At 71.4% G+C, this 57,139-nt stretch carries 46 protein-coding genes and 1 pseudogene (2 of these 47 cut by a window edge); 22 read left to right on the forward strand and 25 right to left on the reverse strand.

From position 1 onward, the window contains the following. On the reverse strand, positions 1-1,511 hold the 5' portion of the coding sequence (locus tag ASF94_RS19385) for an AMP-binding protein (protein WP_056670418.1). The gene continues 217 nt to the left of window position 1, outside the view; 1,511 of the gene's 1,728 nt are visible here — the first part of the coding sequence; its start codon is at positions 1,509-1,511; the stop codon falls past the left edge of the window. Between the two features lie 146 nt (positions 1,512-1,657). On the opposite strand from ASF94_RS19385, the gene ASF94_RS19390 reads away from it, so the two are divergent. Together ASF94_RS19390 and ASF94_RS19395 are read left to right on the forward strand one after the other, a co-directional pair. Further along, positions 1,658-2,710, forward strand: a complete 1,053-nt coding sequence (locus ASF94_RS19390; RefSeq protein WP_056670421.1) for an AraC family transcriptional regulator — start codon at positions 1,658-1,660, stop codon at positions 2,708-2,710. 52 nt (positions 2,711-2,762) lie between these two features. Further along, complete coding sequence (locus tag ASF94_RS19395; protein ID WP_056670426.1) at positions 2,763-3,434, forward strand: glutathione S-transferase family protein; 672 nt, start codon at positions 2,763-2,765, stop codon at positions 3,432-3,434. A gap of 120 nt (positions 3,435-3,554) precedes the next feature. On the opposite strand, the gene ASF94_RS19400 is transcribed toward ASF94_RS19395, so the two are convergent. Both ASF94_RS19400 and ASF94_RS19405 read right to left on the reverse strand, forming a co-directional pair. After that, positions 3,555-4,226, reverse strand: a complete 672-nt coding sequence (locus ASF94_RS19400) for an HAD family phosphatase (RefSeq protein WP_056670634.1) — start codon at positions 4,224-4,226, stop codon at positions 3,555-3,557. Between the two features lie 153 nt (positions 4,227-4,379). After that, on the reverse strand, positions 4,380-5,426 hold the full coding sequence (locus tag ASF94_RS19405) for a hypothetical protein (RefSeq protein ID WP_056670429.1): 1,047 nt from the start codon (positions 5,424-5,426) through the stop codon (positions 4,380-4,382). 263 nt (positions 5,427-5,689) lie between these two features. Here ASF94_RS19405 and ASF94_RS19410 point away from each other — a divergent pair, with 263 nt between their 5' ends. Further along, the gene (locus tag ASF94_RS19410) at positions 5,690-6,391 is read left to right on the forward strand and encodes a response regulator transcription factor (RefSeq protein WP_056670432.1); all 702 of its coding nucleotides are present in this window, start codon (positions 5,690-5,692) and stop codon (positions 6,389-6,391) included. Positions 6,392-6,472: 81 nt separating this feature from the next. On the opposite strand, the gene ASF94_RS19415 is transcribed toward ASF94_RS19410, so the two are convergent. Continuing rightward, entirely contained in the window at positions 6,473-8,449 is a 1,977-nt protein-coding gene (locus tag ASF94_RS19415) for a hybrid sensor histidine kinase/response regulator (protein ID WP_235505437.1), read from the reverse strand. A 14-nt stretch (positions 8,450-8,463) separates the two neighbouring features. Further along, positions 8,464-8,898 (reverse strand): YchJ family protein, encoded by a 435-nt coding sequence (locus ASF94_RS19420; RefSeq protein WP_056670434.1) that lies wholly within the window; start codon positions 8,896-8,898, stop codon positions 8,464-8,466. A 263-nt stretch (positions 8,899-9,161) separates the two neighbouring features. Between ASF94_RS19420 and ASF94_RS19425 the strand changes: the two genes are divergently transcribed. Then, positions 9,162-9,638: a DUF421 domain-containing protein gene (locus tag ASF94_RS19425; RefSeq protein WP_056670437.1), complete on the forward strand. Its 477-nt coding sequence runs from the start codon at positions 9,162-9,164 to the stop codon at positions 9,636-9,638. Positions 9,639-9,735: 97 nt separating this feature from the next. On the opposite strand, the gene ASF94_RS19430 is transcribed toward ASF94_RS19425, so the two are convergent. From ASF94_RS19430 to ASF94_RS19470, 9 genes are all read right to left on the reverse strand, one after another. After that, the gene (locus ASF94_RS19430) at positions 9,736-10,866 is read right to left on the reverse strand and encodes an acyl-CoA dehydrogenase family protein (protein ID WP_056670440.1); all 1,131 of its coding nucleotides are present in this window, start codon (positions 10,864-10,866) and stop codon (positions 9,736-9,738) included. Positions 10,867-10,957: 91 nt separating this feature from the next. Then, positions 10,958-12,112, reverse strand: a complete 1,155-nt coding sequence (locus ASF94_RS19435; protein WP_056670443.1) for an acyltransferase — start codon at positions 12,110-12,112, stop codon at positions 10,958-10,960. 2 nt (positions 12,113-12,114) lie between these two features. Beyond that, on the reverse strand, positions 12,115-12,780 hold the full coding sequence (locus ASF94_RS19440; protein ID WP_056670447.1) for an SDR family oxidoreductase: 666 nt from the start codon (positions 12,778-12,780) through the stop codon (positions 12,115-12,117). 105 nt (positions 12,781-12,885) lie between these two features. Then, positions 12,886-13,518 carry a pyridoxamine 5'-phosphate oxidase family protein gene (locus ASF94_RS19445; protein ID WP_056670450.1) on the reverse strand — a complete coding sequence of 211 codons (633 nt, stop codon included), beginning with the start codon at positions 13,516-13,518 and terminating at the stop codon, positions 12,886-12,888. A 24-nt stretch (positions 13,519-13,542) separates the two neighbouring features. Continuing rightward, positions 13,543-14,793, reverse strand: coding sequence for an acetyl-CoA C-acyltransferase (locus ASF94_RS19450; protein ID WP_082493430.1), 1,251 nt, complete (start codon positions 14,791-14,793; stop codon positions 13,543-13,545). Further along, positions 14,790-16,655 (reverse strand): bifunctional isocitrate dehydrogenase kinase/phosphatase, encoded by a 1,866-nt coding sequence (gene aceK, locus ASF94_RS19455; protein ID WP_056670454.1) that lies wholly within the window; start codon positions 16,653-16,655, stop codon positions 14,790-14,792. The genes ASF94_RS19450 and aceK overlap by 4 nt, the downstream gene beginning before the upstream one ends. Before the next feature lie 43 nt (positions 16,656-16,698). Then, on the reverse strand, positions 16,699-17,361 hold the full coding sequence (gene can, locus ASF94_RS19460; RefSeq protein ID WP_056670457.1) for a carbonate dehydratase: 663 nt from the start codon (positions 17,359-17,361) through the stop codon (positions 16,699-16,701). Between the two features lie 39 nt (positions 17,362-17,400). Further along, positions 17,401-18,588, reverse strand: coding sequence for an isovaleryl-CoA dehydrogenase (locus ASF94_RS19465; RefSeq protein WP_056670460.1), 1,188 nt, complete (start codon positions 18,586-18,588; stop codon positions 17,401-17,403). Positions 18,589-18,675: 87 nt separating this feature from the next. Further along, entirely contained in the window at positions 18,676-19,101 is a 426-nt protein-coding gene (locus ASF94_RS19470) for a MerR family DNA-binding transcriptional regulator (protein WP_056670467.1), read from the reverse strand. 136 nt (positions 19,102-19,237) lie between these two features. On the opposite strand from ASF94_RS19470, the gene ASF94_RS19475 reads away from it, so the two are divergent. After that, positions 19,238-19,861, forward strand: coding sequence for a helix-turn-helix domain-containing protein (locus ASF94_RS19475; RefSeq protein WP_056670470.1), 624 nt, complete (start codon positions 19,238-19,240; stop codon positions 19,859-19,861). Next, positions 19,858-20,400 carry a GNAT family N-acetyltransferase gene (locus ASF94_RS19480; RefSeq protein WP_056670473.1) on the forward strand — a complete coding sequence of 181 codons (543 nt, stop codon included), beginning with the start codon at positions 19,858-19,860 and terminating at the stop codon, positions 20,398-20,400. The genes ASF94_RS19475 and ASF94_RS19480 overlap by 4 nt, the downstream gene beginning before the upstream one ends. Before the next feature lie 28 nt (positions 20,401-20,428). Here ASF94_RS19480 and ASF94_RS19485 read toward each other — a convergent pair whose 3' ends face one another. The 6 genes from ASF94_RS19485 to ASF94_RS19510 form a co-directional block, all read right to left on the reverse strand. After that, positions 20,429-21,265, reverse strand: coding sequence for a creatininase family protein (locus ASF94_RS19485; protein WP_056670476.1), 837 nt, complete (start codon positions 21,263-21,265; stop codon positions 20,429-20,431). A gap of 33 nt (positions 21,266-21,298) precedes the next feature. After that, positions 21,299-22,762, reverse strand: a complete 1,464-nt coding sequence (locus ASF94_RS19490; protein ID WP_056670478.1) for a PepSY domain-containing protein — start codon at positions 22,760-22,762, stop codon at positions 21,299-21,301. A gap of 8 nt (positions 22,763-22,770) precedes the next feature. Then, on the reverse strand, positions 22,771-24,846 hold the full coding sequence (locus tag ASF94_RS19495) for a TonB-dependent receptor (RefSeq protein WP_056670481.1): 2,076 nt from the start codon (positions 24,844-24,846) through the stop codon (positions 22,771-22,773). 329 nt (positions 24,847-25,175) lie between these two features. Next, positions 25,176-25,568: a DUF2946 family protein gene (locus tag ASF94_RS19500; protein ID WP_056670483.1), complete on the reverse strand. Its 393-nt coding sequence runs from the start codon at positions 25,566-25,568 to the stop codon at positions 25,176-25,178. Positions 25,569-25,577: 9 nt separating this feature from the next. Then, a complete protein-coding gene (locus tag ASF94_RS19505) occupies positions 25,578-26,630 on the reverse strand; it encodes a histone deacetylase family protein (RefSeq protein WP_056670486.1) in 1,053 nt (350 codons plus the stop codon). Between the two features lie 38 nt (positions 26,631-26,668). Beyond that, on the reverse strand, positions 26,669-27,721 hold the full coding sequence (locus tag ASF94_RS19510; RefSeq protein WP_056670489.1) for an ornithine cyclodeaminase: 1,053 nt from the start codon (positions 27,719-27,721) through the stop codon (positions 26,669-26,671). A gap of 172 nt (positions 27,722-27,893) precedes the next feature. On the opposite strand from ASF94_RS19510, the gene ASF94_RS19515 reads away from it, so the two are divergent. After that, positions 27,894-28,328, forward strand: coding sequence for an Lrp/AsnC family transcriptional regulator (locus ASF94_RS19515; protein ID WP_056670492.1), 435 nt, complete (start codon positions 27,894-27,896; stop codon positions 28,326-28,328). A 44-nt stretch (positions 28,329-28,372) separates the two neighbouring features. Here ASF94_RS19515 and ASF94_RS19520 read toward each other — a convergent pair whose 3' ends face one another. Then, entirely contained in the window at positions 28,373-29,299 is a 927-nt protein-coding gene (locus ASF94_RS19520) for a LysR family transcriptional regulator (RefSeq protein ID WP_056670495.1), read from the reverse strand. A gap of 164 nt (positions 29,300-29,463) precedes the next feature. Between ASF94_RS19520 and ASF94_RS19525 the strand changes: the two are divergent. Next, positions 29,464-30,504: pseudogene (locus ASF94_RS19525) on the forward strand (zinc-binding alcohol dehydrogenase family protein). Between the two features lie 109 nt (positions 30,505-30,613). Next, complete coding sequence (locus ASF94_RS19530; RefSeq protein ID WP_056670499.1) at positions 30,614-32,188, forward strand: MATE family efflux transporter; 1,575 nt, start codon at positions 30,614-30,616, stop codon at positions 32,186-32,188. Between the two features lie 7 nt (positions 32,189-32,195). Here ASF94_RS19530 and ASF94_RS19535 read toward each other — a convergent pair whose 3' ends face one another. Continuing rightward, on the reverse strand, positions 32,196-33,200 hold the full coding sequence (locus ASF94_RS19535) for a LysR substrate-binding domain-containing protein (RefSeq protein WP_056670501.1): 1,005 nt from the start codon (positions 33,198-33,200) through the stop codon (positions 32,196-32,198). Positions 33,201-33,300: 100 nt separating this feature from the next. Between ASF94_RS19535 and ASF94_RS19540 the strand changes: the two genes are divergently transcribed. The 3 genes from ASF94_RS19540 to ASF94_RS19550 all read left to right on the forward strand — a co-directional run bounded on the left by ASF94_RS19540 (position 33,301) and on the right by ASF94_RS19550 (position 37,157). Next, positions 33,301-35,040 carry an IlvD/Edd family dehydratase gene (locus ASF94_RS19540; protein WP_056670509.1) on the forward strand — a complete coding sequence of 580 codons (1,740 nt, stop codon included), beginning with the start codon at positions 33,301-33,303 and terminating at the stop codon, positions 35,038-35,040. A 64-nt stretch (positions 35,041-35,104) separates the two neighbouring features. Then, entirely contained in the window at positions 35,105-36,097 is a 993-nt protein-coding gene (locus tag ASF94_RS19545) for a tripartite tricarboxylate transporter substrate binding protein (protein ID WP_056670515.1), read from the forward strand. Positions 36,098-36,224: 127 nt separating this feature from the next. Beyond that, positions 36,225-37,157 carry a dihydrodipicolinate synthase family protein gene (locus tag ASF94_RS19550; protein WP_056670517.1) on the forward strand — a complete coding sequence of 311 codons (933 nt, stop codon included), beginning with the start codon at positions 36,225-36,227 and terminating at the stop codon, positions 37,155-37,157. A gap of 118 nt (positions 37,158-37,275) precedes the next feature. Here ASF94_RS19550 and ASF94_RS19555 read toward each other — a convergent pair whose 3' ends face one another. Further along, complete coding sequence (locus ASF94_RS19555; protein ID WP_082493432.1) at positions 37,276-37,953, reverse strand: GntR family transcriptional regulator; 678 nt, start codon at positions 37,951-37,953, stop codon at positions 37,276-37,278. A gap of 114 nt (positions 37,954-38,067) precedes the next feature. Between ASF94_RS19555 and ASF94_RS19560 the strand changes: the two genes are divergently transcribed. The 9 genes from ASF94_RS19560 (at position 38,068) to ASF94_RS19600 (ending at position 54,945) form a co-directional block, all read left to right on the forward strand. Beyond that, the gene (locus ASF94_RS19560; RefSeq protein ID WP_056670523.1) at positions 38,068-39,045 is read left to right on the forward strand and encodes a tripartite tricarboxylate transporter substrate binding protein; all 978 of its coding nucleotides are present in this window, start codon (positions 38,068-38,070) and stop codon (positions 39,043-39,045) included. 225 nt (positions 39,046-39,270) lie between these two features. After that, a complete protein-coding gene (locus ASF94_RS19565; protein ID WP_056670526.1) occupies positions 39,271-40,545 on the forward strand; it encodes a glucarate dehydratase family protein in 1,275 nt (424 codons plus the stop codon). A 60-nt stretch (positions 40,546-40,605) separates the two neighbouring features. Next, a complete protein-coding gene (locus tag ASF94_RS19570) occupies positions 40,606-41,376 on the forward strand; it encodes an alanyl-tRNA editing protein (protein WP_056670529.1) in 771 nt (256 codons plus the stop codon). A gap of 106 nt (positions 41,377-41,482) precedes the next feature. Continuing rightward, positions 41,483-43,699 (forward strand): protein-disulfide reductase DsbD, encoded by a 2,217-nt coding sequence (locus ASF94_RS19575; protein ID WP_082493433.1) that lies wholly within the window; start codon positions 41,483-41,485, stop codon positions 43,697-43,699. 191 nt (positions 43,700-43,890) lie between these two features. Continuing rightward, the gene (locus ASF94_RS19580) at positions 43,891-45,345 is read left to right on the forward strand and encodes an efflux RND transporter periplasmic adaptor subunit (RefSeq protein WP_056670535.1); all 1,455 of its coding nucleotides are present in this window, start codon (positions 43,891-43,893) and stop codon (positions 45,343-45,345) included. A gap of 31 nt (positions 45,346-45,376) precedes the next feature. Then, entirely contained in the window at positions 45,377-49,006 is a 3,630-nt protein-coding gene (locus ASF94_RS19585) for an efflux RND transporter permease subunit (protein ID WP_056670644.1), read from the forward strand. Next, positions 49,003-52,194 (forward strand): efflux RND transporter permease subunit, encoded by a 3,192-nt coding sequence (locus ASF94_RS19590; RefSeq protein ID WP_056670538.1) that lies wholly within the window; start codon positions 49,003-49,005, stop codon positions 52,192-52,194. Before ASF94_RS19585 ends, ASF94_RS19590 begins: the two co-directional genes overlap by 4 nt. Before the next feature lie 14 nt (positions 52,195-52,208). Then, positions 52,209-53,672 carry an efflux transporter outer membrane subunit gene (locus tag ASF94_RS19595; RefSeq protein WP_056670541.1) on the forward strand — a complete coding sequence of 488 codons (1,464 nt, stop codon included), beginning with the start codon at positions 52,209-52,211 and terminating at the stop codon, positions 53,670-53,672. A 154-nt stretch (positions 53,673-53,826) separates the two neighbouring features. Further along, positions 53,827-54,945, forward strand: coding sequence for a branched-chain amino acid ABC transporter substrate-binding protein (locus ASF94_RS19600; RefSeq protein WP_056670543.1), 1,119 nt, complete (start codon positions 53,827-53,829; stop codon positions 54,943-54,945). 42 nt (positions 54,946-54,987) lie between these two features. On the opposite strand, the gene ASF94_RS19605 is transcribed toward ASF94_RS19600, so the two are convergent. Further along, the gene (locus tag ASF94_RS19605; protein WP_056670546.1) at positions 54,988-55,581 is read right to left on the reverse strand and encodes a TetR/AcrR family transcriptional regulator; all 594 of its coding nucleotides are present in this window, start codon (positions 55,579-55,581) and stop codon (positions 54,988-54,990) included. 101 nt (positions 55,582-55,682) lie between these two features. On the opposite strand from ASF94_RS19605, the gene ASF94_RS19610 reads away from it, so the two are divergent. Next, complete coding sequence (locus ASF94_RS19610; protein ID WP_056670549.1) at positions 55,683-56,885, forward strand: MFS transporter; 1,203 nt, start codon at positions 55,683-55,685, stop codon at positions 56,883-56,885. Between the two features lie 44 nt (positions 56,886-56,929). Here ASF94_RS19610 and ASF94_RS19615 read toward each other — a convergent pair whose 3' ends face one another. Then, positions 56,930-57,139 carry the end of a formylglycine-generating enzyme family protein gene (locus ASF94_RS19615; protein WP_056670648.1) on the reverse strand. 807 nt of this gene lie beyond the right edge of the window, so the window shows 210 of its 1,017 coding nt (coding positions 808-1,017); its start codon lies off the right edge, out of view — the gene reads right to left on this strand; its stop codon occupies positions 56,930-56,932.

Here is a 57,139-nt window from a genome sequence, read left to right on the forward strand (position 1 = left end):
TCGCCGTATTTCGCGTCGGGCACGCCCACCACCTGCACGTCCTGCACCTGCGGATGGCGGTAGAGGAATTCCTCGATCTCGCGGGGGTACACGTTCTCGCCGCCACGGATCACCATGTCCTTGATGCGGCCGACGATGTTGACGTAGCCCTCGGCGTCCATGGTGGCCAGGTCGCCGGTGTGCATCCAGCCCTCGGCGTCGATGGATTCGCGCGTCTTCGCCTCATCGCCCCAGTAGCCGTGCATGACCGAGTAGCCGCGCGTGCACAGCTCGCCCGACTGCCCGCGCGGCACGATCTGCCCGCTGTCGGGATGGATGATCTTCACTTCCAGGTGCGGCTGCACCGTGCCCACGGTGGAGACGCGCTTTTCCAGGGGCGTCTCGGTGCTGCTCTGGCAGCTGACGGGGCTGGTTTCGGTCATGCCGTAGGCGATGGTGATCTGCTCCAGGTGCATGTCCCGCACCACCCGCTTCATCACCTCGGTGGGGCAGGGCGAGCCGGCCATGATGCCGGTGCGCAGCGTGGACAAGTCGAACTCGGCGAAGCGCGGATGGTCCAGCTCGGCGATGAACATGGTCGGCACGCCGTGCAGGCCGGTGCAGCGCTCGGCCTGCACCGCTTCCAGCACCTTGAGGGGGTCGAAGCCGTCGCTGGGGTAGACGATGGCCGCGCCGTGCGTGAGGCAGGCCAGGTTGCCCAGCACCATGCCGAAGCAGTGGTAGAGCGGCACGGGAATGCACAGGCGGTCCTCCGGGCCGAGCCGCATGCATTCGCCGATGAACAGGCCGTTGTTCAGGATGTTGCGGTGCGTGAGCGTGGCGCCCTTGGGGAATCCCGTGGTGCCGCTGGTGAACTGGATGTTGATCGGGTCGGTGTTCTTCAGGCCGGCGGCCACGGCGTCGATGCGCGCGTCCTGCGCATCCCCCTGGGCCATCAGCTGCGAGAAGCGCAGCAGGCCCGGCTCGTCGGCGCCCTGCCCGGCCTCGTCGATCCAGACCACCGTCTGCAGCTGCGGCAGGCGCGCGGACTGCAGGCGGCCGGGCGCGGCGGACGCCAGCTCGGGCGCCAGTTCGCGCAGCATGCCCAGGTAGTCGCTGGTCTTGAATCGCGCCATGGTCACCAGCGCCTTGCAGCCGACCTTGTTGAGCGCGTATTCGACCTCGGCCGTGCGGTAGGCGGGGTTGATGTTGACCAGCACCAGCCCGACCTGCGCCGTGGCCAGCTGCATCAGCAGCCATTCGGCGTTGTTGTGCGACCAGATGCCGATGCGGTCGCCCGGCGCGAGCCCCAGGCCCAGCAGCGCGCTGGCCAGCCGGCGCACTTCGGTCTGGAGTTCGCCGTAGGTGTAGCGCAGTTGCTGGTGCACGCTGACCAGGGCCAGCCGGTCCGGGCCCTGGCGCACCATGCCGTCGAAGAAGGCACCCAGGGTCTGCTCGATCAGTGGCGTGCCGGTGGCGCCGCGGTCGTAGGACAGACCGTCTGCCACCGCAGAAGCGAGAGAGGCTTGCATGTCGTTGTGTCTCCTGTCGGTGCGGCCCGAACGCCGTGGGACGGCGATCTGCCGGCACCCGTCAAAGCCGCAGCATACGCCCGCCCGGCGACAGGATGGGGTCAGCCAGGTTGCATTTCGTGCCACGGGACTTCACACTGGCGGCCATGACCGTCCCCGCCTCCGCCGCCCGCGACCTGCCGCCGCTGGCCGTCGCCGCCACGCCCGGCGCTTATGTGGCGGCCATCGTGCAGGCCTATCGCCAACGCGGATTGGACCCGGCGCCGGTGCTGCAACGGGCACAAATCGCGCCAGCGCAGTGGCAAGCCCCAGCGCCTGCCCGCATCACCGCCTGGCAGATGGAGGCGCTCTCCGACGGCGCCATGCGCGAGCTGGACGACGAGGCGCTGGGCTGGTTCAGCCGGCGCCTGCCCTGGGGCAGCTACGGCATGCTGGCGCGGGCGTCGATCAGCTCGCCCACGCTGGGGCTGGCGCTGCGCCGCTGGTGCCGCCACCATGCCCTGCTGACGGACGACATCGCGCTGGACCTGACCGAGGAAGGCGGCGCGGCCTGCGTCCGGCTCACCGAGCACCGCGAGCTGGGCGCCCTGCGCGAGTTCTGCCTCGTCTCGGTGCTGCGCAACCTGCACGGCGTGGCCTGCTGGTTCATCGACTCGCGCCTGCCGCTGCAGGGCGCGCAGTTTCCCTATCCGCCACCCGCGCATGCCGACGCCTATGCCGTCATGTTCCCCGGCCCCGCCACGTTCGGCGCGCCGGTGGCGGCGATCCGCTTCGACGCGCGCTACCTGGCCCTGCCGCTGACGCGCGACGAGGCGGCCCTGCGCGTGATGCTGCAACGCGCCCTGCCGCTCACCGTGCTGCAGTACCGCCGTGACCGGCTGCTGGTGCAGCGGGTGCGCCAGACGCTGGCCGCCGACCCCGCCGCCGGCCACAGCGCGGAGGCGCTGGCCGCGAAGCTGCACCTGTCGGCCCGCACGCTGCACCGGCAGCTGAAGGAGGAAGGCGCCTCGCTGCAGGCGCTGAAGGACGAAGTGCGGCGGGCGCGGGCGGTGGAGCTGCTGCAGCGCACGGAGCGGCCGGTGAAACAGGTGGCGCAGGCGGCGGGCTTTGTCAACGAAAAGAGCTTCATCCGCGCCTTCCGCGGCTGGACGGGCAGCGCGCCGGCCGAATTCCGACGCCGATCGCGCCTGCCGCCCTGATGTGCACCCCCGGTGGCAGGCTTTATGTCTTCCATGGGCGCACGCTGCCGGCATGACGATCACCCTCTACCACTGCGTGAGCGCCCGCTCGCTGCGGCCGCTCTGGATGCTGGAGGAACTGCAGCTGCCCTACCGCCTGCAGATGCTGCCGTTCCCGCCACGCGCGCTGGCGCGCGACTTCCTGCAGCACAACCCGCTGGGCACCGTGCCCCTGCTGGTGGATGGCGACACCCGCATGACCGAGTCCGCAGCGATGTGCCAGTACCTGGCGGCCCGGCACCCCGATGCGGGGCTGGACGTGGCCGCCGCCGATCCGGCCTACGGCAGCTACCTGAACTGGCTGCACCTGGGCGAAGCCACCCTCACCTTCCCGCAGACGCTGCTGCTGCGCTACGGGCGCTTCGAGCCGCCGGAGCGGCGCCAGCCGCAGGTGGTGGCCGACTACGCAAAGTGGTTCCTGGCCCGGCTGCGTGCCGTGGAGGCTCACGTCGCCAGCTCGCCCTGGCTCTGCGCAGGCCGCTTCACGGCGGCGGATGTGTCGGTGGGCTACGCGCTGCTTTTGTCCACCCATCTGGGGCTGGAGCCGGAATGGGGCGCCGCGACCCGGGCTTACTGGCAGCGCCTGCAGCGCCGCCCCGGCTACCAGCGCGCGCTGGCCGCGCAGCAGGCGGCGGCGCAGGCGCAGGGCGTGCCGACCCGCCCGTCGCCCGACACCGCGCCTTGAGCAGCCGGCCAGGCCAGGGGCCAGGGTCCAGGTCCAGGCCCAGCCACGCACCCATTCGCTGGGTGCTATTATTTTTATAGCTACAAACGCTTATATATCAAGCGCCCGAGGCACTTTTCATCAAAAACCCGCGGACAGCAGCCCCGGCAGTTCGGCCATGTCGTCCATCACGTGCCGGGCGCCGGCGGCCCGCAGCGCCGCGCTGGAATCGTGCCCGTGGGCCGAGGGGCTGTAGCCGACGACCGTGGCGCCCGCCGCCACGCCGGCCGTGACGCCGGTGGCGGAGTCCTCCACCACCAGGCAGCGGGCGGGGCCCACGCCGAGGGCGGCGGCCGCTGCCAGGTAGACGTCGGGCGCCGGCTTGGTGCGCGGCATTTCGTGGCCGCTGAACACCCGGCCTTCGAAGAACCGTGCCAGGCCGGTCTTGGCCAGTTGCAGTTCCACCTTGGCCCGGTCGGCGCCCGACGCGCAGGCGATGCGGCCCTGCAGCAGTCCATGCACGGCCGCCACGGCCTGCTCGGCATGGGCGATGGCCTGCAGCTCGGCCTGCAGCGCCTCGTTGCGGCGGGCGTAGAAACGCTCCATCCAGGCGTCGGTCAGCGGCTGGCCGGTCTCGGCCTCGATGCGGGCGGCTTCCGAGCGCACGGCCTTGCCCAGGAAGATGTGCATGCATTCCGGGAGCGTCATCACCCAGCCCGACTCGGCCAGCTGGTCGCGCAGCACGCGGTGGGTGATGGGCTCACTGTCCACCAGCACACCATCGCAATCGAACAACACCGCATCAAAGGCCAGCATGAAGACAACTCTTTCTTGAGGAAAGGAGGAAAGGAGGAAGGAAGGACAGCGGCAGGCCAGGGCGCGGGACGCCGAAGGCGCCATCGCCATGGAAAAAGGCGCCCGGGGGCGCCTTTTCTTGCACAGGGGGGAGTATGCCTCGCCCTTCGGTCACGGGAAGGTGATGCCCGCCAGCGGATTGCGCAGGTTGGCCGCGTTGCGCACCGACAGGGTCACCTGCTCGCCGTTGGCACCGACCAGATCGCTGAAGAAGAAGTAGCCCTGGGCCGCGCGGTCGTTCATGGCGGCCGTCAGCTGCGCGATGGAGGCCTGCGGCGTGGCGGCGCGCACGTCGTATTCCACGGCGCCGTTCTGCGCCGAGCTGCGCTCGAACACCTGCGCCGATGCGTTGCCCTGGATCACGAACGCCCCGAGGAACAGCTGCCCCTGTGCGCCCTGGGTGTCCAGGCGCTGGCGCAGCGCATCGGTGGTGCCCACGCCCGAGGGGCCGTCGCCGTCGATCACCGTGTAGCTGTAGGTGGTCGCCGAGGAATCCTTCATGTAGAGATTGAAGCTGTCGGCTCCGGCCATCAGCGGGCCCACCAGCCGATAGCCGCGTGCGCCCTGCGCGTTCAGCTGGCTCTGCAAGGCGTCGCGGCTCAGGCCGCCCGAGATGGGCTGCTTTTCATACGAGAACGTGGTGCTGCGCGATGCGTCGCGCACGGTGAGCGCGGACGGGCTGGAGCCGCCGCCCGTCAGCACCGGCGCCTTGAAGGCGAAGCCGCGCGCGCCCTGCGCGTTGAGCTGAGCCAACAGCGCGTCGCCCGAGCCCGGCTGTGCCAGGGTTTCGTATTCCAGGCGCGACCCGCCGTGGGCAGTGTCGCTCACATAGAAGTCGCCCTGCTCGGTGCTGGTGGCGCCCGTGTTGGTGGCCAGGGTGGCGAGGAAGGCGAAGCCGCGCGCGCCCTGCGCATTCAGTGCGGCGAGGGTGGCTGCCCCCGCGGCGGCGGGCGCCTGGCTGATGTATTGGCCGGTGACGGCAGCGGGCGCGGGCGCCGGCGCGGGGGCCGGTGCGGGAGTGGGGGCAGGCGCGGGGGCAGGGGTCGGTGCCGGCGCAGGGGCGGAGGAGTCGCCGCCTCCACCACCGCCGCCGCAGGCAGCCAGCGAAGCCAGCAGCGCGAGGGTGGCGGTGCGGCGGGTGAAATCCAGGGGGGTCATAGGCAGGGATCCATCGAACGAAGAAGCGGAATGATCGAAAGCGATGCGGTCCTGGCGAGCTGCCGTGGCAGGCCGAGGTCAAGGGGCGTGCAGCCCCGTCGCGCCGCAATCGATGGGCGAGCCCGAATTTCAGTACAGTCCACGCTTTCGCCTCACCCCCCCGCCTTCGGGTATTTGTTACGCGCTGCGCGACAACGGGCCGGGGCGCGGCGCGCTCCCGACGGGCGGCGCGCCGGGTTTCCCCCTTCCACGACTGGCCCGAATTGACCCCTTCCGACACTGTTTCCGCGCCGTTCCCCGAGCGCTACGCACTGGTGGTGGACGACCATCCGCTGGTCGCTCGCGGCATGAGCGAATTCCTCCGGCTGCACCCCGGCCTGGAGGACGCGGTGTGCGTTAGCACCACGCAGGACGCCTTGCGCACGGTGGCGGCCCGGGGTGCGCCCGCGCTGGCGCTGGTGGACTTCTGGCTGGCCGATGGCGTCACCACGCATTTCATCCGCGACCTGCTGGCGCTGGCGCCGCAGACCCGCGTGCTGATGGTGAGCGGCGACAGCCACCCCGCCCTGCGCGCCAAGGCGCAGGGCAGCGGCGCGCATGGCTTCGTTCACAAGCAGCAGGAGCCTGCGGTGTTCGCCGCCGCGGCCACGGCGCTGCTGCGCGGCGGCACCTGGTTCGAAGCGGCGCCGGCCGCGGCAGGCGACACGGCTGCGCCGCCCGCACGCGCGGTGCCGATCACGCCGGCGGAGCTGGGCCTGACGCCCCGGCAGGGACAGATCCTGGCGCTGGTGCTGGAAGGCCAGCCCAACAAGCACATCGCGGGCCGCCTGAACCTGTCGGAGCACACGGTGAAGGAGCACGTCACCGCCATTCTCGGCAAGCTGGGCGTGCGCAACCGCGTCGAGGCCATCACGCGGTTGCGCGGCGTGCAACTGGAGCCGGGCGACGAAGCCCGCCTGCGCTGACCGGGCGTTCCGGCCGCCTGGCGACCCGGGATGCGACGCGGGGTGCGACCCGGGATGCGACCAGGGCCGCGCTACACCTTCTTACCCATGATTCCCGGGCGCCGCCCTGTGCCCACCCGGCAGCCAGCGCGCCAGCAGCGCGTGCAGCACGTCGGGCTCGAGCGGTTTGCGCAGCACCAGATACCCGTCGTCTTCGGCCTGCAGCAGCGCGGGCGAGGCGTGCTCGCCCGTGAGCATGGCCCCGTGCGTATGCCCGCAGCGCGCCTGCAGGGCCTGCAGCACGGCCAGGCCGCTCTGCCCCGCGCCGAGGCGCTGGTCGCACAAAATGGCATCGGGCAGCCAGCCGGTGTCGATCAGCGCCAGCGCCTGCGCGCCGCCCGCCGCCACCTGCACCTCCACGCCCCACGACTCCAGCAACTGGCGCAGGGCGGACTGCACCTGCGGGTCGTCGTCCACCAGCAGGCAGCTGCCGGCAAGCCGCGCCCCTCGCCCGGCGGATGCGCCCGCACCGCCAGCCTCGCCCAGTCGCTCGGCAGGCCCGGGGGCCGGCACTGCGGCGGGCAGCTGCAGCCAGAAGCAGGACCCCCGCTGGGGTGTGGACTCGAATCCGTAGGTGGCGCCGGTGAGGCGGGCGCAGCGCGCCACCACGGCCAGGCCCAGCCCGTGGCCTTCGAGGCCGCCCCCCGCCCGGTCGCCCGCGGCCTGCGCGCCATGCTGCACGCCTGCCTCGCCCCGCGCATACGGCGCATAGATGCGGTCGCGGTCCTGCGGGCTGACGCCGCTGCCGGTGTCCCACACTTCCACGCGCCACTCTCCGCCGCGCCGCCGCGCGCCCAGCAGCAGGCCGCCCGACCGCGTGTAGCGCAGCGCGTTCTGCGCCAGGTTGAATACCATCTGCCGCAGCAGCGCAGGGTCGGCCCGCACCCAGGCCGGACTGCGCCGCGGCAGGAAGATCGCCAGCCGGAGGCCGCGCTGCGTGGCCTCGGGCCGGAACACGGTGGCCACGTCCTCGAACACGGCCGCCAGCGGCACGTCGCTCTGGCGGGCGGCGAATTCACCCGACTCCAGCCGCGACAGGTCCAGCAGCGCGTTGAACATGAAGTTGAGCGAGCGCACGCAGTCGCGCACGTCGTGCAGCACCGGGGCCAGTTGCGCGTCGGCATTGCGCTGCAGGGCGGTCTGCACCAGCAGGCCCATGGCGTGCAGCGGCTGGCGCAGGTCATGGCTGGTGGTGGAGATGAAGCGGTTGCGCTCGGCCAGCGCGCGCTCGGCCTGCTCCTTGGCGAGCCGGTAGCGTTCGGCCAGCCGCAGGCGCTGGCGCTCCTGGTCGATCTGCTGCTCGACCAGCCGGCGCCCGCCCCAGGCGTGCCGCACGATCACGGCGCCATAGAGCAGCGTGAGCGGCAGCAGATACATCCAGCGCAGGGGAAAGGCCCAGTACACCGCCGCCACCATGGGCAGGTAGATGCCGCCGAAGAAGCGCCAGAAGATGCCAGGCAGCGGCGCCAGGAAGGTGGCGCTGGAGGCCAGCACCGCGCACAGCACCATGTAGAGAAAGAGCCGGAATTCGGTGCTGCCGCCCTGCACCGCCACGACCAGCGGCATGGCCCAGCACAGGCCCGCGACCAGCGCGGCGCGGCGGTAGAGGCGCTGCCAGTGCGCCACGGCGGGCGCATCCACCAGCGGCCGCCGCTGCCGCAGGTCGTGCCGCAGCCAGGCCAGGCCCAGGGTCACCGCGACGAAGCCGGCCCACCACACCCAGAGCCAGCGGTAGCCCGGAGCGTTGCCGTACATCCAGCACAGCACGCCGGGGATGACCAGCACCGCCATCTCGGTGGAGCCCCGCTCGGACAGCGACAGCAGCAGGCGCCGCTGCATGGCCAGATCGAGCCGGTCGCCGCCGCCCGGCGCAGCCGGGGAGCCGCGTCCTGGGCTGTCCGGCAGGCTGTCGGCTTCAGCGCCCGACGCCGCGGGGTCGCCCCACATCGACGCCGACCATTCCGAGGGCCGGGTGTCGTCGTCTTCCCGGCTGGGCCGGTGGCGCAGGGTCTTCCGCACGGCTCGGCCGACGTTCAGCGCAGGTCGCCGTCCACGTAGAACCAGCGGCCTTCGGCGCGCACGAACCGGCTGGTTTCGTGCAGCCGGTGCGCGCGGCCCCCGGCGTCGCGCTGGCGGGCGACGAATTCGACCTCTGCGCGGTCCCCGCCCGTGCTGCGATGGGCCCGCACCTCCAGCCCCAGCCAGCGGGTGCCGGGGTCGAATTCGATCGACGCCGGCCGCTGCGCGGGCGCCCAGGTGGCCCGCAGGTACGCGGCGTCCTCGCGCACGAAAGCGGTGTAGCGCGAGCGCATCAGGCTTTCCGCGTCCGGCGCAGGGCATGTGCTGAAGTGGTCCAGGTACCGCCCGCAGCAGCCGGCATACGCCAGCGGTGCGCGGTCACGCGCACGGCCCTCGGCGCTGGCGGCCAGGCGGCCGCAGGGACAGGAAGCGTGGGGGTCGAAAGGCATGGCAGGGGGCAGGAGGCGGAAGGCGGAAGGCGGAAGGCGGATGGGTAGGGGGGAGTGGCGGGCGGCGGTGGCCCGGCCCAGGCCGGCATTCTTGCAGACGCTCCCTCCACGGGCCGCGAGGGGGCTGCCTGCTGCAGCCCTGCACGCCGCCATCGGCTGACAGACGCGGCGCCTGCGTTGCTGCCATCATGGCGCTGCCCGGCCGCAGCGCCCGCCGGGCCATGCCCCGGGGTCGTGCCCTACCCCGCCAGGAGAGTGATGCGATGCTGGAGATGAGCGTGCCGTGGTGGGAATTCATTGTGCGGGGCATCGTGGTCTATGCCTTTCTGCTCGTCTTCCTGCGCCTGACCGGGCGGCGGCAGACGGGGCAGTTCGCGCCCTTCGACCTGGTGCTGCTGCTGGTGCTGTCGAACGCCGTGCAGAACTCGATGAATGCGGGCGACAACTCGCTCGTCGGCGGCCTGATCTCGGCCGCGACGCTGCTGATGTGCCACGTGCTGCTGGCCCATGTGACCTACCGCTTCCCCAAGCTGGCGCTGCTGGTGGACGGGCAGCCCAAGGAGCTGGTCTGGCAGGGCCGGGTGAACGAGGCGCTGATGCGCCAGCAGCTGCTGTCGCCGGACGACCTGGCCGCCGCCCTGCGCGCGGGCGGCTGCCGTCACCTGCACGAGGTGGAGAGCGCCACGCTGGAGGTCAACGGGCAGATCACCGTGGTGCTGCGCAAGCGGGATTCCGAATAGCAGCGCGGGGCGGGCGATTCAAAGCCAAATCGGCCCGCAGCGCTTGATTCGCTTGTCTACAATGCTATAAAAAAAATAGCAATCAGGTCAAATCAGGTCAGGCCAGCGCCCGCTGGATGATGATCTTCTGCACGTCGCTCGTGCCCTCGTAGATCTGGCAGACCCGCACATCGCGGTAGATGCGCTCCACGGGAAAGTCGTTCACCACGCCGTAGCCACCCAGCGTCTGGATGGCCGCGCTGCAGACGCGCTCGGCCATTTCGCTGGCGAAGAGCTTGGCCATGGCGGCTTCCTTCAGGCAGGGCCGGCCGGCATCGCGCAGGGCGGCCGCGTGCCAGATGAGCTGGCGCGCCGCCTCGATCTGCGTGGCGCAGTCGGCCAGCCGGAAGCCCACCGCCTGGTGGTTGAAGATGGGGGTGCCGAAGCTCTCGCGCTCCTTCGAATAGGCCAGCGCCGCCTCGAACGCGCTGCGCGCCATGCCCACGCTCTGCGCGGCGATGCCGATGCGCCCGCCCTCCAGCGCACCCAGGGCGATCTTGTAGCCCTCGCCCTCGGCGCCGATCAGGTGGTCGGCCGGGATGCGGCAGTTGTCGAAGTTGATCTGCGCCGTGTCGCTGCTGTGCTGGCCCAGCTTGTCCTCCAGCCGCGCGACCACGTAGCCGGGGGTGCTGGTGGGCACGATGAAGGCGCTCATGCCCTTCTTGCCGGCGGCCTTGTCGGTCACGGCGATGACGAGGGCGACCTGGCCGTTCTTGCCGCTGGTGATGAACTGCTTGACGCCGTTCAATACGTATTCGTCGCCCTGCTTCACGGCCGTGGTCCGCAGCGCGGAGGCGTCCGAGCCCACATGCGGCTCGGTCAGGCAGAAGGCGCCCAGCATCTCGCCACGCGCCAGCGGCGTGAGCCAGTCGCGCTTTTGCTGCGCATTGCCGTAGCGCATCAGGATGGCGTTGACGGGGCAGTTGGTCACGCTGATGGCGGTGCTGGTGCCGCCGTCGCCCGCCGCGATCTCTTCGAGCACCAGCGCCAGCGTCACGTAGTCGAGCGCGGCGCCGCCGAATTCCTCGGGCACGCAGATGCCGTAGGCGCCCAGCGCGGCCAGGCCCTGGTGGGCGTCCTTCGGGAAGTGGTGCTCCCGGTCCCAGCGCGCGGCATGGGGCCAGAGTTCTTCCTGTGCGAAGGCGCGCACGGCGTCACGGATCATTTCCTGGTCTTGGGTCAGCAGCATGGTGTGGTCTCGGTGTTGTCTTGGTGGTGGGGAATGGAGGGTTGTCGGGAGGGGGGCACGGAGGCGGCAGCAGACGGGCTGGGCAGCCCGCTCAGCAGGCAGCGCGCCGAGCCGGGCCGGCACGGGCGCTCGCCAGCCGCGCCACCAGCCGGCGGCCCAGGCGGATGCCGGGCTTTTCCACGCAGAACCACGAAAAGGCGGCCATGGCCAGCGTCAGTACCAGGGACGCTGCCAGGCACGCGGAAAGGCTCCAGCCCCGGCTCAGGCTGATCTGGGTCACGGCCTGCTGGATCGGGAAGGCGTAGATGTAGACACCGTAGGACAGGTCTTCATGCGGCCAGCCGGACGCGCGCGATGCACCCGCATGCGCCGCCCAGAACACGCCGCTGGCGACCAGGGTCCACACGCCGATCTGCACGCTCCAGCGCGCCTGCCCGGCCCAGGCCAGCACCAGTCCCGCGCAGGCCAGCGCCGCCAGCCAGGCGCCGGGGCGCACGCGGCAGGCCGCGAAGCTGCTGCCCAGCAGGAACATGACGCCGAATGCCGACACGTCGACCACGTTGAACAGCTCGCCCAGCCCGGCCGGAAGCCACGTCAGCGACGCGAACGGGGCCTTCGGCGTGTCGCTGAAGCCACGCGCCCACATCCACAGGGCGGCCATCGCGGCGGCGCCGGCGGGGTAGGCCCAGCGGCGCCCCGTCCAGCCGGCCCAGCCGGCCGCCGACAGCAGCAGATACATCAGCAGCTCATAGCGGATGGTCCACAGCGACCCGTTGACGGACCGCGCAAAAGGGTTGGACTCGAACACCCCCGGCAAGGCGTTGGCCGTCGCCAGCGCGGCCGCGTTGTTCGCCAGATAGACCCAGGTGGCGGGTTCGGCCCAATACCGGCCGCTGCTCCAGGTCGTCATGAGCCAGCCCACCACGGCCACCGAGAAGATGACCGCCGCGACCAGGCCGGGAAAGATGCGTGCGATGCGCTTGATCCAGAAGCCGGCCCAACGCGGCTCGCGGTGCCAGCTCTGGCACACGAGGTAGCCGCTGATGAAGAAAAAGCAGTACACCGCCAGCGAGCCAAGGGTGTGGCCCGCGAATGGAACGGGCAGCGTCAGGCGGTAGAAATATTCCCCATGCGACAGCAGCACCGCGACGGCGGCCATCAGCCGCAGCAGGTTGAAGTGGTTGCCGCCGTGCGAAGTGGGGGCGAAGCCCGCGGGGTCACGCGGGCTGCCTGGCGGGGTCGCCATGCTCACCACTGCGCCGCCCGCCGGCCGTCGTGGTGCAGCAGCCGGCCGCGGTCCGCCGCCGTCACGCCGGCGAGGGTGGCGATGAGTCCGGCCACGCTCTGCTCCACGGTCAGCGGAGCGCTGGCGCCGCCCATGTCCGTCTGTGTCCAGCCCGGGTCCAGCGTGACCAGCGTGGCACCGGGCCAGGCGGGCTGGGCGGCGGCCACGGCCATGTTGAGCGCGGCCTTGCTCACCCGATACAGCCAGGCATCGCCGGCCGCCTGGCTGATGAGCGACATCTGGCTGGAGAGAAAGCCGAACACGCCGCCGGCTGCCTCGACCAGCGGCGCCACCTGGGGCAGGGCCTGCATGGCGCCCAGCACGTTGGTGTGCATGACCCGGTCGAAAGCCTCGCGCGTGGGCGGCGTGGCGGCGCCGTGGTCGTCCCACAGGCCGGCCACGTAGAGCGCGACGTCGATCTTCTCGCCGTCGAGCTGCCAGGCCAGCCCGCTGACGCTGGCCGGGTTGCTCACGTCCACGGTGAGGGCCTGCGCGCCCAGGGCCTGCACGCGGTCGCGGCCGGCCGCATCGCGCACCGTGGCCACGACGCGGCGGCCGTCGGCGCGGTACTGGCGCACCAGTTCCAGACCGATACCGCGCGAGGCGCCCATGACAAGGACGAGGGACATGTCAGCCTTTCCAAAGCCGTTCTCCGGCCACTGATTTCAAGCCTTTTCGGCCTGTTGCGCCCATCCATCCAGCGCGCATTGCTATCAATAAAGTAGCGTCCACCACTAAGCCGGGGGCCGCCCCTGCTCGGCCTCGATCTGCCGTGCATAGCGGCCCACCATGTCGGCCTGCGATTCCGGTGCCGCCGGGTTGCCGATCTGGTCGTGGATCATCTGGTTGAGCGTGGGCAGTTCGCTGCGGTCGATCTGCGAAGCGGGCGCCCAGAGGCGTGAGCGCATCAGCGCCTTGGCGCAGTGCAGATACGCCTCGCGCACCTCCACCTGCACGACCAGCCTGGGCGCCTGGCGCTCGGCCGCGAAGAGGCTGGTGAAGGCGGCCTCGTCGCGCAGCCGGGCCGTGCCGTTCACGCGCAGGGTTTCATCGACGCCCGGAATCAGGAACAGCAGGCCGATGCGCGGGTCGTGCAGCAGGTTGGTCAGCGTGTCCAGCCGGTTGTTGCCGCCGGCATCGGGCAGCAGCAGGTCGCCGGCGTCGGTCACCTGCACGAAGCCGGGCGGGCCGCCGCGCGGCGAGGCGTCCAGCAGGCTGCCGTCCGCGCCGCCGGTGGCGATGACGCACAGCGGCGACAGCGCCACGAAGCGGCGGCAGTGCGCGTCGAGCCGGGCCAGCTGCTTGCGCACGGCGCGCTCGCCCGGGGCGGCGTAGAGCGTGCGCAACTGGTCTTCGGTGGTGATCATGGCGGGCCTGCCTGGGGAGGGCCGTCAGACCAGCTCGATGGCCATGGCCGTGCCTTCGCCGCCGCCGATGCACAGCGTGGCCAGGCCCCGCTGCAGGCCGCGCGCCTTGAGCGCATGGATCAGCGTGACCAGGATGCGCGCGCCGCTGGCGCCGATGGGGTGGCCCAGCGCGCAGGCGCCGCCGTTCACGTTGACGATGTCGTGCGGAATGTTCAGCTCCTTCATCAGCGCCATGGGCACGACGGCGAAGGCCTCGTTGATCTCCCAGAGCTGCACGTCGGCCACGCTCCAGCCGGCCTTGTCCAGCGCCTTCTGCGTGGCGCCGACGGGCGCGGTGGAGAACCATTCGGGCGCCTGCGCGTGCGTGGCGTGCGACACCACGCGCGCCAGCGGCTGGCAGCCCAGCCGCGCGGCGGTGGAGGCGCGCATCATCACCAGCGCGGCGGCGCCGTCGTTGATGCTGGAGCTGGACGCGGCGGTGATGGTGCCGTCCTTCTTGAAGGCGGGCTTGAGCTGCGAGATCTTGTCCAGCCGCGCCTTGGCCGGGCCTTCGTCGGTGGACACCACCGTCTCGCCGGCGCGGGTCTTGACGGTGACCGGCGTGATCTCGGCGGTGAAGGCACCGGAGGCCGTGGCGGCCTGGGCGCGCTGCACGCTGGCGACGGCGAAGGCGTCCTGCGCCTCGCGGGTGAACTGGTACTTGGCCGCGCAGTCCTCGCCGAAGGTGCCCATGCTGCGGCCGGGTTCGTAGGCGTCCTCCAGGCCGTCCAGCATCATGTGGTCGAAGATGCGGTCGTGGCCCATGCGGTAGCCGCCACGGCCCTTTTGCAGCAGGTAGGGCGCGTTGGTCATGCTTTCCATGCCGCCGGCCACGATCACGTCGTGCGTGCCGGCCAGCAGCAGGTCGTGCGCCAGCATGGCGGCCTTCATGCCCGATCCGCACATCTTGCTGAGCGTGACGGCACCGGCGCTCTGCGGCAGCCCGCCCTTGAAGCCGGCCTGCCGCGCAGGCGCCTGGCCCTGGCCGGCCAGCAGGCAGTTGCCGAACAGCACCTCGCCCACGGCATCGGGCGCGACGCCGGCGCGCTCCACCGCCGCGCGGATGGCCGCGCCGCCCAGGTCATGCGCGGCGAGGCTGGCGAAGTCGCCCTGGAAGGCGCCCATGGGCGTGCGCGCGGCGCCGACGATGACGATGGGGTCGTCGTTCTGGCCCGGAGCGGAAGAAGAAGAGGAAAAAGAAGAAGCGGAAGCGGAAGCGGTGGTTGTCGAGGTCATGCGGTGTCTCCTGCAGTCGGGATGGTCGGGTGGAGGGAGGTGGAAGCCACGGCGGCGGCGCCGCCCTGGAAGCGGCGCTCGGCGTCGTAGGGGAACACGTCGGACATCTGTCCGGCGCGGATGCGCTGCTGGTGCGCCTGCCAGAAGGCCGGGTCGAGCAGGTCGGCATGGTGGCGCATGAAGGCCTCGCGCACCGCGTCGTTGCCGAGCAGGAAGGGGCCGAAGGTTTCGGGGAACACGTCCCGCGGGCCCACCGGCCACCACACCTCGCCGCTCATTTCTTCCTCGTCGTTGCGCGGCGCGGGCACGCGGCGGAACTGGCAGTCGGTCAGGTACTCGATCTCGTCGTAGTCGTAGAACACGACCTTGCCGTGGCGGGTGATGCCGAAGTTCTTCCACAGCATGTCGCCCGGGAAGATGTTGGCGGCGACCAGGTCCTTGATGGCGTTGCCGTATTCGGTGACGCAGTGTTCGATCTGCCGGGCGGCCTGCGCGGCCTGAGCAGGGTGCGGGCCGGCGTCGAACGCTTCCTGCAGGTAGATGTTGAGCGGGATCATGCGCCGCTCGATGTAGAGGTGCTTGATGATCACCTCGGTGCGGCCGTCGCCGTCGCGGTCGCTGATCTCCAGCTGGCTGGGGGCGAACTGCTCGATCTCGGCGATCAGCGCGTCGCTGAAGCGCTCGCGCGGGAAGGCGACCTCGCTGTATTCCAGCGTGTCGGCCATGCGGCCCACGCGGTCGTGCTGCTTGACCAGCAGGTACTTGGCCTTGACCTGCTCGCGCGTGGTGTCCTTCGGCGCCGGGTAGAAGTCCTTGATGAGCTTGAAGACGTACGGGAAGCTCGGCAGATCGAACACCAGCATCACCATGCCCTTGATGCCGGGCGCGATGCGGAACGCGTCGCTGGAATATTTCAGGTGGTGCAGGAAGTCGCGGTAGAAAAGCGTCTTGCCCTGCTTGGCCAGGCCCAGCGCGTTGTACAGCTCGGCGCGGGGCTTTCTCGGCATCAGCCCGCGCAGGAAGCGCACATAGGCGCTGGGGATCTCCATGTCCACCAGGAAGTAGGCCCGCGCGAAGCTGAAGAGCGCCAGCAGGTCGTCCTCGCCGAACAGCGCGGCGTCGATCACCAGCCCGCGGCCGCCCGGCGCATGCAGCAGCGGCAGCGCCATTGGAATCTCGGTGAAGCCGTTGATCAGCTTGCCGACCAGGTAGGCGCCCTTGTTGCGGTAGAACAGGCTGGACAGCACCTGGATCTGGAAGTTGGCGCGCAGCTTCATCGGCGCGATGTGCGGCTGCATGGCGGCCACCACGCGGGCCACGTCGCGCGGCAGGTCTTCGAAGCCGCATTGCAGGCCGAAGTCCTCCACGATGCGGCGCAGCGTCGCCGGCAGGCCCTCGCCCGCCGGGTAGTAGGCGCGGTAGGTGGGCAGCGCGCCGGGGTCGTCGTTGTCGATGTATTCCGTGCTGGCCGCGGGCCGCACGAAGATGAAGTCGTTCTGGAAGTGCGTGCGGTGCAGGATCTTGGTGGTGACCGAATTGAAGAAGGTCTCGGCCAGTTCGGGCTGGAAGTGGCCCACCAGCAGCCCGATGTAGTGCAGCTTGGCCTGCTGCCAGACCTCCATCGGCTGGCGGCCGGCGTCGAACTCGTCGTCGAGCCGGCGCACGCATTCCTTGACGCGCAGGTCGTAGAACTCGATGCGCTCGCGCTGGGCGCGCTGCTGGCCGTGCCAGTCCTGCGCCTCGAAGCGCGCCTGCGCGCCGGCGGATGCGGCGCGGAACAGGCGGTAGTGGCGGTCGAAGCCATCCACCATCGCCTGGGCGATGCCCCAGGCGTGCGGCGAATCGAGGCGCTGGGGAAACATGGCGTGGCGGACGGCCGGCGGGCGCCCTGCGGTGGCGGCGGGCTTACTGCCCGCGCGAAGCCTTCGCCACGCCGTCGACGGCGGCGGCGTACCGCTCTTCGAGCTGATCGCGGCCGCTGACGGTCATGTGCATGTCGTTGATGAGCCCGTCCTTGAGGCCATAGCACCAGCCATGCAGCGTCACCTGGTCGCCACGCTCCCAGGCGTCGGCCATCACCGTGGTCTGCGCCACGTTGATGACCTGCTCGATCACGTTCAGCTCGCACAGCACGTCATGCTGGAACGCCGGGTCGACGCCGTCGATGAGCTTGCGATGCCGGTCGCGCACGTCGGAAACGTGGCGGATCCAGTTGTCGGCCAGCCCCACCCGCATGCCGGTCAGGCCCGCCAGCACGCCGCCGCAGCCGTAGTGGCCCACGACCATCAGGTGCTCGACGTGCAACTGGTCCACCGCGTACTGAATGGTGGAGAGGCAGTTCAGGTCGGTCGGCACCACCACGTTGGCGACGTTGCGGTGCACGAACACCTCGCCCGGCTCCAGCCCGGTGATCTGGTTGGCCGGCACCCGGCTGTCCGAGCAGCCGATCCACATGTACTTGGGCTTCTGCTGGGCCAGCAGGCTGGTGAAGAACCCCGGGCGGTCGCGCTCCATCTGGGCCGCCCACGCACGGTTGTGGACAAAGAGGTCGTCGATGGAGGCGGGCATGCGCGGGTCACTTTCCTTGGGGTGTCGGGTTCGATGGGATCAGCAGGTCTCGGCGAACAGCTCGCGGCCGATCAGCATGCGGCGGATCTCGCTGGTGCCGGCGCCGATCTCGTAGAGTTTCGCATCCCGCCAGAGGCGGCCGAGCGGGAATTCGTTGATATAGCCGTTGCCGCCATGGATCTGCACGCCCTCGCCCGCCATCCAGGTGGCCTTTTCGGCGCACCAGAGAATGACGGAGGCGCAGTCCTTGCGCACCTGGCGCACGTGGCCTTCGCCCAGCAGGTCGAGGTTCTTGGCCACGGTGTAGGCGAACGAGCGGCCGGCCTGCAGCACGGTGTACATGTCGGCGACCTTGCCCTGGATGAGCTGGAATTCGCCGATGCTCTGGCCGAACTGCTTGCGGTCGTGGATGTAGGGCACCACGTTGTCCATCACCGCCTGCATGATGCCCAGCGGCCCGCCGGTGAGCACCGCGCGCTCGTAGTCCAGCCCGCTCATCAGCACCTTGGCGCCGCCGTTCACCTGGCCCAGCACGTTCTCGGCCGGCACCTCCACCTCGTTGAAGACCAGCTCGCCCGTGTGGCTGCCGCGCATGCCCAGCTTGTCGAGCTTCTGCGCGACGGAAAAGCCCTTCATGCCCTTCTCGATCAGGAAGGCGGTGACGCCGCGCGCGCCCATTTCCGGCTCGGTCTTGGCGTAGACCACCAGCGTGTCGGCATCGGGGCCGTTGGTGATCCACATCTTGCTGCCGTTGAGCAGGTAGTAGCCGCCCTTGTCCTCGGCCTTCAGCTTCATGCTGATGACGTCGGAGCCGGCGCCGGGCTCGCTCATGGCCAGGGCGCCCACGTGTTCGCCGCTGATGAGGCGCGGCAGGTACTTCTGCTTTTGCGCCTCGGTGCCATTGCGGTTGATCTGGTTCACGCACAGGTTGCTGTGCGCGCCGTACGACAGGCCCACCGAAGCGCTGGCGCGGGAGATCTCCTCCATGGCCACCATGTGCGCCAGGTAGCCCATGGCCGCGCCGCCGTAGGCTTCGGGCACGGTGATGCCCAGCACGCCCAGATCGCCCATCTTGCGCCACAGGTCCATGGGGAACTGGTCGCTGCGGTCGATCTCGCCGGCGCGCGGGGCGATCTCGGCCTGGGCGAAATCGTGCACCGCGTCGCGCAGGGCGTCGATGTCTTCGCCGAGCTGGAAGTTCAGGCCGGGCAGGGGATGGGCGCTCATGGGTTGTCTCCTTTCGGGCTCGTCGGTGCGAGCGTGGTTCGGTCGGTGTCTATCGGTCCAGAGTTTACGTTGACGTAAACGTAAACCTCAATTATCTGCCAATTTCGGCTTGGGGGCCGCGGCCGGCTTGGCGGTCTTCTGCAGCAGCGCCCGCGCTTCCTTCTCGTGCTCCCGCACTTCGTCCAGATTGGCCTGCAGATCGGCCATCTGCTCCTCGAGCTGCTTGCGGTGCTGGCCCAGCACGTCCAGAAACCGGCGCAGCTGCACGCCCGTGTCGCGCGGGCTGTCGTAGAGGTCGATGATCTCCTTGGCCTCGGTCAGCGACAGGCCCAGGCGCTTGGCCCGCAGCGTGAGCCGCAGGCGGGTGCGGTCGCGCGGGCTGTACACGCGGTTGCGCCCGCCCGGGCCGGTGCGTTCGGGCTGCAGCAGGCCCATGTCTTCGTAGAAGCGCATGGCCCGGGTGGTCAGGTCGAATTCCTTGGCGAGGTCGCTGATGGTGTAGGTGGTGGACATGGGGGCGTGGCGCTTATTACGTTGACGTCAACGTCAATGCTAACGCAGACAACCCATGGGACGGAGAAGGCGCGCAGCCGCAAGCGTGCACGGCCCGATTCCACCTTAATGGATTTATTTCCATTAAACTGGATGCATGGACATTCACCTACGCATCGCCCAGCGCCTGCGCGAACTGCGCAGCGCGCGCGGCTACTCGCTGGAGGTGCTGGCCGAACGCAGCGGTGTCAGCCGCTCCAACATCTCGCTCATAGAGCGCGGCCAGAGCAGCCCCACGGCAGCCGTGCTCGACAAGCTGGCGATCGGGCTGAGCGTTGCGCTGGCCTCCTTCTTCGACGAGTCGGAGCGCGGCCCGGACGGTGCGCCGCCCTCCCCTCTTTGCCGCCACGCCGACCAGCCCACATGGAAAGACCCGGCTTCGGGCTACGTGCGCCGCAGGCTGTCACCGTCGATGCCCTCCGCGCTGCAGCTGGTCGAAGTGGTGTTTCCTGCGGGGGCCCGGGTGGCCCTGGATTCGGCCGTGCACGACGCCGACATCCACCAACAGGTGTGGCTGCTGCAAGGCGAGATGGAACTGACGATCGGAGAGACCCCGTGGCGGTTGACGCAAGGGGACTGCCTCGCCATGCGGCTCGACCAGCCCATCGTGTTTCACAACCCCGGCAAGAAGCCGGCGCGCTACGTCGTGGCGCTGACCAACCTGGACAGCCGCGCCGGCCGTTTCCCCTCCATCACCCCGCCATCGAGGAACCCTTCATGACCGCCGTCGCCACCGCCTGTGCAGCCACCCTCCGCCGCCTGAACGCCCAGGAGGCGGCCCGCAGCCGCGAGGCGCTGGCCGATGTGCTGGTCGACTGCGTGGAAGGGGGCGCGTCGGTGAGCTTCATGGCACCCCTGCCGCGGGACAAGGCACTGCAGTTCTGGCAGGGCGTTGCCGAGAGCGTCGCGCGGGACGACCGCATCCTGCTGGTCGCCGAAAACCCGCGCGGAGACATTCTGGGCACCGTCCAGCTCATCACCGCCATGCCCGACAACCAGCCCCATCGCGCCGAGGTGGCCAAGCTGCTGGTGCATCGCAAGGCGCGCCGGCAAGGCCTGGCACGGCGGTTGATGCAGGCGATCGATGACGCGGCCCGCGCGGCGGGCAAGTCCGTGCTGGTGCTCGACACCGCGACGGGCAGCGATGCGGAGCGCCTCTACGAAACTGCCGGGTGGAGCCGCGTGGGCGTGGTGCCCGACTATGCGCTCATGCCCGACGGCGCCCCTTGCGACACCACGTTCTTCTACAAGCGTCTGTGAGCCGCACGGCCCCGGGGGGGCCATCGGTTCAGGGGGCAGCGTCGCCGGCCGCCGCGGGCGCCCAGGGCAGCGTGTGGATCTCCTGCAGCAGCCGCGCCAGCGCAGCGCCCGCCGCGTCGACCACCGCCCGGCCCTTGTCTGCCGTGGCGCCGGCCGCATTGCCCACCGCGCCGCTGGGGTGGTAGTCCTGCATGGCCCAGCCCATCTTGGCGCTGCGGCCGTTGCCCAGGATGGCGAAGCGTTCGGCCCGGTCCTGCGAGGTGGAGCGCCAGCATTCGGCGTGCTCCATGCGCACGGTGTGCGGCGCCAGGTGCAGCATCATAGACGTCTCGATCTCGCCGGCATGGATGCCGAAACGGTGCTCCTCCGCCGTGAACAGGCCCTGCACCGCATCGGGCAGCGGCAGGCTGAACCAGCTGGCGCTGTAGACCAGCAGGCCGCACTGCTGGCGCAGCTCGCGCGCCACGATGTCCATCACGCTGACCTGCCCGCCGTGGCCGTTGAGCAGCAGCAGCTTCTTCACGCCCGCGCGCGCCACGCAGGCGCCCAGCTCCGTCCAGAGTGCGATGAGGGTGGCGGGCGACAGCGTGAGGGTGCCCGCAAAGGCCGTGTGCTCGGTGGAAAAGCCCACGTTCTGCGGCGGCAGGAAGAGCGCCGGCAGGTCGGTGGGCAGCTGCGGCAGGGCGGCGTCGATCACCCCCTGCAGCAGCGTCGCATCGACCTGCAGCGGCAGGTGCGGGCCATGCTGCTCGATGGCCGCCACCGGCAGCACAGCCACCGTTTGCGCAGCCAGGCCCGAGGCCTGGGCCTGCGTGAAGTCGCGCGTGGAGAGGTCGGCCCAGAAGCGGGAGGGATGGTGCTGCATGCGGCGATGTTAGGGCAACACCGAACACGTCCCTCAGCGATTCAATGGGCTCGTTGCCGCCAGCCGCCGCTGCCACCACAGGTCCGCCGCCAGCACCAGCAGCAGCGACAGCCCCACCAGCGGGAACACCACGCCGCCCAGCGCCAGCAGCGCGGTGAGCCCGGCCAGCACCTCGGGCCGCGCCGGCAGCGGCGGCACGGCCAGGCCGCTGCCGCGGGGCCGGCGCTTCCACCAGGCGACGGCGCCGGTCACGCACAGCAGCACGATGGCCGCGCAGGCCACCAGCAGACCCCACTGGTTGATGGCGCCGTACTGCTGGCCCAGGTGCACGTTGATGCCCCACTCCAGCGCCTGGCCGGCGGGGCCGTAGTCGGCGTAGCCCTGGTCCAGCAGCACGGCGCCGCTGTACTGGTCGATGTGCACCACGCGCTGGCGTGCCAGGTCCTCGGGGTAGGCCGACGCCGAGAACACGCCGCGGGCGCCGCGCGGCGGCGTCACGGTGTAGCCGGGCGCAAGGCCCAGGCGGCCCGCCACGGCCATCGCCGCATCCAGCGACAGCGGCGTGCCCAGCAGCGGTTCGTCCACCGCCGGCGCGGCGCCGCCGTGGCCCTCATGCCCTGCGTGCCCGTCATGCCCTTGTTGCGGGTTGCCCGGCACGCGGGCCTGCTGCAGCGTCCAGGGCAGGTGCGCGGCATCCGCCAACCGCTCGCCCGACAGGGGCAGCTGGACGCGCACGCCGGCCGGGTAGCCGAAGGCCTGTCCGTTGGCCCAGGCGTTCACCTGGTTGCCCCACAGGACCGACCAGGGCATGCCGGTGATCGCCAGGAAGGCCAGCACCAGCCCCACGGACACGCCGGTGATGGCATGCAGGTCGCGCCAGAAGACGCGCTGCCCCGGCCGGCCGCGCACCGTGACCACCCCGCCCCGCCCTCTGGCTTTGTCCTGGCCCCTGCCGCCGCGCGGCCACCATAGGTACAGGCCCGTGGCGACCAGCACCAGCGCCCAGCCGGCGGCCATCTCGATGAAGCCGCGCGCCACGGGGCCGAAATATTTCAGGCTGTGCAGCTGGCGCACCGTCCACATCAGCGTGCCGCGCTCGGGCAGCTCGCCCAGCACGCGGGCGGTGGCCGGGTCCACATACACCGCCAGGCGCTCGCCCTGCGGCAGCGCCACGCCCACGCTGGCGGAATGCGCTGCGTCCGGCGCGGGCGTGTAGCGGAACCACTGCCCGCCGGGGTGCGCGGCCAGCGCGGCGCCGACGATGCGCCCGTGGGGCAAGGCGGCCTGCCCGGCCGAAGCGGCGGGCACGCCCAGCAGGTCGCGGTGGTACCAGCCGTCGATCTCCTTCTGGAACAGGAAGGCGCCGCCCGTCACGGCCAGCCAGATGAGAAAGGGCAGCACCAGCAGACCGGCATAGAAATGCCAGCGCCACACGGCGCGGTAGAGGCTGGGGGCCAGCGGGGACTGCAGGGTCGATGTCTCGGAGGTCGGGGGCATGGCGGCTCTCAAAATTGGTATCCCAGGGTCAGCGCCAGGCTGCGCCCGTCGCCCGGCGAATAGCCCGACGAGCCGCTGTCATACCAGGCGTAGACATACCGGCGGTTGGTCGCATTGTTCACCTGCAGGCCCACGTCCACCGTGGGGGTGAGCTGCCACTGGGCGCCCAGGTTGAGCACGGCGAAACCGCCGGTGCGCGGCAGGGTGTTGGCGCGGTCCAGCCAGTAGTCGCCCTGCGCACTGACCGAGGCCGACAGGCGCAGCCGCTCGGTGGCGCGGTACTGCGCTCCGGCCGTCAGCAGGTGGTGCGGCACGTTCTCGACCTCCTTGCCGGCGGTCTGCGGTGCGCTGGGGTCGGGCATGACGATGCGGGCGCGCTGCCGCGACCACGCCAGCCAGCCGGTCAGGCCCGCGCCCATCTGCGCGTTGAGCTGCAGGTCGTACCCCTGGCGCAAGGTGCGCCCCACGTTGCCCAGCCCGCCCGGGTCGGGCAGGCCGTCGACGCCCAGCACGCGCGCCACCTCGCCCGAGGCGCGCTGCTCCCAGTAGGCCACGCGGGCCTTCAGCCACGGCAGGGGCTGGAACTTCACGCCCGCCTCCCAGCCGTCGTTGATCGACGGGGACAGGCTGCGCGCCTGGGTGCGGTAGGCGTCGATGCCGGAGCCGATCTGGAACGTGCGGCCCCAGTTGCCGTACACGCTCAGGTCGTCCCGCACCGCATAGGCGGCACTGAGCTTGGGCTGGCGGATGGTGCCGTAGCCATGCACGGGTGCGCGCTCGCCGGTCTGCAGGTTGTCGAACGAGCCGCCGACCCGGTCCACGCGCAGGGCGGGCACGATCTGGAGCGCCGCCACCGGCCGGATCACCGCCTGCACATAGGCGCCGCGCGTGTTCAGGTCGAACGCCCAGTCGCGGATCTGCGCGGTGCGCACCCGCTCCGCGCTGCGCCAGCGCTGCGCGGCGTTGTCCTGCCACTGGGCGTCCAGCCCCCCTTCCAGCGTGAACGCGTGCGCCCAGTCCACGCGCGGGCGCCAGGTCAGCGTGGTGATGGCCCCATGATGGGTTTCGTCGGTGTCCCGCTCCTGCTGCACGCCGGCCTGTGAGAACCGCACCCAGCGCTGGTTCTCGTAGTGGTTGCGGTAGACGCGCGTGGACCAGGACAGGCGGTCGGCCAGCTCGCCGTCCAGGTACAGGCCCAGCTGCGTGGTGTCGCGCTCGCTGCGGTCGGAGGCGGACCAGGCGGGCGAGCTGCGCGGCGCCGCCTGGGCCTGTTCGCGCGTCAGGTAGCCCGATTCCAGCGCCCGGTTGCGATAGGCGCGTGCCGACAGGCCCGCGCGCCAGCGGCCATCGTCCGCCGTGTAGAACCACTTGCCCGACAGCGCCTGCTTGCTGGCGTCCGCATGGTCGCGCCAGCCGTCGCCCTCGCGCCACGCCAGCGAATAGTTCTGGCTCCAGTTGCCGCTCTCCACGCCTCGGGCCAGCTGCACCTCGCGCGTGCCGAAGCTGCCCAGCGTGGCGGTGGCACGGCCTTCGTTGCCACCGGTGCGCGTCACCACATGGGCGTTGCCGGCGATGTTGTGGAGCCCGTAGCGCGGGTCGTTGGTGCCGCGCACGATCTCGATGGCCTCGATGTCCATGGGAAAGACCGCGTCCAGGTACGGCATGCCGCCCGCGTTGTCGTTGGACGGTATGCCGTCGATCAGCAGCTTGACGGCATTGACGCGGCCCTCGCCGTTGAAGCCGCGCATCGAAAACCGCCCGGCATCGGTGCCCTGGCGGAACGGCGTGACCTGCACGCCCGGCGCGCGCGAGAACAGCTCCCAGCTGTAGTCCACCCGCTGGTCCTGCACGACGCTGGCGCCCAGGATGTCCACCGAGCTGAACACGCCCTGGACCGGCAGCGGGCCGGTGGAAGCCGCCTGCACCTGCACGGTGCCCAGGCTGAGCGCCGCCCCGGCCGCGGATGGATCGGCCGCGTTGCTGTGCTCGGCGGCCGCCGGCAGTGCCGCCAGCAGGACCGGAATGGCGCAGGCCCAAGCGTTCGGGCGCGCCCTCGAAATTGACGATGAAGATGATGTTGGCATGACGGCTGACTGCCCACCGCCCGCTGCGCGCTCAACGACCAGGCCGCCGCCGCACGGGGGTGCCGGCGCAGGAGCCTCGAACGCGTGCGTGCGCTGCGGGTCGATGAATGACGGGATGGAGGGACGGATGGACCGGGGCGGCGAAGGGATCGCGTGAAGGGCAGCCCCGAAGCGGCGCCCACGGCGATCCTTTCCGCATCGCTGCGCCGCGACGGGCAAGCCTTCACGACGGCTGCCGCGCTGCGGGCTGAAGCGACCGGAGCGGCCTCAAGCCCGCGAGCGGGGCGTGCAGCGTGCGACGAACGGATTCAACGCGGCCTCGGCAAGGTTCACGCCATCGCTGCCGGCGGCCCGCGCGCCGGCAGCGGCGCGCCCACCAGGGCGGCGATGCGCGCCGCTTCCACGGGCAGCAGCACATGCGAGCGCGGCGCCGTGGCGGCCCAGACAGCGGCCACCGCCGGCGGCGGCGCACCGCCCGGCAGGCACAGCGCGCAGTCCAGCGTGTGGTGGGGGCCGCTCGCGGCGGCCGCGCCATCGCCCCCGGCCCCCTCGTCGCCCTGCACGGCCACCAGCGCCACCATGCCGCTGGCGCTGCACACCAGCACCCAGGGTTGGGGATGAACCAGCGGCGCGGCCGTGGCCACGCCCAGCGCCAGCAGGAACCACGCCAGCACCCACCGGGTCATCGCCGGAAGGGAGGGGGTGCGCGGGCGGGCGGTCATGGGTGCCGATTATCCGGCCGTGTGCGCAAAGCCTTCCAGCACGTTCACCACATTCACGCCGATTTCCGCGACCGCGTAACCGCCTTCCATCACGAACACGGTGGGCAGGCCGGCGGCGGCGATCTGCCGGCCGATGCGTAGGTAGTCGGGGCTCTGCAGCCGAAATTTGGAGATCGGGTCACCCGCGAAGGTGTCCACGCCCAGCGCCACCACCAGCGCCTCGGCGCCCGACTGCGCCACCCGGGTCAGCCCCTGCCGCAGGGCATCGAACCAGGCATCCACGCCCGTGCCGGCGGGCAGCGGCAGGTTGAGGTTCCAGCCCGCCCCCTCGCCCTCGCCCGTTTCGTCGGCATAGCCCAGGTAGAACGGGTATTCGGTCAGCGGATCGCCGTGCAGCGACACGGTGAGCACGTCGCTGCGGCCATAGAAGATCTGCTGCGTGCCGTTGCCGTGGTGGTAGTCCACGTCCAGCACCGCCACGCGGGCCATGCCAGCTTCGCGCAGCGCCTGGGCGGCCAGCGCGGAGTTGTTGAGGAAGCAGTAGCCGCCATAGAAATCGGTGCCCGCATGGTGGCCGGGCGGCCGGGTCAGCGCGAAGGCCGCGCGCGGCCCGCCGGCCGTGGCGATGGCGCGCGCCGCGTCGATGGCGCAGGCGGCGCCGGCCTCGGCGGCTTCCCAGGTGCCGGCGGTGATGGGCGAGCCGCTGTCGAACGCGAAGCGCCCGACCTGCGCCGAGAAATTGGCCGGATGCACATCGCGCCGCAGCCCGTGGCCGGGCCAGACGGAGGGCAGGATGTCGAGCGCCGCGTTGGCGGCATCCAGCGCCACCCATTGCGCCCAGGCGTTCTGCAGGAAGTCCACGTACTCGGCCGCATGCACCCGGCGCACCAGCGCCATGTCGGCCGCGCCGGGCGTGGCGAGCTGGCCTTGCGGGCGCTGCGCCAGCGCGTTCATCACATGGTCGAAGCGGCCGGGGTGCTCGTGGCAGTCCACCAGGCGGCCACGGAACATTTCCTGGCGGCCGGCATGGCGCGATTGCAGGGGGTTGTGGAGGATCAGCATGGGTCGTGAAATGGGAGCGCGAATCGCGTGAACCCCGTTTATGCCACGCGCCGCAGCGCCGCCGGCCGGCGCCCCCCGGCCGTGAGCCCGAAAAGATCCTTCGGGTCGTCGAGTTCGGGCACCAGCGCGATGCGCTGGCCCACGCCCTGCTCGGTGGCCAGCCGGTGCACGTAGCGCAGCGCGGAAAAATCCTCCAGCGCGAAGCCGACCGAGTCGAACACGGTCACCTCGCGCGCATCGCGCCGGCCCGGCGCGGCGCCGGCCAGCACCTCCCACAGCGCCTGCACCGGAAAGTCGGCCGGCATCTGCTGGATGTCGCCCTCCACCCGCGTCTGCGGCTCGAACTCCACGAAGACACGGGCCGCGCGCAGCACGTCGGGGTGCAGCTCGGTCTTGCCCGGGCAGTCGCCGCCCACCGCGTTGATGTGCATGCCCGGCTCGACCATGTCGGCCGTGAGAATCGCCGCCCGCGTCTTGTCCGCCGTGACGGTGGTCACGATGTCCGCGCCGCGCACCGCCTCGCGCGCCGAGGCCGCCGGCACCACCCGCAGCCCGGGCTGCTGGCGCGCCAGGTTGCGCTGCAGCTTGGCGGTCGCGGCGGGATCGGTGTCGAACGCGCGGATCTCGTTCACGCCCAGCAGCCCATGGAAGGCCAGCGCCTGGAATTCGCTCTGCGAGCCGTTGCCGATCAGCGCCATGCTGCGCGCGCCAGGCCGGGCCAGCGCCCGGGCCGCCAGCGCCGAGGTGGCGGCAGTGCGCAGCGCCGTGGTCAGGGTCAGCTCCGACAGCAGCACGGGGTAGCCGGTGGCCATGTCGGCCAGGACCCCGAAGGCCATCACCGTCGGCAGGCCGTTTGCGGTGTTGGCGGGGTGGCCGTTGACGTACTTGAAGGCGTAGGTCGTGGCATCGGAGACGGGCATGAGCTCGATCACGCCCAGTTGGGAATGGGCCGCGGTGCGGGGCGACTTGTCGAAGTCGTTCCAGCGGATGAAGTCGGCGTGCAGCTCGTCGGCCAGTTCCCGCAGAAAGCGCTCGGGGCCGCGCTGCTGCAGCAGGGCGAGCAGGCTGGCGATGTCGATGAAGTGGGTCATGGTGTCCTCCTGGTGTTGTGTCGAATGGGTCACACCGAAATTCTTCCCGCACCCGCCGCCAGGCGCCAGCCCGCAAACTGCGCGGCGCCACCCCCGGCGCTGCGCAGCCTGCCCGGCCAAGCTGTGCAATGTGCTCGATGGGCGCGTGCGGCGCCCCTACACTTGCGCTGTGATGACCGACCTGGACGACACCGACCACCGCCTGATCGCGCTGCTGCGCGATGACGCCCGCCTGCCAGTCGCCATGCTGGCGCGGCACCTGCAAGTCGCGCGCGGCACGGTGCAGAACCGCCTGGCGCGGCTGGAACGCGAGGGCGTGATCGTGGGCTACACGGTGCGCCTGAAGCCGCTGGCCGTGCGCTCCGGCGTGCGCGCGCTCATGACCATCGCCGCGGAGGGCAACCAGGCCACGCAGGTGCTGCAGGCGCTGCGCGGCAACCCGCACGTCACCGCACTGCACATGACGAATGGCCGCTGGGACATCGTCGCGGAACTGCAGACCGACAGCCTGTCGGAATTCGAGCAGCTGCTGAGCGGCCTGCGCCGGCTGCCCGGCATTGCCAGTTCGGAGACCAGTCTGCTGCTGTCCACGCAGAAGCTGGGCTGACGCGGCAGCGCCGGCCCGCCCGCGCGCAGGAGTGCCGGCGTGCCTCAGCCGGCCGCGCCCTCCGGCGCGGGCAGGCTTGCGAACCGCTCGGCCAGGTGTTCGACGAGGGCGCGCACCCGGGCCGGCACGAATCGGTTGCTGGGCAGCACGGCATTGACTTCATAGCGCTGGCCGAGCCAGCCCGGTAGCAGCGGCACGAGCGCTCCCGACTGCAGGTGCGCGCGCACGTCCAGCGCCGATTTGTAGACCACGCACTGGCCGGCCAACGCCCAGACATGGGCGACGGCGCCGTCATCCACGCTGCGTGCGCCGGACACCGCCACCGCAACGGCCTCGCCCCCGCCAGCCGGCTCGAACTGCCAGCGCAGTTCCCGGCGACCGCCGATGTGCAGGGCCAGGCAGTCGTGTTCCGCCAGCTCCGATGGGTGCGTCGGCGCGCCGCGCCGGGCGACGTAGGCTGGCGCGGCGCAGGCCAGGCGCCGGGTCACGCACAGCCGCCGCGCCACCAGTTGCGAGTCGGCGAGCGGCCCGTAGCGCACGGCCAGGTCCACCGCGTCGCGGCGCACGTCCTGCAGCCGGTCGCTGACGGACAGGGCGATCTGCACACCCGGGTGGCGCAGCAGAAACTCGTCGAACCAGCCCAGCAGCAAGCTGTGCGACAGGTCCGACGGGGCGGCCACCCGGACCGCTCCCCGCAGCAGGCCGGCCTGGGACGCCGCCTGGCTGGCCCCTTCCTGCAGCAGGTCGATCGCCCGGACCGCATAGTCGAGCAGCGTCTGGCCCTGCTCGGTCAGCCGCATCGCGCGGGTGGACCGCTCGAACAGGCGAGCGCCCACTTCGGCCTCCAACCGCTTGAGCATGGCGCTGGCCGCTGCCGGGGTCAGCTCCAGCGCCCTGGCGGCAGCGGTCAGACTGCCGCCCCGGGCCGTTTCCACCAGCACGCGCAGGTCCGCGATATTTTCAAATTTCATTGGATACAGAACCAATCCAGGAGGCATTCCCTCCGCCATTTTGACGATCTACAGTGCAGGGCATGCGTTGAGGGGGTGGGTGCCCCGGGGCGAACCCGGGCCCCGCCCGCTCTTCATCGCCGTCCCCCTTCCACCCCTCTCGCCATCCCCTCCTGGAGTTCCCCATGAAAGCCATCGGCTACCACGCGCCCCATCCCATCGACCACCCCGAAGCGCTGCTCGACATCGAGCTGCCCGTGCCCACCCCCAGGCCGCACGACCTGCTGGTGCGGGTGCACGCCGTGTCGGTGAACCCGGTGGACACGAAGGTGCGCGCCGGCAGCGCGCCCGAACCGGGCTCGGCCAAGGTGCTGGGCTGGGACGCGGTCGGCACCGTCGAGGCCACCGGCGCCGCCGTGCAGGGCTTTGCCGTGGGCGACCGGGTGTAGTACGCCGGTGCCATCGACCGCCCCGGCACCAATGCGCAGTGGCATGCGGTGGACGCGCGCATCGCCGCGCACGCCCCCGCCACGCTGAGCGATGCCCAGGCCGCCGCCCTGCCCCTGACCGCCATCACGGCCTGGGAGCTGCTGTTCGACCGGCTGCGCATTCCCCGTACGCCGGAGGGTGCCGACACGGGCAACGCCCCGGCAGCCGACGCCCCGGTGCTGCTGGTCGCCGGGGGCGCCGGCGGCGTGGGCTCGGTGCTGATCCAGTTGGCGCGGCAGCTGACCTGCCTGCGGGTGGTGGCGACCGCGTCGCGCCCCGCCACGCGGCAGTGGTGCCTCGACATGGGCGCGCACGGCGTCATCGACCACCGCCAGCCGATGGCGCCGCAGCTGGCCGCCATGGGCATTGGGCAGGTGGACCACGTGGCCAGCCTCACCCACACGGCGGCGCACCTGCCGCAGTACGTGGAGCTGCTGCGTCCGCAGGGCCAGATCGCGGTGATCGACGACATGCCCGTGCTCGACGTGGTGCCGCTCAAGCGCAAGAGCCTGTCGCTGCATTGGGAATTGATGTTCACCCGCTCGCTGTTCGGCACCCCCGACATGGACCGCCAGGGCGCCCTGCTGGCCGAGGTCGCCCGGCTGGTGGACGCAGGCCGCCTGCGCACGACGCTGGGCACCGAGATGGGCACCATCTCGGCCGCCCACCTGCGCCGTGCGCACGCCTTGCTCGAAAGCGGCACGGCCATCGGCAAGGTGGTGCTGGAAGGGTTCTGACCCTCGGCGCCCGTGCGGCGCTGCCCTGCGCCGCCCCGCGCCGTGCGGGGCGGCCCAGTTGCCGGCATCGGCCGACAGCCTGCCGCGCGCGGCGCGGTCACCATGCCGCATGCCCGCCACTGCCTCTTCTTCCACCGCATCCGAGAACCCACCGCCAGCCCAGCGGGCCCACCGCACCGAATCCCGCGCGCCCGCCCGCGACCTGACTCAGGGCCCCATCGGCCGCACGCTGCTGGTCTTCGCGCTGCCCATCCTGGCGGGCAACGTGCTGCAGTCGCTCAACGGCTCGGTCAACGCGGTGTGGGTGGGGCGGTTCCTGGGCGAGGCGGCGCTCACCGCCACGGCGAACGCCAACAACATCCTGTTCCTGCTGATCGGCGCGGTGTTCGGCGTGGGCATGGCGGCCACCATCCTGGTGGCGCAGGCCATGGGGGCGCGCAATCCGCAGCAGGCGCGCCGGGTGATCGGCACCAGCGCCACCTTCTTCGGCGGCACGGCGGTGCTGATCGCCGCCGCCGGCCCGCCGCTGTCGCGCGAAATCCTGGGCTGGATGGGCACGCCCGCCGCCGCCCTGCCGCTGGCCGAGGCCTACCTGCGCACGCTGTTTCTGGCGGTGCCGCTGCTCTATCTGTTCGCCTTCATCTCGGCCGTGCTGCGCGGCGCCGGCGATACGCGCACGCCGTTCCTCTTTCTCCTGCTGGTGGTGGTGCTGGACACGGCGCTGAACCCGCTGCTGATCTTTGGCTGGGGGCCGGTGCCGCGCATGGGCATCTCCGGCTCGGCCATGGCCACCCTGGTGGCCAACGCGATCAGCTTCGCCGCGCTGCTGGCCTGGCTGCGCTGGCGCCAACACCCGCTCTGGATCGGCCGGGCCGACTGGCGGCTCTTCGTGCCCGACGGCACCATCCTGCGGGCGCTCATCGTCAAGGGCCTGCCGATGGGCGCGCAGATGGTGATGATCTCCACCGCCATGCTGATGCTGATGGGGCTGGTCAATGCCCAGGGCGTGGTCACCGCGTCGGCCTATGGCGCGGCGCTGCAGCTCTGGACCTACGTTCAGATGCCGGCCATGGCCATCGGCGCGGCCTGCTCGTCCATGGCGGCGCAGAACGTGGGCGCCGGCCGGTGGGAACGGGTGGACGGCGTGGCCCGCAGCGGCACGCTCTTCAACTTCGTGCTGACCGGCGCCATCATCATTCCGCTGGTGCTGCTGGACCGCGCCGCGCTGTCGCTGTTCCTGCCCGCCGGCAGCGCATCGCTGGAGGCGGCGCGCCACCTCAACCACATCGCCGTGGGCTCGTTCCTCTTCTTCGGCGTGACCTTCGTGCTCTCCGGCGTGGTGCGCTCGACCGGCGCCGTGGTGCCGCCGCTCATCATCCTGGGCCTGGCGCTCTGGGGCATCCGCCTGCCGATCGCCTACGGGCTGCAGCCCTGGCTGGGCAGCGATGCGATCTGGTGGAGCTTTCCGGCCAGCGCGCTGTGCGCCATGCTGATGTCGATGGCCTACTACCGCTGGGGCGGCTGGCGCCAGGCCCGCATGCTGGCGCCGGCCGAGCCGGTGGTGGCCACCCCGGCGGAGGTGGGCGGACTGCCGCCCTCGCCCGTGTGCGCGCAGGCGGCTGCGGCCCCGCCAGAGCCGGGCGCGCAGGCCTGGCCGCCGGCAGCGGCGCGCCGCCCGGCCTGACGCCCCTTCAGCGCGGGGCGCCCGGCGGTCCGCCCAGGCCGCCGGGCCGGCCGTCCGCGTAGCGCGACGCCGCAGTGCTGCGCAGGATGTCGGCCACCAGGGCGGCGGCGGGCGACAGCGGCAGGTCCACGCGGGTGATGATGCCGAAGTCGTCCATGTGGCAGGGCAGGCTGACCGGCAAGATCTCCAGCATGCGGTAGGCGGCGTAGTACCGCGCCACTTCTTCCGCCAGCACCGCCACCATGTCGCTGTGCTCCAGCAGGCGCGTGGTGAACAGCAGCGCCGCCGTCTCGATCGTGTTGGCGGGCAGCGGCAGGCTGGCGCGCTGGAACATCAGGTTGAAGCGGTGGCGCAGCACGCTGCCGGCCGGGGGCACGATCCAGCCGCAGTCCACGAGGGCAGGAAGGTCGAGTCCCGGCGCTGACAGCAGCGGATGGCCCGGCCGGACCACGGCGCAGACCGGCTCGAGCCCCAGCGGCTCGTAGCGCAGCGCCAGCTGGTCGTGGCCGGCGGCCAGCCGGCCCACCACCAGGTCGAGCCGGTCCTGCGCGAGGCGCTCCAGCAGCACGTTGCTGGTGTCGATCTCCAGCGACAGTCGCATGCCGCCATAGCGCTGCTTCACGGCCGCCAGCGCCTGCGGCATCAGGCCGACGGCGGGCGCCGTGATCGCGCCCAGCGCCACCTGCCCGTGCGTGCCGCCCTTGAGCGCCTGCAGGTCGTCGCGCGCCTGGTCCAGGCTGCGCGCCACCGAGCCGGCATGCCGTATGAGCGCCAGCCCATAGGGCGTCGGCCGCACGCCGCGCGGCAGGCGCTCGAAAAGCGGGGCTTCGACCAGTTCCTCCAGTTCGCGCAGCATCTTCGACGCCGCCGGCTGGGTCATGGCCAGGCGCTCGGCGGCGCGGTGGATGCTGCCTTCCTCGTCCAGCGCCACCATCAGCAGCAGGTGGCGCGTCTTCAGGCGCGTGCGCAGGTAATCCCGCGAGGCGGATTTGTCCAGAGGTTGATCGAGCATGCCAATAACTATATAGAAATCGGCCAATTCTTCATTGGAAGGATAACCGAACGATATCTAAACTCGGCCGCCAGATTTGACCAACCCGTGGCCCCCGTCGATGACTACACCCCCCTCAAAGCCCCGCCTGCGCTCCGCTGAATGGTTCGGCACCGCCGACAAGAACGGGTTCATGTACCGGAGCTGGATGAAGAACCAGGGCATACCGGACCACGCGTTCGACGGCCGCCCGGTCATCGGCATCTGCAACACCTGGTCGGAATTGACGCCCTGCAACGCCCACTTCCGCAAGATCGCGGAACACGTCAAGCGCGGCGTGTATGAAGCCGGCGGCTTCCCGGTCGAATTTCCGGTGTTCTCCAGCGGCGAGTCGAATCTGCGGCCCACGGCGATGCTGACGAGGAACCTGGCGGCCATGGACGTGGAGGAAGCCATCCGCGGCAACCCCATCGACGCGGTGGTGCTGCTGGCGGGCTGCGACAAGACCACGCCCGCGCTGCTGATGGGCGCCGCCAGCTGCGACGTGCCGGCCATCGTCGTCTCGGGCGGGCCCATGCTCAACGGCAAGCTGAACGGCAAGAGCATCGGATCGGGCACTGCGGTCTGGCAGTTGCACGAGGCGCTCAAGGCCGGCGAGATCGACCTGCACCAGTTCCTCTCGGCGGAAGGCGGCATGTCCCGGTCGGCCGGCACCTGCAACACCATGGGCACGGCCTCCACCATGGCCTGCATGGCCGAGGCGCTGGGCACCACGCTGCCGCACAACGCGGCCATTCCCGCCGTCGACGCGCGCCGCTACGTGCTGGCCCACCTGTCCGGCCAGCGGATCGTGGAGATGGCGCTGCAGGGCCTGACGCTGTCCAAGATCCTCACGCGGGAGGCGTTCGAGAACGCCATCCGCACCAACGCGGCCATCGGCGGCTCCACCAATGCGGTGATCCATCTGAAGGCCATCGCCGGCCGCATGGGCGTGCCGCTGGAGCTGGAGGACTGGACCCGCGTCGGCCAGGGCACGCCCACCATCGTGGACCTGATGCCCTCCGGCCGCTTCCTGATGGAGGAGTTCTACTACGCCGGCGGCCTGCCGGCGGTGCTGCGCCGCCTGGGCGAGGCCGGCCTGCTGCCGCACCCCGGCGCGCTCACGGTCAACGGCCAGAGCCTGTGGGACAACGTGAAGGCCGCGCCGATCCATGACGACGAGGTGGTGCGCACGCTGGACAACCCGCTCATGGCCGATGGCGGCATCCGCATCCTGCGCGGCAACCTGGCGCCGCGTGGCGCGGTGCTCAAGCCGTCGGCGGCCACGCCCGAACTGCTGCGCCACCGCGGCCGCGCCGTCGTGTTCGAGAACCTGGAGCACTACAAGGCCCGCATCGTCGACGAATCGCTGGAGGTGGACGCCAGCTCCGTGCTGGTGCTGAAGAACTGCGGCCCGCGCGGCTACCCCGGCATGGCCGAGGTCGGCAACATGGGCCTGCCGCCCAAGCTGCTGCGCGCCGGCATCAAGGACATGGTGCGCATCTCCGACGCCCGCATGAGCGGCACCGCCTACGGCACGGTGGTGCTGCACGTCGCCCCGGAAGCGGCGGCGGGCGGCCCGCTGGCCGCCGTGCGCGATGGCGACTGGATCGAGCTCGACTGCGACGCCGGCCTGCTGCGGCTGGACATTTCCGACGCGGAGCTGGCGCAGCGGATGGCCGAGGTGCGGCCGCTGGCCGCCCCGGCCGACGGCGGCTACCGCAAGCTCTATGTCGACCATGTGCTGCAGGCCGACGAAGGCTGCGACCTGGACTTCCTCGTGGGTTCGCGCGGCAACGCCGTGCCACGCCACTCGCACTGACACGGATCTCGCCACGCCCCGGTTCCCCACCACAACACCACACAACGAGCACAAGGAGACACCCATGACATCGATCAGCCGACGCACCGCCCTGGCTGCGGCCGCCGCCAGCGCCGCCACGCCCTGGCTCGCCCCCCTCACGGCCCGGGCGCAGCCCGCCTGGCCGAGCAAGCCCGTGTCGCTGCTGGTCGGCTACCCGCCGGGCGGCCTGACCGATGCCGGTGCGCGGTTCATCACCAACGGCATGGCCGCCGCCCTGAACCAGCCGGTGGTGGTGGAGAACAAGCCCGGCGCCTCGGGCAACCTGGCCTCGGCCGAAGTGCTGCGGCTGGCCGACGACCACAAGCTGCTGGTGGCCAACACCAGCCTGACGATCAACCCGCACACCTTCGCCACGCCCTCGCCCCCGCCGCTGGAGTTCACCCCGATCGGCATGATTCTCGAGTCCCAGCTGGTGCTGTGCGTCAACCCCGGCGCCCCGGCGCGCAACTTCGCCGAGTTCCGCGCCTGGGTGGAGAAGGAAAGCCAGGCCGGCGGCTTCAACTACGCCTCGGCCGGCAGCGGCGGCAACACCCATCTGGCCATGGAACTGCTGCGCGAGCGCGCCGGCCTGCCCGTCATGAACCAGGTCCCCTACAAGGGCAGCGCGCCCGCCATCCAGGACCTGGTCGGCGGCCAGGTGCCCTGCCTGGTGGACGCCGCGTCCCTGCTGATCCCGTTCATCACCTCCGGCAAGCTGCGCCCCATCCTCGTCACGGGCCGCAGCCGGCTGCCGGCATTGCCGGACGTGCCCACCGGCACCGAGCTCGGCCTGAAGGACTTCGACGTCACCGTCTTCGTCGGCCTGTGGGGCAAGCCCCGGCTCGCACCGGAAATCGTGCGCACCGCCAACGCGGCGCTGAACGCGGCGCTGGCGGCACCCGGCGTGAGCGGCTCCATCACCAAGAACGGCGACCTGGTGGGTGGCGGCACGCCCGAGCGGCTGGCCAGCCTGACCCGCGACAACTACAAGATCTGGGGCGAGATCGCGAAGAAGAACAACATCCGGGCCGGTTGATCCGCACGGCTGATTGCCGATGACCCGGCGGCGGCCCGTCCACCTGTCCACCCGACTGACCGCCTGCCTGCCTGCCTTCCCGGCGGCCCGCTGCCGGCGCCGCCCGGCCCACCCACTGCACCCGCCCATGACCTCGACCCCTCGCCCACCCCGCTACCGCGGCATCTTCCCGGTAGCGCCCACCACCTTCGCCGACGACGGCACGCTCGACCTGGCCAGCCAGCGGCGCTGCCTGGACTTCATGATCGATTCAGGCGTGGACGGCATCTGCATCCTGGCCAACTTCTCCGAGCAGTTCCTGCTGTCGGACGACGAGCGCGAAACGCTCACGCGCACCGCGCTGGAGCACGTCGCCGGCCGCGTCCCGGTGATCGTGACCACCACGCACACCAGCACGGCGGTGTGCGTGGAGCGCAGCCGGCGCGCCCAGGCCATGGGCGCGGCCATGCTGATGGTGATGCCGCCCTACCACGGCGCGACCTTCCGCTTTCCCGAGCGGCAGATCCACGATTTCTATGCGCGCCTGTCCGATGCGGTTTCCATACCGATCATGGTGCAGGACGCGCCCGCCTCGGGAACGGCCCTGCCGGCCGCCTTCCTCGCCCGCATGGCCCGGGAGATCGAGCACGTGTCGTACTTCAAGATCGAGACCGCCGGCGCGGCGAGCAAGCTGCGCGAGCTGATCGCGCTCGGCGGCGACGCGGTCGAGGGCCCCTGGGACGGCGAGGAAGCCATCACGCTGCTGGCCGATCTGGATGCCGGCGCGACCGGCGCCATGACGGGCGGCGCCTTCGCGGACGGCATCCGGCCGATCATCGAGGCGCATCGCCAGGGCGACGCGGACACGGCCTTCGCGCTGTACCAGCGCTGGCTGCCGCTCATCAACCACGAGAACCGCCAGGCCGGCTTCCTGGCCGCCAAGGCGTTGATGAAGGAAGGCGGCGTGATCGCCTGCGAGGCGCCACGCCACCCCTGGCCCGGGCTGCACCCGGAGGTGCGGTCCGGCCTGCTGGCCATCGCCCGCCGGCTCGATCCGCTGGTGCTGCGTTGGGGGCGCTGACGGCGCGGCCCCTTCCAGGACGGGGGCGGCCTGCAATGCGCCCCTGGCCGAGCCGCCCGGGATGGACGCTGGGATGGCCCGGCAAGCCATCTGCCTGCCCAGCCCGGCACATGCGCCGCTAGGCGATGTATTCCGGGTACCGCGCGCGAATGTCGGCCACGCGCCCCAGCGTGCCCGACAGGTGCGCGCGCAGTGCGGCCTGCGCGGCGTCCGGGTCGCGGGCTGCCAGCGCATCGACGATGCGTCGGTGATCGCGCACCACGCGGTCTGAATTGCCGGGCGACGGCAGGTCCAGCCGGCGCAGGCGGTCCAGATGGCCGCTGCGGCGGCGCACCAGCTCGTACAGGTCGGGCACGCCCGCGGCGTCGTAGAGGGTGCGGTGGAAGGCCTGGTCCGCGGCGATGAAGTCCTCGCCACCCTGGCCGGCCAGCGCAGCCTGCGTGTCCACCAGCGCCGCCAGACGGCCGGCCAGCACCGCGTCGCCCGCCAGCGCCAGCGTGCGCACCACCTCCAGTTCGATGGCGCAGCGCAGGAACTGCGCCTGCTCGGCGGAATGCAGGTCGATGCGGCTGACCAACGTGGCGTGCTGCGGAAAGATGTCCACCAGCCCTTCCTCGCTGAGGCGGATGAGCGCGTCGCGCACCGGCGTCTGGCTGAGATCGAACCGCTCGGCCAGCTCGGCGCGGGCCAGCGGGGTGCCCGGGGCCAGCTCCAGCGACAGGATGGCCGCGCGGAGCCACTCGAAAACCTGGGGCGCGGCCTGCCGCGTGCGATCGAGCTTGTGGGGGGTTTTCATCGGGCTGGGCATGGGCAGGCAGTGATTCTAGGCGGCGGCCTGATCACATTGACACACTAATACATTAGTGCTTCAATCATTGCCAATACATCAAGACCGCTGGAGACAAAGCCCATGCACCGCCGCCTCGCCCTTGCCGCCGCCTGTTCGGCCCTCTGCCTTTTTGCCACTGCCGCCCAGGCCAACGACTGGCCCGCCGCGAAGCCCATCACCTGGGTCGTGCCCTTTGCGGCCGGCGGCTCCACCGACGTCGTCGCGCGCGCCGTGGGGCAAGAGCTGTCGATGGCGATCAAGCAGGCCGTGGTGGTGGACAACCGCCCCGGCGCCGGCGGCACCATCGGCGTGCAGGCCGTGGCGCGGGCTCCGGCGGACGGCTACACGCTGATCGGCGGAACCATCAGCACGCACGCCATCAATACCGGCCTCTACAAGAAGCTGCCCTACGACCCGGTCAAGGACTTCGAGCCGGTGACGCTGATCGCCTATGTGCCGAACGTGCTGATGGTCAACAGCGCGCTGGGCGTGAACACGGTGCAGGAACTGGTCGAGTGGATCCGCAAGAACCCCGAGAAGGCGTCCTATGCCTCGTCGGGCGCGGGTACCTCCACCCACCTCACCGGCGCGCAGATGTCCGAGCTCATCAAGGTGCCCATGCAGCACATCGCCTACAAGGGCAGTCCGCAGGCGCTGCAGGACGTGGCGGCCGGCAACGTGCCCTTCCTGTTCGACCAGCTCACGGCCGGCCTGCCGCTGGTCAAGGCCGGCAAGCTCAAGTTCCTGGCGGTGACGACCAAGACGCGTTCGCCGCTCGCGCCCGACGTGCCGACCACGGCCGAGGCCGGCTTTCCCGGGCTGGACCTGGTCTCGTGGCAGGCGGTGTACGCGCCCAAGGGCACGCCCAGGGACGTGGTGAACCGCCTGAACGCCGAGATGGTCAAGGCGCTGAAGACGCCCGAGCTGAAGAACAAGCTGGAGACGCAGTTCGGCATGGACGTGGTGGGCAGCACCCCGGCCGAGCTGGCCGCCATCACCGCCGCCGACATCGCCCGCCTGGGCGCGCTGGTGCGCAAGACGGGGGCCAGCGCTGAATGAGGGGGCACCCCCCTGAGCGGCTGCGCCGCTTCACCCCCGCTCTCGCCGTGCTGCGCACGGCGGGCAGGGGGACGCCGCCGGTGGCCGGGCAAAGCCCGTTCCACGGCGGCCGCTGGCATGGCCTGCTCCGCGGCCTTCTGATCGTTGAGGGCAGTGGAGCGTCACGGCGCGCTGCCCAGGCTGGCACTGCCAAGTTTCCGCACTCTGTTTTCACACTCGACCACCATGCCACGCGACATCACCATCACCCACGTCCGCATCACGCCTATCGCTTTCCGCGACGGCCCGCTGCTCAATGCCGCCGGCATCCACGAGCCGTGGGCGCTGCGGGCCATCGTCGAGATCGAAACCAGCGACGGCCGGGTGGGCATTTCCGAGACCTATGGCGACGAGCCCATGCTGCGGGTGCTGGAGCAGGCCCGGCCGCTGCTGATCGGGCTGTCGCCCTTCGCGCTCAACACGATGGAGGAGCGCGTGCGCGCCACCGTCACGGCCGTGCCCGGCGCGGTGGAGTTCGAGCTGGCGCCGGGCTCGCACGCCGCCAAGAACGCGCCCAAGGTCATCAGCACCTTCGAGGTCGGCATGCTCGACCTGCAGGGCCAGATCGTCGGCGCCCCCATCGTCGACCTGCTGGGCGGCAAGGTGCGCGATGCCGTGCCCTACAGCGCCTACCTGTTCTTCAAATATGCCGAGCACGTCGGCCAGCCCTACGCGCCCGACGCCTGGGGCGAGGGCATCAGCCCCGCGCAGATCGTGGCGCAGGCGCGCCGCATGATCGACCTCTACGGTTTCCAGAGCATCAAGCTCAAGGGCGGCGTGTTCGAGCCCGCACACGAAGTCGCCTGCATGCAGGCGCTGGCCCAGGCCTTTCCGGGCGTGCCGCTGCGGCTGGACCCGAATGCCAACTGGTCGCTGGCCGCCAGCATCGCCGCCGCCCCGGCGCTGGACGAGATCCTGGAGTATTACGAGGACCCCACGCCCGGCCTGCAGGGCATGGCCGAATTGGCGAAGCACACCCGGCTGCCGCTGGCGACCAACATGGTCATCACCACCATGGACGACTTCCGCCGGGGCTGCGAGATGGGCGCGGTGCAGGTGCTGCTGTCCGACCACCACTACTGGGGCGGCCTGCGCGCCACGCAGACGCTGGCGCGCATGTGCCGGCTGTGGGGCCTGGGCATGTCGATGCATTCCAACTCGCACCTGGGCATCAGCCTGATGGCCATGACCCACGTGGCGGCCAGCGTGCCCAACCTGACCTACGCCTGCGACACCCACTACCCGTGGCAGGAGGAAGAGGTCGTGCAAGGCGGGCGCATCCGCTTCGAGAACGGCTCGGTCGCCGTGCCCACCACGCCCGGCCTGGGCGTGGAGCTGGACCGCGATGCGCTGGCCGCGCTGCATGCGCAGTACCTGGAATGCGGCGTGCGCAACCGCGACGACCTGGCGCAGATGCGCCGCTACGACCCGTCGTTCACCGGAAAGACGCCGCGCTTCTAGGCGGGGCCGGCCCCTCTTTCGGCCCACAAGCCCCGGCGCTGGATTGACTACCATCGCGGGATGACCCAAGACCTTTTCCGCCACGACAGCCACCTTCGCGAATGCAGCGCCACCGTGAGGGCCCACACGCCCGAGGGCGGCGTGGTGCTGGACCGCACCGTGTTCTACCCGCTGGGTGGCGGACAGGCGGGCGACAGCGGCGAGCTGATCGGCGCGGACGGCAGCCGCTGGGCGGTGGCCGACACGCGCAAGGGCAAGGACGCGGAAGGCCGGCCCACGGCCGACATCGTGCACCTGCCGGCCGACACCGCCGCCACGCGCCCCGCCGTGGGCGAGGCGGTGACCGCCCGCATCGACTGGGAGCGCCGCCACCGGCTGATGCGCTTTCACACCACCACGCACCTGCTCTGCCACGTGGTGGCGCAGCCGGTCAACGGCTGCTCGATCACGCCCGACTATGCGCGGCTGGACTTCCACATGGACGGCGCGCTGGACAAGGACGAACTTACCGCCGCCATCGCCCGGCTGGTGGCCGAGGACCACCCGGTCACCCTGGGGGCCATCGACGACGCCGAGCTGGACGCCAACCCCGCGCTGGTCAAGAGCATGAGCGTGCAGCCGCCGCGCGGCACCGGCACGGTGCGCACCGTGCGGGTCGGCGGGGGCGCGGGCGCAGGCGGGTCGGGCAACGGCGCCTCACCGCAGATCGACCTGCAGCCCTGCGGCGGCACGCATGTGGCGCGCACGTCGGAGATCGGCGCGGTGGTGGTCACCAAGATCGAGAAGAAGGGCGCCATGGCGCGCCGGGTGGTCCTGGGCTTCGCGGCCTGACGCAGCGCTGCCGGTGCGCCGGGCCGCCCTGCCCGGCCGCCCGCGCCGCACCCTACAACGCCCGCCCTCGGAACCAAAGGCCCCGCCACCGCTCCCACACTGCGCCATGTCCCACCGCACGCTGCAGCGCTGGCTGCTTACTCTCTTTTTCATAGCTACCAGCGCACTATCCATGGGCGCCAGCGCCCAATTTGGCTCAAAATCTGCCACCTCGGGCGGCAGCAGCACCGTGACCACGCCGCACGTGCAGGCGGAACTGGTCGCCCAGGCGCCGGACGGCATCGGCCCGGGCAAGCCGCTGTGGCTGGGCCTGTCGATCACGCACCAGCCCGACTGGCACACCTATTGGAAGAACCCCGGCGACTCCGGCCTGCCCACGCAGCTGGAATGGCAGCTGCCCGCCGGCATCGACGCGGGCGAGATCGCCTGGCCGGTGCCGCGCAAGATTCCGATAGGGCACCTGGCGAACCACGGCTACGAAGGCACGGTGCTGTTGCCGGTGCCCATGCATGTCTCGGCCGCCTTCCAACCCGGGCCGCTGGCGCGCGAGGCCAGCTTCACGCTGCGGGCGTCGTGGCTGGTGTGCCGCAAGGAATGCATTCCCGAGGAAGGCACGTTCACGCTGCAGGTGCCGATCAACGGCACCACCGCGCTGAACGCCGCCGCCTTCGAGGCCGCCGAGCGCGCCCACCCGCTGCCGCTGCCGGCGCAGCAGCGCACCCAGGCCCATGTGGAAGGCACCGACGTGGCGCTGACCGTGGCGGGCCTGCCGGCCGCATGGCGCGGGCAGACGCTGGACGTGTTCGCGGAAACGCCGGGCGTGGCCGAGACCGCCGCCGCCGTGCCGCAGAACTGGCTGGGCGACGTGTGGACCGCCCGGCTGCCGCTGTCGCCGCACCGCAGCGCCAGCCCCGAGCCGCTGCCGCTGGTGCTGGCCCTCGGCGGCCAGGGCCGGCGGGTGGAAATGCCCGTGCAGACCGGCTGGCCGCCGCTGCCGGCCGCCGCCGGCGTGTCGCCCGCGCTGGAGGCCGCCCTCCAGGCCAATGCGCAGGCCCGCGCCCCCGCCGGCGGCGCCGCCGGCCTGGGCGCCGCGCCTGCCGTGGCGCCCGCGCCGCTCGGCACCTTCCTGGTCGCGCTGGCCGGCGCCCTGCTGGGCGGGCTGATCCTGAACCTGATGCCCTGCGTCTTCCCGGTGCTAGCAATCAAGGTGGTGGGCTTCGCCCGCCCCACCCACAGCCGCCACGCCCACCGGGTGGGCGGGCTGGCGTACACGGCCGGGGTGGTGCTGTCGTTCGTGCTGCTGGGCGCGGCCATGCTGGCGCTGCGGGCGGCCGGCGAGGCGGTGGGCTGGGGCTTCCAGCTGCAGTCGCCCGCCGTGGTGGCGGCGCTGGCGGCGCTCTTCACGCTGCTGGGGTTGAACCTGGCGGGTGTGTTCGAGTTCGGCCGCATGCTGCCCGGCTCGGTCGCCAGCCTGCAGGCGCGCCACCCGGTGGCGGACGCGTTCCTCACCGGCGTGCTGGCCGTGGCCGTGGCCTCGCCCTGCACGGCGCCCTTCATGGGTGCATCGCTGGGACTGACGGCGACTTTGCCCGGGGCGCAGGCGCTGGCCATCTTCGCCGCGCTGGGCCTCGGACTGGCGCTGCCCTATCTGCTGGCCAGCTGGCTGCCCGGCTTCGCGCGCCTGCTGCCCCGGCCGGGCGTCTGGATGGACACGCTGCGCCGGTTCATGGCGTTTCCGCTCTTCGCCACCGTGGTCTGGCTGGTCTGGGTGTTGGGCCAGCAAAGCGGCATCAACGGCGCGGCGGCCCTGCTGGCGCTGCTGGTGGCGCTGGCCATGGCGGTGTGGTCGCTCACGCTGGCGGGGCGCGGGAAGGCACTGCTTGCTCCTCTTTCGATAGCTGCCTGCGCTTATCTCGCCTGGGCCATCGGCCCGAAAGTCATTGAAAGCACTCCCGCTGCCACCGCGGCGGTGGCCCCCTCGCCCGCCGGCTGGCAGCCCTGGCAGGCCGACCTGCCCGCGCAGCTGCTGGCCGAAGGCCGCCCGGTGTTCGTGGACTTCACCGCCGCCTGGTGCGTGACCTGCCAATACAACAAGCAGACCACCCTTTCGGACCCCGAGGTGCTGGCCGCCCTGGCCGGCCGCAACGTGGCGCTGCTGCGCGCCGACTGGACGCGGCGCGACGCCCAGATCACCGCCGCCCTGGCGCAGCTGGGCCGCAGCGGCGTGCCGGTCTATGTGCTGATGGCGCCGGGCAAGGCGCCCGTGGTGTTCAGCGAAGTGCTGGGCCGCAAGGAGCTGAAGGACGCGGTCGCCGCGCTCTGACCCCGGAGCGGCCGGGAACCTGCCCGGTCCGGGCCGGCTGCACCGCCCAGCAGGCCCGGCCTTTACTTTTCTTCGCACGCGCGCCCGCAAAGTGCCTCCGGCCGCCCCTACGATCGGCACCTGCGCCCGGCGCTGCACCTGCGAGGTGTGTGACGCCCGGGCGGCGCCCCGCACAGAACAACAGGACAGCCATGCGCCCGAGAGACTCCGCCCCCGCCGCCCCTGCCGCCGTCACACCCGAACCCGCGCCCGCCGCCACCGCTGCCGAGGCATCCGCGCCGCCGCCGCGCCGGCGCCGCAGCCGGTGGCTGGGCGCGGTCGTCGCGATCGGCACCGTCGCCGTGCTGTGCGGCGCGGCCTGGGTGCTGGTCAAGCGCTCCCAGGCGCCGGCCGACGGCGGCTTCGCCGGGGCGGGGCGGGCGATGGTGACCGTGGGCGAGGCCACCGCCCGCCAGGCGCAGCTGCCGGTGGCCATCGAGGCGCTGGGCACCGTCACCCCGACCCTCACCGTGGCGCTGCGCCCGCAGGCGTCGGGCGTGCTGACCGAGGTGCTCTTCACCGAAGGGCAGACGGTGAAGAAAGGCCAGGTGCTGGCGCGCATCGACCCGCGCCCCTTCGAGCAGGCGCTGCTGCAGGCCGAAGGCACGCGCCAGCGCGACCAGGCCCAGCTGGACAATGCCCGCATCGTGCTGGAGCGCTACCGCACGCTGCTGGCGCAGGACTCCATCGCCCGGCAGGACGTGGACACCCAGGCCGCGCTGGTGCGCCAGCTGCAGGGCACCGTCACCGCCGACCTGGCGCAGGAAAAGACCGCCCGGCTGAACCTGGACTACACCCGCATCACCGCCCCCGCCAGCGGCCGCGTCGGCCTGCGCGCGGTGGATGCGGGCAACTACGTGAGCGCGGGCGAAGCCAATGGCATCGCCACCATCACCCAGGTGGCGCCGATCGACGTGCAGTTCTCCATCCCGCAGGACCGGCTGGCCGACGTGCAGGCCGCGCAGCGGGATGCCGGTGCCGTGCAGTCGAAGGACGCCCGGCCGGGCGTCGCCCCGCTGGCGGTGACCGCCTTCGACCGCACCCGCACCCGCGCGCTGGCCGAAGGGCGGTTTTCCACGCTGGACAACCTGGTGGACACGGCCACCGGTACCGTCAAGGCCAAGGCGCGCTTCGACAACGCCGAGGGCGCACTCTTTCCCAACCAGTTCGTGAACGTGCGCCTGCTGCTGCGCGAGGTGCCGGCCGTGGTGGTGCCGGTGACCGCCGTGCGCACCGGCGCCAACGGCGACTTCGTCTACGTCATCAACGACGACCGCACCGTGTCGCTGCGCAAGGTCAAGCGCGGGCAGGCCACGGTCAGCCAGGTCGCTATCGCCGAAGGCCTGCAGGCCGGCGAGCGCGTGGTGACCGAAGGCGGCGACCGGCTGAAGGACGGGGTGAAGGTGCAGCTGCAGGGTCAGCCGGGTCCACAGGGTCAGCCGGGACAGCGGCCGGGCGGCGCGGAAGGCGCCCCGGGCCGCCGTGCGCGCGGCTCCGAGGCGCAGGGCGAGCGGCGCCGCCACCGCCCGCCGCAGGACGGCACGGCGCCGCCAGCGGCCGCAGCATCCGCCCCCGCCACGCCGGCGCCGCAGCCGGCGGCCCGCTGACCTCGGCCCCGCCCGCCCGTCCATGAGTGCCCTGAGCCCGTCGCGCCCGTTCATCGAGCGGCCCGTCGCCACTGCCCTGCTGATGGTGGCCATCGTGCTGGCCGGGCTGCTGGGCTTCCGCCTGCTGCCCCTGTCGGCCCTGCCCGAGGTGGACTACCCCACCATCCAGGTGCAGACCCTCTACCCCGGCGCCAGCCCCGAGGTGATGAGCCGCACCGTCAGCGCGCCGCTGGAGCGCCAGTTCGGCCAGATGCCGGGACTGGCGCGCATGGCGTCCACCAGCGCCGCCGGCGTGTCCATCGTCACGCTGCAGTTCAACCTGGGCCTGGCGCTGGATGTGGCCGAGCAGCAGGTGCAGGCTGCCATCAATGCGGGCGCCTCGCTGCTGCCCACCGACCTGCCCGCTCCGCCGGTCTATGCCAAGGTGAACCCGGCCGACGCGCCGGTGCTGACGCTGGCGATCAGCTCCGAGACCCTACCCCTGACCGAAGTGCAGAACCTGGTCAACACCCGCCTGGCGCAGAAGATCAGCCAGGTGCCGGGCGTGGGCCTGGTCACCCTGGCGGGCGGCCAGCGCCCCGCCGTGCGCATCCAGGCCGACACCAAGGCGCTGGCTTCCTACGGCCTGGGGCTGGACACGCTGCGCACCGCCATCTCTGCCGCCAACGCCAACAGCGCCAAGGGCAGCTTCGACGGCCCGCAGCGCGCCTACAACATCAACGCCAACGACCAGTTGGTGACGGCAGACGACTACCAGCGCCTCATCGTCACCTGGAAGAACGGCGCGCCCGTGCGCCTGTCGGACGTGGCGCGGGTGGTGGATGCGCCGGAGAACAATCGCCTGGGCGCTTGGGCGGGAACCACCGAGCCGCCGCCGGGCCGCCCCAAGGCGGCGAGCGCCCCCCCGGGGGGCAGCGAACCACGCGAAGCGGGGAGCGTGGGGGCCACCGAGCCGCCGCCGGGCCGCCCCAAGGCAGCGAGCGCCCCCTCGGGGGGCAGCGAACCACGCGAAGCGGGGAGCGTGGGGGCCACCGAGCCGCCGCCGGGCCGCCCCAAGGCGGCGAGCGCCCCCTTGGGGGGCAGCGAACCACGCGAAGCGGGAAGCGTGGGGGCCACCGAGCCGCCGCCGGGCCGCCCCAAGGCAGCGAGCGCCCCCTCGGGGGGCAGCGAACCACGCGAAGCGGGAAGCGTGGGGGCCACCGAGCCGCCGCCGGGCCGCCCCAAGGCAGCGAGCGCCCGCTCGGGGGGCAGCGAACCACGCGAAGCGGGGAGCGTGGGGGCCACCGAGCCGCCGCCGGGCCGCCCCAAGGCGGCGAGCGCCCCCCCGGGGGGCAGCGAACCCAGCGTAGCGGGGAGCGTGGGGGCCACACTCACTCCAGCCATCATCCTCAACGTGCAGCGCCAGCCGGGCGCCAACGTCATCGCCACGGTGGACGGCATCAAGCGCCAGCTGCCCGAGCTGCAGGCGCAGCTGCCGGCCTCCATCCAGGTGCAGGTGCTGTCCGACCGCACGACCGGCATCCGCGCATCCGTCGAACACGTGCAGATGGAGCTGGTGCTGGCGGTGCTGATGGTGGTGCTGGTGATCTTTTTTTTCCTGCACAGCCTGCGCGCCACCGTCATCGCCAGCCTGGCCGTGCCCATTTCGCTCATCGGCACCTGCGGGGTGATGTACCTGCTGGGCTACAGCCTCAACAACCTGAGCCTGATGGCGCTGACCATCGCCACCGGCTTCGTGGTCGACGACGCCATCGTGATGATCGAGAACATCGCCCGCTACATCGAGGAGGGCGAGCCGCCGTTCCAGGCCGCGCTCAAAGGCGCCACCCAGATCGGCTTCACCATCATCTCGCTCACGGTGTCGCTGATCGCGGTGCTGATTCCGCTGCTGTTCATGAGCGACGTGGTGGGGCGCCTGTTCCGTGAATTCGCGGTGACGCTGGCGCTCACCATCCTGATCTCGGCCGTGGTGTCGCTCACGCTGGTGCCGATGATGTCGGCACGCTGGCTCAAGGCCGAGCCCGCCCACGGCAGCCAGCGCGGCTGGGCGGGCGCGGTGCAGCGCGGCTTCGACCGCGTCATCGGGCGCTACGACGGCTGGCTGCAATGGGTGCTGCGCCACCAGCGCGCCACGCTGGTGGTGGCGGTGCTGACCATGGCGCTGACCGCGCTGCTCTACGTGCTGATCCCCAAGGGACTCTTCCCCACGCAGGACACGGGCCAGCTGCAGGCGCGTCTGCAGGCCTCGCAGGAGGTGTCGTACGCGCGCATGAGCGAGCTGCAGCAGGCCGCCGCGCAGGCCATCCTGCAGGACGCGGAGGTGCAGTCGCTCAGCTCGTTCGTGGGGGTGGACGCGGCCAACAACACCATGCTGAACGCCGGGCGCATGCTCATCAACCTGAAGCCCGGCCACGACGCGCAGGCCGAGGTGATGCAGCGCCTGCGCGACCGGGTGGCCGGCGTGGCGGGCGTGACGCTGTTCCTGCAGCCCACGCAGGACCTGACCATCGACACCGAGACCGGCCCCACCGAGTACCGCGCCTCCATCGGCGGCGTGGAAGCCGCCCAGGTGAACGGCTGGACGCAGAAGCTGGTCGAACGGCTGAAAACGGTGCCGGAGGTGCGCAACGCCACCACCGACGCGGGCGCCCAGGGGCTGTCGGCCTATGTGGACATCGACCGCAACACGGCCTCGCGCCTGTCGGTCACGGCCAGCGCCGTCGATGACGCGCTCTACAGCGCCTTCGGCCAGCGCATCGTGTCCACCATCTTCACCGAGACGAACCAGTACCGCGTGATCCTGGAGGCACAGCAGGAGCAGCTCGGCAGCCTCGAAGGCCTGGGCACGCTGCCGCTGCGCACCGGCAGCGCCGCGCCCACGCCGCTGGCGGCGGTGGCCACCATCCGCGAGCAGCTGGCGCCGCTGCAGGTGACCCGCGTGGCGCAGTACCCCGCCGCCACGCTGGGCTTCGACACCGCGCCGGGCGTGTCGCTGGGCCGCGCGGTCAGCGCCATCCGCGCGGCGGCGCAGGAGATCGGCATGCCGGCCGGGCTGTCGATGGAGTTCCTGGGCGCGGCCAGCGCCTATGAGAAATCGCTCACCAGCCAGCTCTGGCTGATCCTGGCGGCCATGGTCTGCGTGTACATCGTGCTGGGCGTGCTGTACGAGAGCTACGTGCACCCGCTCACCATTCTTTCCACCCTGCCTTCTGCCGGGGTGGGCGCGCTGCTGGCGCTCATGCTCACGGGCAACGACCTGGGGGTGATCGGCATCATCGGCATCATCTTGCTGATCGGCATCGTGAAGAAGAACGCGATCATGATGATCGACTTCGCCATCGACGCGGAACGCCACCAGGGCATGGGCCCGCAGCAGGCCATCCACCAGGCCGCGCTGCTGCGCTTCCGGCCCATCCTGATGACCACGCTGGCGGCCCTCTTCGCCGCGCTGCCGCTGATGCTGGGCTGGGGCGAGGGCGCCGAGCTGCGCCGGCCGCTGGGCCTGGCCATCTTCGGCGGGCTGGTGCTGAGCCAGCTGCTCACGCTGTTCACCACGCCGGTCATCTACCTGGCCTTCGACCGCCTGGGCCGCCGCTGGACGGGCCGCGGCACGGCCGCCGCGCCGGTCACCCACGCCGAGGCCGGCCCCGCTGCGCCATGAACCTCTCGCGCCCCTTCATCGAGCGGCCGGTGGCCACCGTGCTGCTGACCATCGGCCTGGCGCTGGCCGGCATCGCCGCCTTCTTCGTGCTGCCGGTGGCGCCGCTGCCGCAGGTGGACTATCCGGCGATCTCGGTGTCGGCGAGCCTCTCGGGCGCCAGCCCCGAGACCATGGCGAGCAGCGTGGCCACGCCGCTGGAGCGCCGCCTGGGCGTGATCGCGGGGGTCAACGAGATGACCTCCAGCAGCTCGCAGGGGTCGGCGCGCATCAGCCTGCAGTTCGACCTGAGCCGCAACATCGACAGCGCCGCGCGCGAGGTGCAGGCCGCCATCAACGCATCGCGCGCCGACCTGCCCGCCACGCTGCGCAGCAACCCCACCTACCGCAAGCGCAACGCGGCCGACTCGCCGGCCATCATCCTGGCGCTCACCTCGCAGACGCGCACGCCGGGAGAGATCTACGACGAAGTGTCCAACGTCATCAGCCAGCGGCTGTCGCAGGTGGACGGGGTGGGCGAGGTCGAGATCGGCGGCGGCTCGCTGCCCGCCGTGCGGGTGGAGCTGCTGCCGTTCGCGCTCAACCGCTACGGCATCAGCACGGAAGACGTGCGCGCCGCCATCCAGGCCGCCAACGCCAACCGGCCCAAGGGCGCGGTGGAAGGCGCCGGCCGGCGCCTGCAGATCTACACGCCCTCGCCCTCGCGCCGGGCGGCAGACTACGCCTCGCTCGTCATCGCCTGGCGCAACGGCGCCGCCGTGCGCCTGGGCGACGTGGCCCGCGTGGTGGACGGCGTGGAGAACACGCGCACGCTGGGCCTCTTCAACGGCCAGCCGGCCATCATCGTGCTGATCACCCGCCAGCCGGGCGCCAACATCATCGAGACGGTGAACGGCGTGCGCGACCTGCTGCCCGAGTTGCAGGCGCAGCTGCCGCAGGACATCCGCATCGCGGTGGCCTCGGACAGCACCAACTCCATCCGCGCCTCGCTGCACGAGATCGAATTCACGCTGATGCTCTCCATCGCCCTGGTGGTGCTGGTGGTGGGGCTCTTCCTGCGCAAGGCACGCGCCACCATCATTCCGGCGGTGGCCACGGTGGTGTCGCTGCTGGGCACCTTCGGCGTGATGTACCTGCTGGGCTTCAGCCTCAACAACCTGAGCCTGATGGCGCTCACCGTGGCGACCGGCTTCGTGGTCGACGACGCCATCGTGGTGCTGGAGAACACCAGCCGCCACATCGAGGCCGGCATGGACCGGCTCGAAGCCGCGCTGCTGGGTGCACGCGAGGTGGGCTTCACCGTGCTGTCGATCAGCCTGTCGCTGGTGGCGGTGTTCATTCCGCTGCTGTTCATGGACGGGCAGGTGGGGCGCCTGTTCCGAGAGTTCGCCATCACCCTGTCGGCGGCGGTGGCGATCTCGCTGGTGATCTCGCTCACCACCACGCCCATGATGTGCGCCTGGCTGCTGCGCGCGGAAGACCCCCATGGGGCCCGGCCGCCGGGCCGCTTCTCCCGGGTGACCGAGCGCGGCTACCAGGCCCTGCTGCGCGGCTACGGCCATGCGCTGGACTGGGCGCTGGCCAGCAAGGCGCTGGTGATGGTGCTGCTGCTGGTCGTGGTCGGGCTGAACGTCTACCTCTTCAGCCACATTCCCAAGGGCTACTTCCCGCAGCAGGACAACGGCCAGATCAACGCCGGCCTGCGGGCCGACCAGAGCATCTCGTCCACGGCGCTGGCCGCCAAGCTGCGGCAGGCGGTGGACATCATCCACCGCGACCCGGCGGTGGACACGGTGGTGGGCTTCTCGGGCGGGGGCCGGGCGGGCGGCGGCTTCATGTTCGTCAACCTGAAGCCCGTCAGCCAGCGCACCGACAGCAGCGCCGCGGTCATCAACCGGCTGCGGCCGCAGCTGTCGCAGATCACCGGGCTGCGCGTCTTCCTGAGCCCGGTGCAGGAGCTGCGCATGGGCGGGCGATCCAGCAACTCCACCTACCAGTACACGCTGCAGAGCGACAACCTGGCGGACCTGCGCGTCTGGGCCACGCGCCTGACGGAGCGCCTCAAGCAGGAGCCGCATCTGGTCGACGTGGACACCGACCAGGCCGAGAACGGCGTGGAAGCCTATGTGGAGGTGGACAAGGCCAGCGCATCGCGCCTGGGCGTGAGCGCCACGGCCATCGACAGCGCGCTCTACAACGCCTTCGGCCAGCGCTCGGTCGCCACCATCTACGGCGAGCTGAACCAGTATTCGGTGATCATGGAATGGGCGCCCGACACCACGCGCGGCCCGCCGGCCCTGGCCGACATCTACATTCCGGCCAACCCGACCGGCACCGTGGGCAGCGCCGCCAACCCGGGCCAGCGCGGCGCATCGACCGGCCAGGTGCTGAGCAACAACGCCTCGACCATGGTGCCGCTCAGCGCCATCGCGCGGGTGGTGGAACGCGCCTCGCCCACCTCCATCAGCCACCAGGACGGCGAACTGGCCACCACCGTGTCGTTCGACCTGGCGGAAGGGACCACGCTGGAGCAGGCCCGGCAGGTCGTCGCGCAGGCCGAGGCCGACATCGCCATGCCCACCAACGTGCGCGGCAGCTTCCAGGGCACGGCCCTGGGCGCGCAGCAGTCGCAGTCGCAGCAGCTGTTCCTGATCCTGGCGGCGCTGGTGGTCATCTACATCGTGCTCGGCGTGCTCTACGAAAGCCTGATCCACCCGATCACCGTGCTCACCACCCTGCCCTCGGCCGGCGTGGGCGCGGTGCTGGCGCTGCTGCTCTTTCACATGCAGTTCACCGTGATCGCGCTGATCGGCGTGTTCCTGCTGATCGGCATCGTGAAGAAGAACGCCATCCTGATCATCGACTTCGCGCTGGAGGCCGAGCGCGCCCGGGGCCTGTCGGCGACCGAAGCCGTGCGCGAGGCCTGCATGCTGCGCCTGCGGCCCATCCTGATGACCACGCTGGCCGCCGCCCTGGGCGCACTGCCGCTGGCCATCGGCTTCGGCCAGGGCTCGGAGCTGCGCCAGCCCCTGGGCGTGGCCATCATCGGCGGCCTGCTGGCCAGCCAGCTGCTGACCCTGCTGACCACGCCGGTGGTCTATGTGCTGCTCGACCGGCTGCGCCGCCCCGCCGCCAACGACCGCGCGCTGAGCCGCCTCGCTGCGCCGCCCGCAGCCCCCCAGCCCCACTGAACCCTTTTCTTCTCATGACCACCGGCCGCCGCACCCCTTCCTCCCGACGCGTTCCCCGCAGCCTGCGCGCCCTGTGCCTGCTCGCCGTGCTGCCGCTGGCCGCCTGCTCGGTCGCGCCCGTGTACCAGCGCCCCGACGTGGCCGCCCTGCCCGCCGCCTACAAGGAAGCCGGCCCGGTCAGCGCAGCGGGTGCGCTCTGGCAGCCCGCGCAGCCGGCCGACGCCATCGACCGGGGCGACTGGTGGACGCTGTTCCAGGACGACGACCTGAACCGCCTGGCGGCGCAGGTGCAGCTGTCCAACCAGAACATCGCCGCCGCCGTGGCGGCCTATGCGCAGGCCCAGGCGCTGGTGCGCGAACAGGGCGCGGGGCTGCTGCCGTCGGTCAACCTCACGGGCAGCGAGACGCGCTCGGGCGGCGAGGGTTCGGCCCGGCGCGGCACGACCGCGCAGGCGGCCCTGGGCGCCAGCTGGGCACCCGACCTGTGGGGCCGCCTGGGCAGCGCGGTGAGCGGCGCGCAGGCCAGCGCGCAGGCGAGCCAGGCGGACCTGGCCTCTGCGCGCCTGTCGGCCGTGGGCTCGCTGGTGGCCGCGTATTTCCAGCTGCGCGAGGCCGACACCGAGATCGCGCTGCTGCAGGAGATCGCCTGGGCCTACCAGCGCAGCCTGCAGATCACCCGCAACCGCTATGAGGCGGGCATCGCTCCCGCCTCCGACGTGCAGCAGGCCCGCACCCAGCTGGCCAATGCCCAGGCCGACCAGGCCGCCGTGCAGCAGAACCGCGCCCGCTACGAACACGCCATCGCCGTGCTGACGGGGGTGCCACCCGGCAGCTTCAGCCTGCCACCCGCGCCGTGGATCGCCCGCGTGCCGCAGGTGCCAGCCACCCTGCCTTCCGAGCTGCTGCAGCGCCGCCCGGACATCGCCTCGGCCGAACGCGCCGTGGCCGCCGCCAATGCGCAGATCGGCGTGCAGCGCGCGGCGTACTACCCCAGCCTCAGCCTGTCCGCGTCGCTGGGGCGCAGCGGCTCGGGCCTGGGCGACCTGTTCAGCGCCTCGGGCGCGCTTTGGTCGCTGGGCCTGTCGGCCGCGCAGACGGTGTTCGACGGCGGCGCCATCGCGGCGCGGGTGGACGCCGCCCAGGCCGCGCGCGGCGCCCGCGCGGCCAGCTACCGCCAGACGGTGCTGACCGCCTTCCAGGGTGTGGAAGACCAGCTCGGCACCATCCGCACGCTGGAGACCCAGGAGCCACTGCGCCAGGAAGCCGTGACCGCGGCCCGCCTGACCGAAGCGCAGCTGCAGAACCGCTATCGCGCGGGCCAGGTCGGCTACACCGAAGTGGTCACCGCACAGATCACCGCGCTGTCGGCCCGGCGGGCGCTGCTGCAGCTGCAGGTCAACCGCCAGCTGGCCGCCGCCGCGCTGGTGCAGGCCCTGGGGGGCGGCTGGCAGGCGCCATGGGCGCAGGCCACGCCCTGACGCCGTCCCGTTTCGGGCCGAGCTCGCCTCGGCACAAAGCGGGCGCCGCTCGCGGCATACTCCCGCACCCGCTGCGTCCAGGCCACCCGCCCGGACGGGAGCGGGTGCCAACCCTGAATCAACAAGACACAAGGAACATGCCGTGAATCGACAGATGCTTTTGCGCTCCACCCTGCTCATCGCCAGCCTGGCCGCCGCCGGCTTCAGCCACGCGCAGGAGCGCATCGTGGTGGGCTTCATGAGCCCCGTCACCGGCCCGCAGGCCGCCAACGGCGTGGACAACCGCGATGGTGCGCTGCTGGCCATCAAGGAGCTGAACGCCCGTGGCATCCAGGTCGGCGGCAAGAAGGTGCAGTTCGAGCTGGACATCAACGACGACGGCGCCGACCCCAAGCAGGGCGTGCAGATCGCCCAGCGCCTGGCCGACAAGAAGATCCGGTTCGTGCTCGGCCCCTACAACTCGGGCGTGACGATGCCCGCATCGCGCGTGCTGGCCGATGCCGACATCGTCACCTTCACCGTCGCCTCCAACCCCAAGATCACGCAGCAGGGCTACCGGCCCCTGTTCCGCATCGGCGCGAGCGACAACCAGCTGGGCACCAAGATGGCGGTGTATGCCGCGCAGGACCTGAAGCTCAAGACGGTGGCCGTCATCGACGACCGCACGGCCTACGGCCAGGGCGTGGCGAAGGAATTCGCCGACGAAGCCAAGCGCCAGGGCATGAAGGTGGTGGCGAGCGAATTCACCACCGACAAGGCCACCGACTTCACCGCCATCCTGACCAACGTGCGCGCTGCCAAGGCGGACGCGGTGTTCTACGGCGGCTATTCGCCCCAGGGCGGCCCCATGCTGCGCCAGATGCGCGCGCTGGGCCTGAACGTGCCCCTGCTGGGCGGCGACGGCATCTGCTCGTCCGAGACGGCCACGCTGTCGCAGGTGGCGGGCAACCTGAACGTGTACTGCACGCAGGGCGGCTCGATGCTGGACCGCAGCGACAGGGGCCAGAAGTTCATCGAACGCTACCGCGCCGAATGGAAGCGCGAACCGCTGACCTATGCCGCTGCGTTCTACGACGGCATGAACCTGCTGGCCGGCGCCATCGAGGCCACCCAGAGCACCGACGCCAAGAAGCTCATCGACCATATCGCCCGTGGCAAGTACGCCGGCGTGAGCGGCGAATACAGCTACGACGACAAGCACGACCTGCGCTCCTCGGCGGTGACGGTGTTCACCTTCAAGGGCAAGGACGTGGTGCCGCTCAAGAGCCTGTGAGGCCCTGACGCCTGCGGGGCACGAGGGGTCGCGCAGCCGGGTTCAACGGCCCGCCGGTTCCGCTGCGTCGGGCTGCGCCAGGCACGCATCCACCCACTTCGCCAGTTGCTGCCCGGTGGGCGTGCCGGCGCCCATCAGCAGGCGGTAGATGATGGGCGCCACCAGGGTGTCGAGCACGCAGTCCACGGGCGGCGTGGCCTGGCCCCGCGACCGGGCGCGCTCGACCAGCATCGTGATCTGGCCGGCCGTGATCTGCAGGCACTGGCAGGGGGCCGAGCCGTCGCCGTAGCCGCTGGCGGTGAGCACGTCCTTCAGCACCTGGCGGCCAAGGTCGGAAGACATCTCTTCCAGGAACTGCTCGCCCCAGGCCAGCAGGTCGCCGCGCACGCTGCCGGTGTCGGGCGGCTCGGCCTCGTCGCGCAGGCGCTCGATCGACACATCCGCCAGCAGTTCGACCAGGTCGCCCCAGCGGCGGTAGATGGTGGACGGCGTCACGCCGGCCTGCGCGGCGATCTGCGGAATGGTGAGCGCATCGCGGCCGTGCAGCGCCGTGAGGTCGTGCACGGCCTGGTGCACGGCGGCCTGCACGCGGGCACTGCGCCCGCCGGGGCGCAATCGGGTGGCTCCAGACGTCATGCCTGCATTCTAGGAGCGGGGGCCACGCGGACGGCGCCGTAAAGCAAAGACTTTGCTTTAGTGCGACAATTGTCTTAACGCAATTTTTTAGCGTTTAAGCCATGAGCGCAGCCCTTCCCCCCTTTCCCTCCTCCCCTGCATGGCCGGCGCGCCGCCTGGGGCACGGAGCCGCGCTGTGGCTTGCCGTGTCCGTGCTGATGATGTTCCTCGCCGCATCGAGCGCGCCGTCGCCGCTCTATGCGATCTATCGGGAGATGTGGGGCTTTTCCGCCTTCAGCCTCACGGTCATCTTCTCCAGCTATGCCTTTGCGCTGCTGGGGGCGCTGCTGTGCTTCGGCGCGCTGTCGGACCACATCGGCCGGCGCAGCGTGGTCATCGTGGCGCTGGTGCTCGAATTCGTCTCGATCGTCGCTTTCTGGCGGGCTGAGTCGGTGGCCTGGCTGCTGGCGGCGCGCGTGCTGCAGGGCGTCGCCACGGGCATGGCGACCAGCGCGCTCAGCGCCCTGCTGGTGGACCTGCACCCGGTGCGCGGACCGCTGATGAACAGCGTGGCGCCCATGGTGGGCATGGCCATCGGCGCCTTGGGCACCGGCATGCTGGTGCAGTACCTGCCCTCGCCCACCCACCTGGTGTTCGAGCTGCTGCTGGTGGTGATCGCGCTGCAGTGCGCCGCCGCCTGCTGGCTGCCGGAGACCGTGGCGCGCCGTCCGGGCGTCTGGCGGTCGCTCGCACCGAGCATGCATGTGCCGCAGACCGCGCGGGCTCCGTTGCTGCGCATCCTGCCGCTCAGCACCGCTGGCTGGGCGCTGGGCGGGTTCTTCCTGTCGCTCGGCCCTTCGCTGGCGCGGCTGGTCTCGGGCAGCGCGTCGCCGCTGCTCGGCGGGCTGCTGATCGCCGCGCTGGTGCTGCCCGGGGCGGTCGCCATCGGCTTCGTGCGCGAACGGCCGCCGCGCGGCGTGCTGCAAGGCAGCGCCGCCGCGCTGGTGGTGGGGCTCGCGATCACCCTGGCGGGGGTGGCCTGGCACAGCCCGGTGGCCTTCTTCGGTGGCACGCTGGTGGCGGGGTTGGGTTTTGGCGCGGGCTTCAACGCGGCCGTGCGCTGCCTGGTGCCCCTGGCGTCGGCGCATGACCGGGCCGGCCTGATGGCCAGCTTCTTCGTGCTGAGCTATCTGGCTTTCAGCCTGCCGGCCATCGCCGCCGGGCTGCTCACCGGCCTCTGGGGGCTGCGCGCCACGGCGCTGGGCTATGGCGCGCTGCTGATCGTGCTGGCGGGGCTGTCGGCGTTTACCGCACGGCGGGCCTGAATCAGCGCACCGGCAGCGAGCTGCGGGCGGGCCCGGCGGGCCGCCTAGCGTTTGCGGCCCGCTGCACCCGACGGGGCGCCGGCCGCAGCCCCAGCGGGTGCTGCGTCCACGTCCCGCACCAGCCGCACGCCCACCAGCGTGTACCGGGTATCGGGGCTGTTCCAGTTGCGGTAGGTGCAGCGCGCGTACAGCGGCCAGGTGTGCCACGAGCCGCCCCGCCGCACCCGCACGGTGCCCGTGGCGGGCCCCTGCGG

The sequence above is a fragment of the Acidovorax sp. Leaf160 genome, from assembly GCF_001424265.1.
In the GTDB taxonomy this organism is placed as follows: Bacteria; Pseudomonadota; Gammaproteobacteria; order Burkholderiales; family Burkholderiaceae_C; genus Paracidovorax.

Coding starts and splice junctions, on each gene's coding strand:
- ASF94_RS19390 (WP_056670421.1), top strand. CDS start 1,658: ATGACCGTCCCCGCCTCCGCCGCCCGCGACCTGCCGCCGCTGGCCGTC.
- ASF94_RS19395 (WP_056670426.1), top strand. CDS start 2,763: ATGACGATCACCCTCTACCACTGCGTGAGCGCCCGCTCGCTGCGGCCG.
- ASF94_RS19405 (WP_056670429.1), bottom strand. CDS start 5,426: ATGACCCCCCTGGATTTCACCCGCCGCACCGCCACCCTCGCGCTGCTG.
- ASF94_RS19420 (WP_056670434.1), bottom strand. CDS start 8,898: ATGCCTTTCGACCCCCACGCTTCCTGTCCCTGCGGCCGCCTGGCCGCC.
- ASF94_RS19425 (WP_056670437.1), top strand. CDS start 9,162: ATGCTGGAGATGAGCGTGCCGTGGTGGGAATTCATTGTGCGGGGCATC.
- ASF94_RS19430 (WP_056670440.1), bottom strand. CDS start 10,866: ATGCTGCTGACCCAAGACCAGGAAATGATCCGTGACGCCGTGCGCGCC.
- ASF94_RS19435 (WP_056670443.1), bottom strand. CDS start 12,112: ATGGCGACCCCGCCAGGCAGCCCGCGTGACCCCGCGGGCTTCGCCCCC.
- ASF94_RS19440 (WP_056670447.1), bottom strand. CDS start 12,780: ATGTCCCTCGTCCTTGTCATGGGCGCCTCGCGCGGTATCGGTCTGGAA.
- ASF94_RS19445 (WP_056670450.1), bottom strand. CDS start 13,518: ATGATCACCACCGAAGACCAGTTGCGCACGCTCTACGCCGCCCCGGGC.
- ASF94_RS19450 (WP_082493430.1), bottom strand. CDS start 14,793: ATGACCTCGACAACCACCGCTTCCGCTTCCGCTTCTTCTTTTTCCTCT.
- aceK (WP_056670454.1), bottom strand. CDS start 16,655: ATGTTTCCCCAGCGCCTCGATTCGCCGCACGCCTGGGGCATCGCCCAG.
- can (WP_056670457.1), bottom strand. CDS start 17,361: ATGCCCGCCTCCATCGACGACCTCTTTGTCCACAACCGTGCGTGGGCG.
- ASF94_RS19465 (WP_056670460.1), bottom strand. CDS start 18,588: ATGAGCGCCCATCCCCTGCCCGGCCTGAACTTCCAGCTCGGCGAAGAC.
- ASF94_RS19470 (WP_056670467.1), bottom strand. CDS start 19,101: ATGTCCACCACCTACACCATCAGCGACCTCGCCAAGGAATTCGACCTG.
- ASF94_RS19475 (WP_056670470.1), top strand. CDS start 19,238: ATGGACATTCACCTACGCATCGCCCAGCGCCTGCGCGAACTGCGCAGC.
- ASF94_RS19480 (WP_056670473.1), top strand. CDS start 19,858: ATGACCGCCGTCGCCACCGCCTGTGCAGCCACCCTCCGCCGCCTGAAC.
- ASF94_RS19485 (WP_056670476.1), bottom strand. CDS start 21,265: ATGCAGCACCATCCCTCCCGCTTCTGGGCCGACCTCTCCACGCGCGAC.
- ASF94_RS19490 (WP_056670478.1), bottom strand. CDS start 22,762: ATGCCCCCGACCTCCGAGACATCGACCCTGCAGTCCCCGCTGGCCCCC.
- ASF94_RS19495 (WP_056670481.1), bottom strand. CDS start 24,846: ATGCCAACATCATCTTCATCGTCAATTTCGAGGGCGCGCCCGAACGCT.
- ASF94_RS19500 (WP_056670483.1), bottom strand. CDS start 25,568: ATGACCGCCCGCCCGCGCACCCCCTCCCTTCCGGCGATGACCCGGTGG.
- ASF94_RS19505 (WP_056670486.1), bottom strand. CDS start 26,630: ATGCTGATCCTCCACAACCCCCTGCAATCGCGCCATGCCGGCCGCCAG.
- ASF94_RS19510 (WP_056670489.1), bottom strand. CDS start 27,721: ATGACCCACTTCATCGACATCGCCAGCCTGCTCGCCCTGCTGCAGCAG.
- ASF94_RS19515 (WP_056670492.1), top strand. CDS start 27,894: ATGACCGACCTGGACGACACCGACCACCGCCTGATCGCGCTGCTGCGC.
- ASF94_RS19520 (WP_056670495.1), bottom strand. CDS start 29,299: ATGAAATTTGAAAATATCGCGGACCTGCGCGTGCTGGTGGAAACGGCC.
- ASF94_RS19530 (WP_056670499.1), top strand. CDS start 30,614: ATGCCCGCCACTGCCTCTTCTTCCACCGCATCCGAGAACCCACCGCCA.
- ASF94_RS19535 (WP_056670501.1), bottom strand. CDS start 33,200: ATGCTCGATCAACCTCTGGACAAATCCGCCTCGCGGGATTACCTGCGC.
- ASF94_RS19540 (WP_056670509.1), top strand. CDS start 33,301: ATGACTACACCCCCCTCAAAGCCCCGCCTGCGCTCCGCTGAATGGTTC.
- ASF94_RS19545 (WP_056670515.1), top strand. CDS start 35,105: ATGACATCGATCAGCCGACGCACCGCCCTGGCTGCGGCCGCCGCCAGC.
- ASF94_RS19550 (WP_056670517.1), top strand. CDS start 36,225: ATGACCTCGACCCCTCGCCCACCCCGCTACCGCGGCATCTTCCCGGTA.
- ASF94_RS19555 (WP_082493432.1), bottom strand. CDS start 37,953: ATGAAAACCCCCCACAAGCTCGATCGCACGCGGCAGGCCGCGCCCCAG.
- ASF94_RS19560 (WP_056670523.1), top strand. CDS start 38,068: ATGCACCGCCGCCTCGCCCTTGCCGCCGCCTGTTCGGCCCTCTGCCTT.
- ASF94_RS19565 (WP_056670526.1), top strand. CDS start 39,271: ATGCCACGCGACATCACCATCACCCACGTCCGCATCACGCCTATCGCT.
- ASF94_RS19570 (WP_056670529.1), top strand. CDS start 40,606: ATGACCCAAGACCTTTTCCGCCACGACAGCCACCTTCGCGAATGCAGC.
- ASF94_RS19575 (WP_082493433.1), top strand. CDS start 41,483: ATGTCCCACCGCACGCTGCAGCGCTGGCTGCTTACTCTCTTTTTCATA.
- ASF94_RS19580 (WP_056670535.1), top strand. CDS start 43,891: ATGCGCCCGAGAGACTCCGCCCCCGCCGCCCCTGCCGCCGTCACACCC.
- ASF94_RS19590 (WP_056670538.1), top strand. CDS start 49,003: ATGAACCTCTCGCGCCCCTTCATCGAGCGGCCGGTGGCCACCGTGCTG.
- ASF94_RS19595 (WP_056670541.1), top strand. CDS start 52,209: ATGACCACCGGCCGCCGCACCCCTTCCTCCCGACGCGTTCCCCGCAGC.
- ASF94_RS19600 (WP_056670543.1), top strand. CDS start 53,827: ATGCTTTTGCGCTCCACCCTGCTCATCGCCAGCCTGGCCGCCGCCGGC.
- ASF94_RS19605 (WP_056670546.1), bottom strand. CDS start 55,581: ATGACGTCTGGAGCCACCCGATTGCGCCCCGGCGGGCGCAGTGCCCGC.
- ASF94_RS19610 (WP_056670549.1), top strand. CDS start 55,683: ATGAGCGCAGCCCTTCCCCCCTTTCCCTCCTCCCCTGCATGGCCGGCG.